This is a genomic window from Microcoleus sp. FACHB-SPT15, from assembly GCF_014849525.1.
In the GTDB taxonomy this organism is placed as follows: Bacteria; Cyanobacteriota; Cyanobacteriia; order Cyanobacteriales; family Coleofasciculaceae; genus Symplocastrum; species Symplocastrum torsivum.
This window is the reverse complement of record NZ_JACJNU010000036.1, coordinates 56,004-110,375: the sequence shown is the minus strand read 5'-3', so window position 1 is coordinate 110,375 and position 54,372 is coordinate 56,004. Positions and strand designations below refer to the sequence as shown.

General features: G+C 45.6%; 47 protein-coding genes and 1 pseudogene. 30 read left to right on the top strand and 18 right to left on the bottom strand.

The genetic code is table 11. From position 1 onward, the window contains the following. Positions 1–136: 136 nt before the first annotated feature. Positions 137–592 (bottom strand): SufE family protein, encoded by a 456-nt coding sequence (locus tag H6F98_RS12630; RefSeq protein ID WP_192219037.1) that lies wholly within the window; start codon positions 590–592, stop codon positions 137–139. Positions 593–689: 97 nt separating this feature from the next. Then, the gene (locus tag H6F98_RS12625; protein ID WP_192219036.1) at positions 690–1,274 is read right to left on the bottom strand and encodes a DUF2062 domain-containing protein; all 585 of its coding nucleotides are present in this window, start codon (positions 1,272–1,274) and stop codon (positions 690–692) included. Positions 1,275–2,125: 851 nt separating this feature from the next. Here H6F98_RS12625 and H6F98_RS12620 point away from each other — a divergent pair. Together H6F98_RS12620 and H6F98_RS12615 are read left to right on the top strand one after the other, a co-directional pair. Next, entirely contained in the window at positions 2,126–4,084 is a 1,959-nt protein-coding gene (locus tag H6F98_RS12620; RefSeq protein WP_192219035.1) for a primary-amine oxidase, read from the top strand. A 201-nt stretch (positions 4,085–4,285) separates the two neighbouring features. Continuing rightward, a complete protein-coding gene (locus H6F98_RS12615) occupies positions 4,286–4,762 on the top strand; it encodes a TspO/MBR family protein (RefSeq protein WP_192219034.1) in 477 nt (158 codons plus the stop codon). A gap of 71 nt (positions 4,763–4,833) precedes the next feature. Here the strand turns inward: H6F98_RS12615 and H6F98_RS34055 are convergent, their stop codons facing one another. Further along, complete coding sequence (locus H6F98_RS34055) at positions 4,834–4,965, bottom strand: hypothetical protein (protein ID WP_277927571.1); 132 nt, start codon at positions 4,963–4,965, stop codon at positions 4,834–4,836. A 26-nt stretch (positions 4,966–4,991) separates the two neighbouring features. Between H6F98_RS34055 and H6F98_RS12610 the strand changes: the two genes are divergently transcribed. From H6F98_RS12610 to H6F98_RS12600, 3 genes are all read left to right on the top strand, one after another. Further along, the gene (locus H6F98_RS12610; protein WP_192219033.1) at positions 4,992–5,210 is read left to right on the top strand and encodes a hypothetical protein; all 219 of its coding nucleotides are present in this window, start codon (positions 4,992–4,994) and stop codon (positions 5,208–5,210) included. 68 nt (positions 5,211–5,278) lie between these two features. Beyond that, positions 5,279–5,536 (top strand): cytotoxic translational repressor of toxin-antitoxin stability system, encoded by a 258-nt coding sequence (locus H6F98_RS12605; RefSeq protein ID WP_192219032.1) that lies wholly within the window; start codon positions 5,279–5,281, stop codon positions 5,534–5,536. Positions 5,537–5,619: 83 nt separating this feature from the next. Further along, positions 5,620–7,206 (top strand): glucose-6-phosphate isomerase, encoded by a 1,587-nt coding sequence (locus tag H6F98_RS12600; protein WP_192219031.1) that lies wholly within the window; start codon positions 5,620–5,622, stop codon positions 7,204–7,206. 286 nt (positions 7,207–7,492) lie between these two features. On the opposite strand, the gene H6F98_RS12595 is transcribed toward H6F98_RS12600, so the two are convergent. Both H6F98_RS12595 and H6F98_RS12590 read right to left on the bottom strand, forming a co-directional pair. After that, the gene (locus H6F98_RS12595) at positions 7,493–8,089 is read right to left on the bottom strand and encodes a GNAT family N-acetyltransferase (protein WP_192219030.1); all 597 of its coding nucleotides are present in this window, start codon (positions 8,087–8,089) and stop codon (positions 7,493–7,495) included. A gap of 157 nt (positions 8,090–8,246) precedes the next feature. Continuing rightward, positions 8,247–8,597, bottom strand: a complete 351-nt coding sequence (locus tag H6F98_RS12590) for a hypothetical protein (protein WP_192219029.1) — start codon at positions 8,595–8,597, stop codon at positions 8,247–8,249. A 574-nt stretch (positions 8,598–9,171) separates the two neighbouring features. Between H6F98_RS12590 and msrA the strand changes: the two genes are divergently transcribed. The 4 genes and pseudogenes from msrA to H6F98_RS12570 all read left to right on the top strand — a co-directional run bounded on the left by msrA (position 9,172) and on the right by H6F98_RS12570 (position 12,703). Next, complete coding sequence (msrA, locus tag H6F98_RS12585; protein ID WP_192219028.1) at positions 9,172–9,639, top strand: peptide-methionine (S)-S-oxide reductase MsrA; 468 nt, start codon at positions 9,172–9,174, stop codon at positions 9,637–9,639. Between the two features lie 128 nt (positions 9,640–9,767). Continuing rightward, a pseudogene (locus tag H6F98_RS12580) lies at positions 9,768–9,962 on the top strand (DUF2442 domain-containing protein); the annotation flags it as partial. A 124-nt stretch (positions 9,963–10,086) separates the two neighbouring features. Next, positions 10,087–10,446 carry a hypothetical protein gene (locus H6F98_RS12575; RefSeq protein ID WP_192219027.1) on the top strand — a complete coding sequence of 120 codons (360 nt, stop codon included), beginning with the start codon at positions 10,087–10,089 and terminating at the stop codon, positions 10,444–10,446. 37 nt (positions 10,447–10,483) lie between these two features. Further along, a complete protein-coding gene (locus tag H6F98_RS12570) occupies positions 10,484–12,703 on the top strand; it encodes an SUMF1/EgtB/PvdO family nonheme iron enzyme (protein ID WP_192219026.1) in 2,220 nt (739 codons plus the stop codon). A gap of 20 nt (positions 12,704–12,723) precedes the next feature. Here H6F98_RS12570 and H6F98_RS12565 read toward each other — a convergent pair whose 3' ends face one another. Next, the gene (locus tag H6F98_RS12565) at positions 12,724–14,106 is read right to left on the bottom strand and encodes a DUF4041 domain-containing protein (protein ID WP_192219025.1); all 1,383 of its coding nucleotides are present in this window, start codon (positions 14,104–14,106) and stop codon (positions 12,724–12,726) included. Between the two features lie 174 nt (positions 14,107–14,280). Continuing rightward, positions 14,281–15,102: a Uma2 family endonuclease gene (locus H6F98_RS12560; RefSeq protein WP_313929849.1), complete on the bottom strand. Its 822-nt coding sequence runs from the start codon at positions 15,100–15,102 to the stop codon at positions 14,281–14,283. A 122-nt stretch (positions 15,103–15,224) separates the two neighbouring features. Between H6F98_RS12560 and H6F98_RS12555 the strand changes: the two genes are divergently transcribed. Together H6F98_RS12555 and H6F98_RS12550 are read left to right on the top strand one after the other, a co-directional pair. Next, positions 15,225–15,776 carry a Uma2 family endonuclease gene (locus H6F98_RS12555; protein ID WP_192219024.1) on the top strand — a complete coding sequence of 184 codons (552 nt, stop codon included), beginning with the start codon at positions 15,225–15,227 and terminating at the stop codon, positions 15,774–15,776. A 204-nt stretch (positions 15,777–15,980) separates the two neighbouring features. Continuing rightward, positions 15,981–16,475: an ureidoglycolate lyase gene (locus H6F98_RS12550; protein ID WP_192219023.1), complete on the top strand. Its 495-nt coding sequence runs from the start codon at positions 15,981–15,983 to the stop codon at positions 16,473–16,475. A gap of 23 nt (positions 16,476–16,498) precedes the next feature. Here the strand turns inward: H6F98_RS12550 and H6F98_RS12545 are convergent, their stop codons facing one another. The 3 genes from H6F98_RS12545 to H6F98_RS12535 are packed head-to-tail and all read right to left on the bottom strand — an operon-like array spanning position 16,499 to position 19,780. Then, on the bottom strand, positions 16,499–17,014 hold the full coding sequence (locus H6F98_RS12545) for a GNAT family N-acetyltransferase (RefSeq protein ID WP_192219022.1): 516 nt from the start codon (positions 17,012–17,014) through the stop codon (positions 16,499–16,501). Positions 17,015–17,026: 12 nt separating this feature from the next. After that, a complete protein-coding gene (locus tag H6F98_RS12540) occupies positions 17,027–19,330 on the bottom strand; it encodes a right-handed parallel beta-helix repeat-containing protein (RefSeq protein ID WP_313929852.1) in 2,304 nt (767 codons plus the stop codon). A 48-nt stretch (positions 19,331–19,378) separates the two neighbouring features. Next, positions 19,379–19,780: a hypothetical protein gene (locus H6F98_RS12535; RefSeq protein WP_192219020.1), complete on the bottom strand. Its 402-nt coding sequence runs from the start codon at positions 19,778–19,780 to the stop codon at positions 19,379–19,381. Positions 19,781–20,055: 275 nt separating this feature from the next. Between H6F98_RS12535 and codB the strand changes: the two genes are divergently transcribed. The 7 genes from codB (at position 20,056) to H6F98_RS12500 (ending at position 28,148) form a co-directional block, all read left to right on the top strand. Then, on the top strand, positions 20,056–21,354 hold the full coding sequence (gene codB, locus H6F98_RS12530) for a cytosine permease (protein WP_192219019.1): 1,299 nt from the start codon (positions 20,056–20,058) through the stop codon (positions 21,352–21,354). Further along, positions 21,354–21,539 (top strand): DUF4089 domain-containing protein, encoded by a 186-nt coding sequence (locus H6F98_RS12525; RefSeq protein ID WP_192219018.1) that lies wholly within the window; start codon positions 21,354–21,356, stop codon positions 21,537–21,539. The genes codB and H6F98_RS12525 overlap by 1 nt, the downstream gene beginning before the upstream one ends. Before the next feature lie 4 nt (positions 21,540–21,543). Next, on the top strand, positions 21,544–22,950 hold the full coding sequence (locus H6F98_RS12520) for an AtzE family amidohydrolase (protein WP_192219017.1): 1,407 nt from the start codon (positions 21,544–21,546) through the stop codon (positions 22,948–22,950). Between the two features lie 253 nt (positions 22,951–23,203). Next, complete coding sequence (locus H6F98_RS12515; protein ID WP_192219016.1) at positions 23,204–24,643, top strand: ATPase domain-containing protein; 1,440 nt, start codon at positions 23,204–23,206, stop codon at positions 24,641–24,643. A gap of 3 nt (positions 24,644–24,646) precedes the next feature. Further along, the gene (locus H6F98_RS12510; protein ID WP_192219015.1) at positions 24,647–25,735 is read left to right on the top strand and encodes a HAMP domain-containing sensor histidine kinase; all 1,089 of its coding nucleotides are present in this window, start codon (positions 24,647–24,649) and stop codon (positions 25,733–25,735) included. A 200-nt stretch (positions 25,736–25,935) separates the two neighbouring features. Continuing rightward, positions 25,936–27,141 carry an RNA-guided endonuclease TnpB family protein gene (locus H6F98_RS12505; protein WP_192219014.1) on the top strand — a complete coding sequence of 402 codons (1,206 nt, stop codon included), beginning with the start codon at positions 25,936–25,938 and terminating at the stop codon, positions 27,139–27,141. 38 nt (positions 27,142–27,179) lie between these two features. After that, on the top strand, positions 27,180–28,148 hold the full coding sequence (locus tag H6F98_RS12500; RefSeq protein ID WP_192219013.1) for an isopenicillin N synthase family oxygenase: 969 nt from the start codon (positions 27,180–27,182) through the stop codon (positions 28,146–28,148). Positions 28,149–28,214: 66 nt separating this feature from the next. Here H6F98_RS12500 and H6F98_RS12495 read toward each other — a convergent pair whose 3' ends face one another. Next, on the bottom strand, positions 28,215–29,381 hold the full coding sequence (locus H6F98_RS12495; RefSeq protein WP_192219046.1) for an AI-2E family transporter: 1,167 nt from the start codon (positions 29,379–29,381) through the stop codon (positions 28,215–28,217). A gap of 625 nt (positions 29,382–30,006) precedes the next feature. Between H6F98_RS12495 and H6F98_RS12490 the strand changes: the two genes are divergently transcribed. Then, on the top strand, positions 30,007–30,843 hold the full coding sequence (locus tag H6F98_RS12490; protein ID WP_192219012.1) for a DUF6174 domain-containing protein: 837 nt from the start codon (positions 30,007–30,009) through the stop codon (positions 30,841–30,843). A gap of 339 nt (positions 30,844–31,182) precedes the next feature. On the opposite strand, the gene H6F98_RS12485 is transcribed toward H6F98_RS12490, so the two are convergent. The 4 genes from H6F98_RS12485 to nirB all read right to left on the bottom strand — a co-directional run bounded on the left by H6F98_RS12485 (position 31,183) and on the right by nirB (position 36,020). After that, a complete protein-coding gene (locus H6F98_RS12485) occupies positions 31,183–31,653 on the bottom strand; it encodes a GUN4 domain-containing protein (protein WP_192219011.1) in 471 nt (156 codons plus the stop codon). 116 nt (positions 31,654–31,769) lie between these two features. Then, on the bottom strand, positions 31,770–32,897 hold the full coding sequence (locus H6F98_RS12480) for a leucine-rich repeat domain-containing protein (protein WP_192219010.1): 1,128 nt from the start codon (positions 32,895–32,897) through the stop codon (positions 31,770–31,772). A 190-nt stretch (positions 32,898–33,087) separates the two neighbouring features. Then, positions 33,088–33,453: a nitrite reductase small subunit NirD gene (gene nirD / locus H6F98_RS12475; protein WP_192219009.1), complete on the bottom strand. Its 366-nt coding sequence runs from the start codon at positions 33,451–33,453 to the stop codon at positions 33,088–33,090. A gap of 23 nt (positions 33,454–33,476) precedes the next feature. Beyond that, complete coding sequence (nirB, locus tag H6F98_RS12470) at positions 33,477–36,020, bottom strand: nitrite reductase large subunit NirB (protein WP_192219008.1); 2,544 nt, start codon at positions 36,018–36,020, stop codon at positions 33,477–33,479. 821 nt (positions 36,021–36,841) lie between these two features. On the opposite strand from nirB, the gene H6F98_RS12465 reads away from it, so the two are divergent. The 4 genes from H6F98_RS12465 (at position 36,842) to H6F98_RS12450 (ending at position 40,988) form a co-directional block, all read left to right on the top strand. Continuing rightward, entirely contained in the window at positions 36,842–37,951 is a 1,110-nt protein-coding gene (locus tag H6F98_RS12465) for an ABC transporter ATP-binding protein (protein WP_192219007.1), read from the top strand. A 133-nt stretch (positions 37,952–38,084) separates the two neighbouring features. Beyond that, on the top strand, positions 38,085–38,273 hold the full coding sequence (locus H6F98_RS12460; protein WP_192219006.1) for a hypothetical protein: 189 nt from the start codon (positions 38,085–38,087) through the stop codon (positions 38,271–38,273). Continuing rightward, the gene (locus tag H6F98_RS12455) at positions 38,266–39,423 is read left to right on the top strand and encodes a HAMP domain-containing sensor histidine kinase (protein ID WP_192219005.1); all 1,158 of its coding nucleotides are present in this window, start codon (positions 38,266–38,268) and stop codon (positions 39,421–39,423) included. Before H6F98_RS12460 ends, H6F98_RS12455 begins: the two co-directional genes overlap by 8 nt. Before the next feature lie 182 nt (positions 39,424–39,605). After that, a complete protein-coding gene (locus tag H6F98_RS12450; protein ID WP_192219004.1) occupies positions 39,606–40,988 on the top strand; it encodes a calcium-binding protein in 1,383 nt (460 codons plus the stop codon). Between the two features lie 142 nt (positions 40,989–41,130). Here the strand turns inward: H6F98_RS12450 and H6F98_RS12445 are convergent, their stop codons facing one another. Both H6F98_RS12445 and H6F98_RS12440 read right to left on the bottom strand, forming a co-directional pair. Then, complete coding sequence (locus tag H6F98_RS12445) at positions 41,131–41,616, bottom strand: DUF2243 domain-containing protein (RefSeq protein WP_192219003.1); 486 nt, start codon at positions 41,614–41,616, stop codon at positions 41,131–41,133. A 92-nt stretch (positions 41,617–41,708) separates the two neighbouring features. Continuing rightward, positions 41,709–42,503, bottom strand: a complete 795-nt coding sequence (locus tag H6F98_RS12440; protein WP_192219002.1) for an SDR family oxidoreductase — start codon at positions 42,501–42,503, stop codon at positions 41,709–41,711. A 450-nt stretch (positions 42,504–42,953) separates the two neighbouring features. Here H6F98_RS12440 and H6F98_RS12435 point away from each other — a divergent pair, with 450 nt between their 5' ends. The 7 genes from H6F98_RS12435 to trpE all read left to right on the top strand — a co-directional run bounded on the left by H6F98_RS12435 (position 42,954) and on the right by trpE (position 52,847). Beyond that, complete coding sequence (locus H6F98_RS12435; protein WP_192219045.1) at positions 42,954–44,492, top strand: sodium:alanine symporter family protein; 1,539 nt, start codon at positions 42,954–42,956, stop codon at positions 44,490–44,492. Between the two features lie 251 nt (positions 44,493–44,743). Continuing rightward, entirely contained in the window at positions 44,744–45,373 is a 630-nt protein-coding gene (locus H6F98_RS12430; protein WP_192219001.1) for a LysE family translocator, read from the top strand. Positions 45,374–45,408: 35 nt separating this feature from the next. After that, complete coding sequence (locus tag H6F98_RS12425; RefSeq protein WP_192219000.1) at positions 45,409–46,038, top strand: LysE family translocator; 630 nt, start codon at positions 45,409–45,411, stop codon at positions 46,036–46,038. Between the two features lie 143 nt (positions 46,039–46,181). Beyond that, entirely contained in the window at positions 46,182–47,516 is a 1,335-nt protein-coding gene (locus H6F98_RS12420; RefSeq protein ID WP_192218999.1) for a hypothetical protein, read from the top strand. Between the two features lie 801 nt (positions 47,517–48,317). Then, complete coding sequence (locus H6F98_RS12415; protein WP_192218998.1) at positions 48,318–50,576, top strand: DICT sensory domain-containing protein; 2,259 nt, start codon at positions 48,318–48,320, stop codon at positions 50,574–50,576. 144 nt (positions 50,577–50,720) lie between these two features. Then, positions 50,721–51,149 carry a photosystem I reaction center subunit II PsaD gene (psaD, locus tag H6F98_RS12410; protein WP_192218997.1) on the top strand — a complete coding sequence of 143 codons (429 nt, stop codon included), beginning with the start codon at positions 50,721–50,723 and terminating at the stop codon, positions 51,147–51,149. Between the two features lie 147 nt (positions 51,150–51,296). Next, a complete protein-coding gene (gene trpE / locus H6F98_RS12405; protein ID WP_192218996.1) occupies positions 51,297–52,847 on the top strand; it encodes an anthranilate synthase component I in 1,551 nt (516 codons plus the stop codon). Between the two features lie 128 nt (positions 52,848–52,975). On the opposite strand, the gene H6F98_RS12400 is transcribed toward trpE, so the two are convergent. Further along, positions 52,976–54,316, bottom strand: coding sequence for a septal ring lytic transglycosylase RlpA family protein (locus H6F98_RS12400; protein WP_192218995.1), 1,341 nt, complete (start codon positions 54,314–54,316; stop codon positions 52,976–52,978). Positions 54,317–54,372: the final 56 nt, after the last annotated feature.

Here is a 54,372-nt window from a genome sequence, read left to right as displayed (position 1 = left end):
TAAGCCATGTCAACAGAAAGTTCCTGCTCAGTCGAAACAGCGACTTGGAATTAAAGGGTCTCTCCTCTTTTTTACCACCCCAATGGGTGGTCAGTTACTTCTGCCAGGATGCACTAGTGACATTCCACCATAGGTTTTAATTATTCAGCGGCTGGGATGCTGTTCCTAAGTGGTATCCCAGCGCCTTCTTCTTCATTGTCTGGAAAATGTTGTAAAACCCATTGGCACGGGAAGGCGTTAAGCTAACATTCAATCCCGTATCTTGAATGAAGTCGGGAGAGATTTGCAGAATCTCCTCTGGGGTTGAGCCGTTTAGCCCTTCAATCAACAGCGCTACCAACCCTTTTACTAATTGAGCATCAGAGTCTCCTTGATACCACACCTTACCGTCTTCCAGGTTGGCGGTTAAAAAAACCTGTGATGTACAGCCAGGAACCTTGTTTTCGGGCACTTTATCGGCTTCTGGCATCTCCTTGAGCCGCTTGGCGTACCAGAGCAACTGTTCGTAACGCTGTTTAGGATTTGTACGCCGTTGAAACCGCTCTACAATTCGAGCGAGGGCATCTGGTAAGGGAGTTGAGGTTGATGACATACCCAACAGTTAAGAAGTAATACTCATCTCGATCCTAACTCAGGACATCACTCCATCGTTTGTTAAGGGATATTGAATTCTTTGGCAGTGTTATGAGTTATAAGCCTTTAGGATACCGCTTGTGTAAGCGCTTCCGCCGATGGCGCAATTGCTGCGAAGCCCGAACCCGACGAACCATCCACACACCAAGAAAGTAACTACAAATCGCACAAACTACTCCCACCGCCATGCAGCCGACAAACAGTGGCAAAATAATCTCTGAGCCTAACTCCTTCACTTCCTGCCAAGACTGCAAACTGATATCAGTCAAACTGTTGTCGTTTAGCAGCAATTGCCCTATGTGGAAGTTGAATGCATAAATTGGGACAGAAGTCAAAGGATTACTAATCCAAGTCCCAGCAGCAGCTAGGATTTTATTTCCCCGAAAGAGAATGGCTAACAAAACGCCGATTACTGTCTGAAGTCCGAAGAAGGGAAACACTCCAGCAAATACGCCACAGGCTAAGCCCCGTGCAAGCTTTTCTGGTCGTCCTTGCAAACGAACTAAGCGCCAGTACCAGTACTGCAAGCTTCGTCTAAAACTCTGCTGAAATCCTCTCGACTTCCGCTTAGGAGGAGTAGTTGGTTTTGTCGCTAGGGGTGAGGGCGACGGATAACTTGTTGGCAGGGAATTTCTAGACATAGTGGTAAAACAATTCAGTAATCCTCTACCGTTAGACTGCATTATTCCCAAACTAAATAGCAGGAGAATTTTGATTAGACGTTATATCCAAATTTAGCTTTGGGACTTACGTAATACCTCATACTCTTGAAGGATAAGAGCAAGCATCAAAGACTCGATCGCATTAGAAACTTAGCTTTTATTCAACACTTATGCTCAAATTTAGCCATTAGATATAGTTCCCGTACTCTAAAGCCGTTGGTGACTCAACATAGAGTATAGAGATATCTTTCTAGTATTGTAAAGTTTACTTTATTAAATCTCAACCCTCTGAGATTGCTTTGGCTATTTATTGCAGTGGTGGCTGTAGCTGTCAAATAAAATTTACTTTGGATTTCAATAGAAATTTTCTTTACTAGTGAAAAAACTCTAGATTAATAGTGAATATTTATTAATGTTTCACTAAGATAACAAAGCCAGAACTTGAGCAAAGCACAAGAAGCGATCGCCTTGCTCCAGCTAGTTCAAGCTAGTTGCTCAAAACCCTGTTAGGGTACATATAGCAATCAGCAGTCAGCTTTGGGCGGTCAGCTTTTGGTCAAATCGCCTCTAGCTAAGGAACGCTCTTCTCCAGTTAATGTCCTAACATTCGTGGCTACTGCTATAAATCCTAGAGACTGCCTAGTGACACCAAAGGTTCCCGACAAACCCCAAGTATGAATTTGGAGTTGGAAACCGTACCCAAATCGATAGATACAGTAGCTCACACGAGTCTACTGACCCAGCAATGAGTGTGAATGAAAACACAATCACCCAAGGTGAGCTGATATCCTTCACAACGAGAAGTGCGCTATCTGTTTGAGTCACCGACTATGACAATTTCCCAATCGTGCAAGCCGAGTTCTACCCAACCGATTCTTCATCCCCTCGAACCTCTAAGTGTCGAAGAAATCACAGCCGCTGTCGCTATCGTCCGTGCCTCTCACCCTGTGGGTTCCTACTTTCGTTTTCCTACCGTTGTCCTGAACGAACCCGCCAAAGAAGTCGTTCTCAATTTTCAAGAAGGTGACCCCATTGAGCGAGAGGCATTCCTCATTCTGCTGGACAATGCCACTGGCACTACATACGAAGCCGTTGTCTCTCTCAACCAAGGTACTGTAACTTCATGGCAAGCTATGCCCGGAGTTCAGCCCAACATCATGGCTGATGAACTTGCCGAATGTGAGGCAGCAGTCAAAGCGAACCCAGACTTTCAGGCAGTTCTCAAGCAGAGGGGAATCACAAATCTAGATTTAGTCATGGTAGACCCTTGGGCAGTGGGTAACTTTGGCTTTGAGGAGGAAGAGGGAGTCCGTTTGTCACGAGCGTTATGCTGGCTACGTTCCACCCCCAACAGTAACGGCTATGCTCGACCCATTGATGGGGTAGTGCCAGTTGTAGACCTCAACAAAATGGAAGTCCTCAGAATTGAAGACTACGGAGTTGTCCCCATCCCTCCAGAAGCGGGAGACTATGCCAGTGAGTTTATACCCCAGTTCCGCAACGTCATCAAACCGTTAGAGATTACACAACCCTCTGGACCTAGCTTTGAAGTACAAGGGCACTTTGTTCGGTGGCAAAAGTGGCAGTTCCGTATCGGCTTTACGCCGCGTGAGGGTGTTGTCCTCTATACGATTGGTTACGAAGACCAAGGACAGTTGCGCCCAATTATTTACCGCGCTTCCTTAGCCGAAATGGTCGTACCCTATGGTGACCCTCGACCCCAGCATTTTCGGAAAAATGCCTTCGATGTTGGCGAACATGGTGTCGGGATGCTGACGAATTCCCTGAAACTTGGTTGCGACTGCTTGGGGGAAATCTACTACTTTGATGCTGTCCTGACAGATAGCCGAGGCGAGGTGGCGATTATTGAAAATGCCATTTGTCTGCACGAAGAAGACTACGGCATTCTCTGGAAGCACACGGATTGGCGAACCGAACAGGTAGAAGTTCGGCGAAGTCGTCGCCTCGTTGTTTCCTTCATTGCCACAGTGGATAACTATGAATACGGCTTTTTCTGGTACTTCTACCAGGACGGCACGATTCAGTATGAGGTGAAATTAACAGGAATCCTCTTGTGCGGGGCGCTAGCTGATATGCCTAAGTACGGTACACTCGTTGCCCCAGAGTTAAACGCCCTAAATCACCAGCACTTCTTCAACATCCGTTTGGATATGCAAATCGATGGACAAAATAACTCCATCTACGAAGTCAATAGTCATGCTGAACCCATGGGTGAGGCAAATCCCTACGGTAATGCATTTTTCGCGCAATCCACCCTCCTCAAAACTGAGTTGGAAGCACAACGGATTATTGACCCCCTCGCAGGACGTTACTGGAAAGTCGTTAACCCCAATATCCACAATCGCCTTGGTCAGCCTGTTGGCTACAAGCTCATACCCGGTGAGAATATTCTACCCTTCGCTCACCCCGACTCCTACATCCTCAAACGCGCTGGATTCATGACCAAACACCTCTGGGTCACACCTTACCATCCAGAAGAACGCTTTGCCGCCGGTGACTATCCCAATCAGCACCCTGGCGGGGAAGGGTTGCCCACCTGGACACGAGCAAACCGCTCAATTGAAAATACGAATATTGTGGTTTGGTATACATTCGGTCACCACCATATTCCTCGCCCAGAAGATTGGCCAGTCATGCCAACTGCCTACACAGGCTTCATTTTGAAACCAGTTGGCTTTTTTGATTGCAACCCAGCCCTGGATGTTCCACCTCAATCTAAGGTGTCAGGTCATGTCTGTAGGCAAAAGGAGGATGAGGGAATGGGGTGATGGGCAGGGCTAATTTATTGTCGTTAGAGAAATTGGGGGAGTTGGGAAGGTATGGAGATGAACCTTGAGACTTTTTCTCCTAGCATCTTGATTCAGACCAAGGGCGGATTGCATCAACCTCTTGAACTAGGGACAATCACTTCATACTGCTTAGCCTGACTCAACAGGGGCAGCAATAGGGGATTTTGGTAGGACAAAGCAATGATTAAGTCCTGGATGGTGATTGCGGCTGTAACGTTTGTGGTGTCGCTGGGTGGTGCATTGATTACACCCAACGATATCAAGTGGTTCAAGCGCCTACGACGCCCAAGATGGCTGAATATTTTTGTGCCAATAATTCCCTTAATCTGGACTGTTGTTTTTATTTGCGGTGCTTGGTCAGCTTATATTGTTTGGGAGAGTGACCCAGGTAGCACAAGAACCTGGATACTGATGGGCTTGTATCTCCTGCTAGAAGTGGTTACTATCGCCTATCAACCCCTGTCGCTCAGGCTCCGGAGCCTCAAGGTTGGTACGATTGTTGGTGGAATAGGTGCGGCTTTAGGAATTATCCTTGCCTTAGTTGTCCTATCTGTCTCAATTTGGGCATCTGTGTTGCTTTTACCTTATGTGATTTGGAGTCCGATTGGAACCTACGCAACGTGGGAATTGATGCGACTCAATCCGAGAGATGTTTAAGCCCAGGCTAATTAATGCAACGGTTGCTGCAAAAATTGCCCGAAAAACTAGATAATTAACCATTGTCTTGCCTAAGCGATCGCGTGGCAAGTCAATGCTAATCGGGGAGCCTGATTGGGGCTAGCAATCTGTTGGGGATTGGGAAATAGAAGTAGGGGAAGAGTATTCGCGATCGCTTGAAACTGGGCGACGCGACGACTCACTGCGCTAATCTTAAGGGTTGTTCACTATGAATTTGCTTAGAAGTCGATTGCAGCGTTTAACTGAACAGCTTCCTGACTTGATTGAGCAACTCCCGGATGAGAGCTTGGAAGATGCCTGGACAGTTCTACAACCGCTCTACTATGACTTGTATATGCTCGGAGCTATGCACGATGCACGGCGAAATGTTAGACCTGGGGATTTACTCACTCGTGAAGAGGCGTTGCGAATGCTGTGGTTTCCTTAAGATTATCGGATGAGGTGTGAATGAGCATTGTGGACAAAAATTTGTAGTTTGGAGTCAAAGTCCGCCTTGTGAGGATAGAAGTGCGCTATGCTCAATCCTTTTTGCGAGATCTTAGGAACTTGGAGTCAGCGGCATACCAGCAGGTCTGTCAAGTCGTCTTTGATGAGTTTCTAGTGCTAAACCAGATTCAAGACCTGCCAGGGTTGAAACGGATTAGCTCAAATACGATCTTTTACCGATTTAACGTAGATAACTATATGGTCGGTATCGAAGTGACAGGTCAAATTGTTAAGTTTCTGCGAGTTTTACCCAAACCCTATATCTAAAGTCATTACTAAAAAACCGTGAACAACTCACAACCAACCTCTTAAACTTGTGATTGGTGAAAGCAAACGTTTGAGAGCTACATATGGATGCTGCTGCACTTTGGCAACGTTACCAAGACTGGCTTTATTATCACGAAGGATTGGAATTTTACCTCGATGTTAGCCGTATGCGGTTTGATGATGCCTTTGTCGAGGCAATGCAACCGAAGTTTGAAAAGGCGTTTAAGGATATGGATGCCCTAGAAAAAGGCGCGATCGCAAATCCTGATGAAAACCGTATGGTGGGGCACTACTGGCTACGCGATCCCGACTTAGCGCCAACGCCTGAACTTCAACAAGAAATCATCAATACCCTAGAACAGATAGAAGCCTTCACCGAAAAAGTCCATACGGGAGGAATCCATCCCCCTGGAACATCCAAATTCACCGATGTTATTTCCATCGGGATTGGTGGTTCTGCCCTTGGGCCGGAGTTCGTTTCGGAGGCGATTGTCCCACTCTCACCCCCTTTAACGATTCACTTCATTGACAATACCGACCCGGATGGGATCGATCGCGTTCTCACCAAGCTGCAAGACAAACTTGCTAGCACTCTGGTACTCGTCATCTCTAAATCAGGAGGGACACCAGAAACTCGTAACGGCATGATTGAAGTAAAAAAAGCCTACGAATCAGTAAATATTGACTTTGCTCCCCACGCGGTTGCAATTACTGGCAAGGACAGTAACCTAGATAAACTCGCTCAGTCCGAAGGTTGGCTAGCAAGATTTCCCATGTACGACTGGGTAGGAGGACGTACCTCAGAAATGTCAGCCGTGGGACTTGTCCCTGCTGCGTTGCAGGGGATTAACATCCGCGAAATCCTTGCTGGGGCAAAAGAGATGGATGCTGTTACTCGCGTACCCCAGATTAAACAAAACCCAGCCGCAATGCTAGCCCTTTCTTGGTACTTCGCTGGCAATGGCAAGGGAGAGAAGGATATGGTGGTGTTGCCCTACAAAGACAGTTTGTTGCTCTTTTCGCGCTACTTGCAACAGCTAGTGATGGAATCTCTGGGTAAGGAGAAAGACTTAGAGGGCAATACCGTTTACCAGGGCATTGCTGTCTACGGCAACAAAGGCTCAACCGACCAACACGCCTATGTCCAACAACTACGCGAAGGTGTCCCTAATTTCTTCTTAACGTTCATTGAAGTCCTAGAAGATCGCCAGGGAACCTCCCCAGAAGTCGAAGCCGGAGTAACTTCAGGCGACTACCTATCAGGTTTGTTGCAAGGAACTCGACAAGCGCTGTACGAAAATCACCGAGATTCAATCACCGTTACCATTCCTCGTGTGACACCTCGAACCGTTGGTGCTTTGATTGCCCTCTATGAACGTGCTGTAGGGATTTATGGTTTCCTGGTTAATGTCAACGCTTACCATCAGCCTGGAGTTGAAGCTGGGAAGAAAGCGGCAGCGGCTATTCTGGATTTACAGAAACGGGTGATGCAGGTACTAGAGGATGAAAATAGTGCGATCGCTCTTTCTGACTTAGCACAAAAAGCTGGGGCATCCGACCAAGTTGAAGCGGTTTATAAACTGCTGCGTCATCTTCAAGCCAACAAACGAGGTGTTATCTTAGAGGGTGATTTAGGAAAACCTAACAGTTTGATGGTTTCTGCGAGTTGATGGCTAAGCGAAGCAGCTACACAGTTGTCTTTGCACTAGTTCGTCAGCACCGAATGAGATGGCAGAGTTGGCTTGTAACCTGCATGTGATTGCGCTAAAGAGCGATCAATTAGAATGACCTTGAAGTAATAGGCAAGTGCGATCGCGCCTGTATCTCCTTCTACTGGTTTAATTCAGTGGAAGGAGATTATTATTAGTTTATGGAGCCTTTCTACGTTGAAAATTTCACTAAAGGAATTTCTCCACAATTAGGCTCTATAGACAATCTCCTACTTTGGCACAGAAATTAAGTTATTGCGATATATTTTTCAGGCTCAAACTCATCTTTGTTTAAGGCATACTTGACCGCCTCTTGATTTGTTGCCTGATGAATAAACGTCTGCTCAAATTTCAATCCTGCTTTTTCCATAACACGGATGGAGGCAGTATTAGCTACTAAAGCCGTGGATACTATTCGTTGAGTATCTAACTCACAAAAGCCTTTGACTATTAATGAGCGGGAACCTTCTGTTGCATAGCCTTTACCCCAGGCAACTTTTCGCAAACGATATCCCAGCTCAATTTCATTCTCGTTATTAACGTTCACTGTAATGTTGTCTAATGCTGGTCTGAGATGGAACCAACCGATAAACTCATTACTCGACTTTTCAATGACTGCCCAAAATCCATACCCCTCATAGTTTTCATAGTAATTAATAAATTTAGGCAAGATTTTGCTTTTAATAGCTTCATAGTCTGTATCTATAGGGTCTCCTCCATTAATAAGTCCTATATTGGTGAAGCGAATGACTTCGCGATCGCTATCTAACTCAAATAAGTGGTCAGCATCATCTTCAGTAAACTGACGTAGAATTAATCTTTGTGTTTCTAGAAAAACTTTCATGATATTTCTGTGAGTAGCCTTTGTGAATTGCTGCCTGGATGTCGAGCCTGATTTTATCATTACTACTACACAAACGAAGAGGCAATTTATATTGATAATTTGCAAAATACCTTGCTTCTTTCTTAATATCTAAGGAAAGTCAATTTCCAGGAACAATTCAGCCTGAGGAATGAGTACTTAGAAGAACTTCTACACTCACTGATTTGTTACCTAAGGCTGACAAAATTGCACGATCTTTATTAGTTTCAAGCGACACTTTTTCTCCAGTAGTTAAAACAACGTCTCTTCCGGCAACGGTAATCCAAGCAGTGCCAGCCAAAATATGTAGCTCTTTGCAGGCTGAGGGAATCCGGAACACCTCGCTTTTTTCAAGGGTAAACTGGCAGGGTACTAAAAGCTCTAGATTGCTCTTAAACAGATTTGTTAAAACTCCAAATCGGTTTGAGCCAGAACCGAAATAACTTAATAGTGTTGATAGGGAAAAAATCTTCACTAAAGTATTACTCATAACTAAACGCATGAGTCCCAACCTCTCTTTGTTTTAGGTAGTATTTCTTAGCTGATGTCTTTAATGTATTGGTTCTCCTCTTAAGAACCTAATCATAGGTTGAATGATAACTATGAATAAATTAGATAGATTCTTGCCGACTAGCTCAGACTCTTAGTTGGCAAGCTCACTCAACCCGTATTCCTACTGTCATCTAAAAGCTACTAATCTGAAAAGGTACAGTCTTTTAAACTTTTACTAGAACAGTTGTTAAATCAGTTAACTGTTCTAGTGAAACAGTATTAAACTGTACCAGCAGATCGTTCGATGAATTAAGAAAAAGTCTCAAACAAGTTCTTGATTCTATCTCTTCTGAAGCGATCGCTTCTATTTGTGGATGGCACTAAGTGCAAGAAGGAAGCTGATCGGCATTTAAATTGCATTTAATAGACGGGCAAGATGCCCATCCCACAAGAGTTTCAAATTAGAAGAACAGGTTGCCGAACTCGATTCTGTAAGCCTCACCGCCAGCACGTTACTATCTTTAGAGAACTTAATACTATAAAACTGCTTTTAAATGGAGTAAATAACACTAATGGAATTGGCGACGTTTGGAGCTGGTTGTTTTTGGGGTGTGGAGGCAGCATTTCAGAAAGTCAAAGGAGTAACATCGACTTCTGTTGGGTACATGGGAGGGCATTTTCCCAACCCTTCGTATCTCGATGTCTTGTCGAGGATAACGGGTCATGCGGAAGTCGCACAGGTTGAGTATGACCCGTCAAAGGTAAGCTATGAAGAGCTTCTCGATGTGTTTTGGAACATCCACGACCCCACGTCGCTCAATCGGCAAGGTGCAGATAGAGGGGAACAATATCGATCAGTGATATTTTTCCACAATCCTCAACAGGAGGAGGTGGCAAAACGCTCGAAGGAGAAGCTCCAAATGTCTGGTCGGTTTGACAAAGACATTGTGACAGAGATTAAGCCAGCAAAGGAATACTACTTGGCTACCGAAGAGCATCAGCAGTATTTCGAGAAGAAAAGACAGCGAAGTCACTCTTGAGCAATAGCTATGTAATCTTGACAGGACTTACGCACTGTTACCACATATAGTAGGGGCGCACAGCTTAAGATTGGCTTGGCGGTTGAAACCGCAGCTATACAAACAAAACCTGCCTACGCAGGTTTCATACCGTGCCTCTGGTTTGGTATCCAAGATTGTTTAACGCTACACCTGAACAGCGATCGCAGTGGAAAGTAAGCGGTGGGGATTACGGCATTCACTGGGAGGAGATAGATGAGGATCTCAGTACAGAAGGTATGTTACGAGGTGCCCCTGCTCCGAGGCAAAACTTATCTGCGGCAGAAGGACTTGCAACCCAGTGAGCGATTGTCTATTCGTCCTCACGTTTTTAAGGGAGCAATCGCACCCAAACACATAGATTGGATAGTTCAGTAAGCTAGGCTGGAAGGGTTGCCAAATTAATCTCAATACGTCGTTAGAGTCAATATGTCTGAGGAATCAACCATTTGGATTGTAGCTGAGGAAATCTCTGAATCTACCAGTGTTAGTGGAGCCAAAGAGAGCGTCGATATCGGCGGTAGCTTGAGAGGTAAAGTCTCTGAAAAGGTGACGACTGTTGTGACTAAGCGTGTGCCAATCGATGCAGTAGCCTTGAAAGCTCAAATGAGTGGATTACTGAAAGTGGTGGGAGAGCTATTTGACCAAGCTGAGCAGCAGAGTGGGATGAAACTGAATGAAGTTCAACTCTCAGTGGAAATCAACGCTGAAGGTCAGGTCAGCTTGGTGGGAACTGGGGGGAAAGTAGCAAATAAGGGTGGGATTACCCTGAAATTTACTCGTCCATGAGTCAAGTCTTCAATTCTGTTGCAACTTTTAGAGGTTAATGGGCAAAAACTGGGCGCTCACGATTGGCATTAACCAATACTACAATCTGCAAGACTTAAACTATGCTAAGCGTGATGCAGAGTTAGTGCGACATTTTTTCCTCAATGAAGCAGGATTTGAGGAAGTCTTCTTTTTCTCAGACGACTCACCAGAGATTATTCCATACTCTGGTAAACCTATCCCCACGCAACCAACATTTGGTAATCTGCGGCGATTTCTTCGAGCACAGTTTGAAGAGCGGTTAATGGCACCAGGAGACAATTTCTGGTTTTTCTTTAGTGGTCATGGTTTGCGTTATGCCGACCGCGATTATTTAATGCCTTGTGATGCCGATCCAGAAGATGTAGAACATACAGCTATTTCCATCAATTATGTGACGGATCGCTTGCGTCGTAGCGGGGCAGACAATGTAGTCCTGATTCTCGATGCTTGCCGCAACCAAGGACAAAAAGATGGACGTGGAGTAGGGGATGAAGAACACCCCGGCGTCATCACCGTTTTTTCTTGTAGTGCTAACGAAAAATCTTACGAAATTGAGGATGAGAAATTTCAGCAAGGTTCATTTACCTACGCCTTGCTAGAAGGTTTGCGGCTTCAGGGTGAAGCTAACTGTGCCACCGTTGAAAGGCTATACCAACATCTGCGCCATCGCGTCCCCGAAATCAATCGGCGGTATGGGAAGCCCCCACAAACTCCCTACCTCATGGCTGAACCTCCTTACAAAATGCACTTTATCTTGCTCAATCAGCGAGCTACTCTTAAAGATACTGAACCACTCAAATTTCAGGCATCTATTGCGGAAAATAGAGGTGATTTCGATTTGGCAAAGCAACTATGGCTTAGAGTACTAGCTGTCTCTAGGATTGACAGAGATGCGATCGAGGCAATCGAAAGAATTGCTCTGAAAAAGATAGGACAACCACATTCTTTTCCTCAACATCCAGTTAGCACCGATACATCAGGATTGAAATCATCAGTTTCGGAACTCCCAAAACTTTCAGCAACGCCATCGGACAAACTAACAGCCAAATCTAGTTTAGAAAAGCGCAGTGTAAACCCCTTAGTTTCAGCAACACATACTATAAACAATGATAAATGTAGACAAGTACGTGCATCTTTAAAAGGAGTAAAATATGTGAAATTTACTTTACAACGGAAAGGTTGGAGTCAAAAAGTACTTGCTGAACATTGTTATCTATCCCGAACAACTATCTCTCGATTTTTAAGGCAAGAGCTAATTAACAATAATACCTTTGTTGCTATCTGCAAAGCCTTGGACTTAAACCCGGAAGAGATTTTAGCTCATCCTACTACTACTCCATTAATCTCTAATACCCAAAGGATTCAATTTTCTAGGGCTAACCCTTTGCCTTCTACTACCCACATCTTTGAATTTGAGGTGATATCAGTAGATGAACGGGGACAAGAAGTAGAGCGTTATCACCAAACTTCGGAACATCGCATTGAAGCTCTTGGCGATGGAATTGTATTAGAAATGGTCTTGATACCAAACGGTACATTTCTGATGGGTTCACCAGAAACTGAAGCAGGGCGGCTCAACAACGAAGAACCTCAGCACTCAGTAAAAGTCCAATCTTTCTTAATGGGCAAGTATCCTATTACCCAAGCACAGTGGACAGTCGTTGCTTCTTTCCCTAAAGTTCATCAAGACCTTGAACTAGCTCCATCACACTTTAAAGGTACAGATCGACCCGTTGAACAAGTTTCGTGGCATGATGCTGTTGAGTTCTGCGCCCGCTTGTCCAAGAAAATAGGGCATGAGTATCGACTATCAACTGAGGCAGAGTGGGAATATGCTTGTCGTGCTGGAACTATAACTCCTTTTCATTTTGGAGAAACTATTACCCCCAAACTATCAAACTACGACTGTAACTACAGGTATAGGTCTAGTCCCAAAGGAACCTATCGCAAGCAAACAAGCCCAGTGGGATATTTTCCATTTGCCAATACTTTTGGATTGTTTGATATGCATGGCAACGTTTGGGAGTGGTGCTTAGACCAGTGGCACCAAAACTACGACGATGCACCTACTAATGGGAGCGGATGGCTAACTGGGAGTAAGAATAACTTGCGGGTATTGCGGGGTGGCTCCTGGTACAACGATCCGAGAGATTGTCGTTCAGCGTTTCGTTACAACTGGGATTCAGAAGATAGACTCAATCGCATTGGTTTTCGTGTCGTATGTCCCCTTGCCTGAACTCCATAGCCTTTGTCACTCTATTCATCTTCCTCGCCCTCTCCTTCGTCTTCATCCCAAGAGGGTATATAAGTTGAGCATGAAGGCTGAGTTTCACCCCGTTCTATAGCTAGCGTTTTACGATACTGTTCTGCCTCAGCAATCTTTGTAAATTGAATTTCTGTCTCTTTTACAATCTTAGTCTCCAGTGCAATGTTTTTTACCACTAGAGCAATTTCATCTAATGAAACTCTAAAAAATTCTTTCCGTTCATTGACTTTATTGACACTTCGGTCACGAAAATATTGGTGCAAAAGATTCTCCATTTCTGGTACATCTTCACAGAAAATTCTTGCATGAATATCAAATGGAAATGGAACTGATGCCCCACTTAGCTCTCTAACACGTTCCTCCGGTTGCCGTCGTGTCCTCCCAATCTTATAGATATTTTCTCCAAAAGAACCAATATTTGAAATAATGTAGACATACCCTGATTTACTCATCTGAGCGCGAGATATAACTCTCTGTTCATTAGTACGAGCCTCTTCAAGTTGTTGATTTAGCTGTTGGATTTTAAGTTCTAGTTGTTCTCTCTGTCTACCTACAGCCTGCTCAATCTCTCGACGAGCTTGTTCTAGAGCCTGTTCACGGCGGTTTACTTCTTGTTCAGCCTCTTTTCTCGCTTTTTCTATCTCTCTACGCGCTTTCTCTTCCTCACGCATTTGTTCTCGAATTCTTCGCTGTTCTTCAAGCTCATCATGCTTCTTCTCCTGAAACTCATGAGTAAGATACAGTTCTTCTAGTTTGAGATTAAGATAGTTGCGAGTAATTTCAGTACGATTTGTTTCTGATAATTTATTTATTTGTTCAAAAGCTTTAATTATTCTGTTTTCTAAACTTTTAGCATTATTATATTTAACCTTTGCGATTGCAGCATCACATTCACCATTAAATGCCCTCAAGACAAGCTTTATAAATTCATTTGTCATTTTTTTTCCTTTTTTGGCGCTGCCTTCCACCTCCCATTTCACATGGCAGATAGCAGCCATATCATTTTTAATCATTGCACTTTGTTTAGCTTTTATTTGTTCAAGCCTTAACTTGTATCTCTCAGAGCTGCCAAAGTCATACTTGGATTTGTAAAAACCAAAGCTTTGAACGTACTCTTCTTCCTCTACTTCATCTAGTTTTTGTTTAAGATTTTCTATTTGAGCAGATAGCTGTTCTTGTTCTCTTATAAGTTTATTGAGCTTACTTTCTTTAAGATTAATATTTGAATCTAGTTGTCTTTCAAACTCTTCTTTGGAAAAGAGGTTATCATACTTACGTAAACGTTTTCTAAGTCTAGTTCGTTCAATCTCCGCCTGTACATATACACAAATCAGTGTTGCTGATGCTGCTATTATGATGAGCGTTGTCAACATATGACCCAGTATTCCTGCTTTCGTGCCTTTTAATCTAACTCAAAGCTTCAAGATTGAGGTACTGTACACAGATTGCAAGAAGCTTTGAGTACAGCTTGTCTATTGCATTATCGAAGCGAACAAGATTTAGAGAAAAGCAGGACACAATGAGGAGATGCGCTCACGCTAAATCGATCAAAGATTATCAGGGTCAATCCCCCGCTCCTGCAATTTAGCAATCAAGTCTGCAAGTTGCTGCTCTGCTCGCTCAGCCCTTAACCGCTCTTGCTGAATTACATTCTCTGGAGCAGGAAAACGGTTACCTTGCTCGTCATACCAGTACAACCATTCACGACTCCAACCCTCATGAGTCCCCTGCTCATACCCAATCCCCAGCCCAACTTCCGGCATCCACACGGGATTTCCCCTCTGCCGCACGTAGGCTCCCCTCTCTAGGCGATAAACCTCAAACGGCTCATGCTTGTCCCGTTTCCAGTAGTCGGAATTATAGATGGTGTAATAAAGTACCCCCATCTCTGCATACTTGGTCATCTTGTCGTCGTATTCACCACCAGGCGTTTTAGAGACAACTTCCAAAACCCACTGAGGTACAACGTTGTTTTCTTGCCAGACGACATAACTCAATCGCCCCTTCGCACTCCTGCGCCTTGGAACTCCCAAACTCAAGAAACCATCTGGTGCGATCGCTGGTTTTTCAGGGTTATAGTAAATTCCTAAGTTAACTCCCAAAAACCAGTCCATTCGGGAAGCCCACAAAAGAGCCAGGATTGCTCGTAGCAGATTAGGAATGAGGATTTGCAGCTCATTATCCACAGGGGTATTGTCAGTTTCAGGCAGATCTTCTTCTGTGGGCAGGTATTGCAACGAGTTGTACTCTACCATGACGACTACCCAAGGGACTTGATGACTGTATTTTAACGGTTTTAGCTCTCTAGAGGCAGCGGTCGAAGTCGAATCTGTAACGGCAGCTTTAGCGATCGCTTCCTGCTTCAGCATCCTTATGTTTGTAGTTTATGAGCGATCGCAACCACTGCCAAGATTAAGCCTTTGTGCCAGACAGGCGAGTCATTTAGGTTGGGTTACGATCTCAAATAAGAAAGTTGGAAAAAAGCGATGCTATGACCGTAACAATAGCCAAATGGACGGTAGACGAGTATCACCGTATGATTGCAGCGGGTATATTAGATGATCGGCGTGTGGAGCTACTGAAGGGAGAAATTGTAGAGATGTCACCGGAAGGGGAACCCCACGCCTATTTCAGCAGTGAAGCAGGGGAATATCTGACTCGATTATTGGGCGATCGGGCCATGATTCGCCAGAGCAAGCCGATTACCCTTTCTAACGATTCTGAACCGGAACCTGATCTCGCCATTGTGCAACGCTTAGGGCGTGAATACCTTGAGCATCACCCTTATCCTAAAAATATTTTTTGGCTAATTGAATATTCAAATTCCAGCTTAGACAAGGATTTGCAGATAAAAAGTAAAATCTATGCTGAAGACAACATTCCAGAATACTGGGTGGTCAACCTCAAGAGGAGACAGCTTGTAGTATTTCGAGACCCACAACATGGGGAATATGCTTCAAAATCCACACTAACTGGAGGAACGATTTACCCTTTAGCGTTTCCAGATGTAGTTGTATCGGTAGATTCGATTGTCAGTATGTAGGAGCAATTCCTTCGGGATAGCCGTGAAGGCACTGATACCATCCTCGATATTGAGCTTGCTGTGGACTTCATTGGTTTGGCAGACGGATTGACCTTTGGTCATAAGCGCGATCGCTCAATTGCCTCAACTAGAATTATGAGGGGCAAAAGCGATTAGTCAACAGCAGTCTAGTCTAAGCTATACGAGGGGATTAGGGAGCAACTGATGAGTACAGCAAAGGCAATTCAACAACTGCAAACTGAGTGGATAACACCAGAAAACTTTCGTCCTTATGGGCAAGTCATTTCGGCTAGTAAAGATGGCAAATTCTTTGATGCAGAAGATGCTCAGTTAAATCTCCAGAACGGAACACCTCGGTTTTACATCATGCGACTCTATAAAAAAGGTCGCAAGTTTAATAAAATCACTCGTCATGTCCAATGCACTCAATGTTTAGGCTCTTTGGAAGGGAAAGACTGGTTAATTGCTGTTGCACCACCTAACAATGAGACTGAACAACCAGCCTTAGAGGACATTGCTGCTTTCCGAATTCCAGGGAATTGTTTTATTAAACTAGAGATAGGAACTTGGCACGCTGGGCCTTATTTTGAGCATGAATTTGTAGATTTCTATAATCTAGAACTAAGTGATACGAATGTCGTTGACCATTTCACTCACAGTTTTCTAGAAAGTCATCAAATAGAATTTGAAATGGTCTAGTTTTGTTTGAATTTAATATTTTGTCAGCTCGGTAAGGAAGATTTGTGGATGACGTAGAGGCGAACAATCTTTTCCAAATGGGTTATGTCCTTTTCGTAGATTAAGCCGATTTTCCGTGCAACGTTCTGAGAGGCGATGTTTTTAGGGTTAATCAGCGCAACAATGCGATCGCATCCTAGTTGCTCAAAGCCATAATCCCGAACCGCAAAGGCGGCTTCCGTTGCTAGTCCTTGCCCCCAATACTCTTTGGCAAGGACGTAGCCCATTTCAGTTTCCGGCTGTCCTTCTACCTCCTGCGGAATCAACCCACAACTACCAATCAACCGATTGTCAGCTTTGTGAATAATTGCCCACATCTCAAAGCCAACTTGGGAGTCGTTATCAAATATCCACTTGAATAACTGCTGCGTCTCTTCAAATGTTCGAGGACTCCCCCTGAACGCCATCCCAACAGGGTCGGCATAAATGGTTGCCATGTCGTTCAAGTCGTCCCAGGTAAAATATCTCAGAAGCAGTCTTGAGGTTTCTGTAACTACCATCTCATGAAAGCATTACGGCTCATTACAAGTCCCGGCTGGTACGTTGGTAATTGTTCCTGTCTGTGTGACCGTACCATTATTTGGTTGCTGAGTATCTTCCAATCGTAATGTTCCGGCTGTTTGCGTTAGTTGGAAGCCAGTGGTACTGATGTTACCGTTCAGCCCCAAGCAGAGGTTAGCAGTACTTTGCGTTACTGCATTCAAACCGGGAAGTGTGGCTGAGTTATTGGTCAAGCTGTTCAGCCGAATACTGGTATCGAAGCGAGCATTATCATCAATGATGATATTGATTCCTGAGCCATTAGTCTGCCCCTCGATAGTGTTATTGCTAATTGTTGCTCTCAAGACAGGAGTACGACCACTTACAGGGAAAAAAGGAGGCACAACAGGAGCCATACGGATATCAATTCCGTCATCATTGTTGTTTGTAATCTGATTATCTGAAATTGTTAAGTCAGCTTCAGCAGCGTTATCGAGGTTGACAAAAATGCCATCGCCACGGATTGGAGTACCGGGAGTTGTACCATTACTAGTAATGATGTTATTGGTAATGGTTAGATCTCCTTGGGCAGTTCCAGTTAGCCCGATCGCGATCGCATCTTCAAAGTTATTCTCTGCTCGATTTCCCGAAATTGTTAGTTCAACATCTCCAGCAGTATTTAATAAACTAATTCCTTGTCCACTCGGAGGCAAAGGAAGCAAACCACCAGGAATAAAACCGGTTGTACCACTGACAGTGTTATTGGTAATCGCAACGGTGCCAGTAACATTTTGCAGGGAGATGCCTTGTCCAGAGGGAAGTAGAGCAGCATTAACACCAATGGTATCGGTAATGGTGTTGTTGTCGATCGCAACTGTTCCAGCCGTGTTACTCAGTGCAATCCCTTCATTACGGGCAGTTGTGATCGTATTGTTGCTAAGCGTCAGATTACTCAGGTTCTCACCGGAAATCCCGCTATCGCCAGAATCGCTAATTTGAAAACCAGAGAGTGCGATCGCACCGGGAGAATTGGCTAGTGAAACACCGAAACTCCCCGCATTCGTAATCTCACTCTCATTGTTCCCAGTAAAGCTGATTGAACCAGTGATATTGGCGACAGAGATGCCAATAGCCGCCGGGTTGGTAATAGTAATTGCACTATCCGTACTAATTGAACCAGTGGCATTAACAACGGAGATGCCATTAACCGTAGGGGTAGTGATGATAATCGGACTGTTTGTAAATGTGGCTGTTCCAGTAACCGTATCGAGTGAGATACCGTTTGTTGTAGAGTTGCGGCTTGTAATGGTGGTATTTGCGATCGCAACATTGTTGATGTTTGTACCTGCGATCGCGGCAACTCCCTCACCTGTAATGCTACTGTTCGTTACCGTAACAGTTCCCGTCGTTGTTCCCAAGAAGATACCTGCTTCGCTTGAACTGGTGATAGTACTGTCTCGAATCTCAGCATTGCTGATGTTCGTTGCGACAATTCCAGCACCCGTCACACCCGTAACCGCAAACCCAGAAAGAATAGTATTGTTCCCCAGCGTCACAGTATCTGTAATCGTCGTTCGCACTCCACTACCCGAACCCGCCAACTGAACTGTTCCCAGTTCTACCGTGTTAATCTGTTGCTCTGGCCCAGTTGACCACAGTTGCACGCCATCCGGAATAGTAAACCCACCTGGACTTGTCCCAGCTTGCACATAAACAATATCACCTGCTTGCGCGACACCCACAGCCGTTGCAATTGTCCCAGCAGGATTTTCAAACGTACCGTCACCTGCCCCGCCATTTGGGTTGACGTGTCGGAATTGCCACGGCTGTCCAGTTGCGGGGTTTGTTACCAAGGTTGTGAAGTTCTCGTTGAATGACTCGAATTCAACCTGTTCATCCACAATGATGTTGTTTTGACGGGCAACGGATTCTCCCAATCGTGCCAGAACTTCTTGGTTTTGTGTGCTGCCTCTGGGACGAGTTCCAGGGAAATTAGCCGCTACATTGAAAATGACATTCGTGCCAAAGGTATCGTCATCTTGCAAAGACAACCCAAAACGGAAGTAATCAGTGGGGCGAACCTCCAAGCGTGCCTTCCAGCCCAAAATCTCATCACTACCGGGAGCATCATAGAAGTATCCCCCGACGTAGCCCCGAATATCACCCGTTGTCCCGATCCGAACTAGCCGCGCACCTCCCTCAACATCAACGCCTGTCATTGCCGCTTCAAAGCGACGGTTAATTTGCCCCTCTCGGCTTCCTGTAATCGTCAAAAAATTTCCAGAGAACCCAGCGTCTGAAACCAACAGTCCAGTATCGAAACCCGTTTCTTCCACCAAGCGGCGCGTATCACCAATCGGAACGTAGACATTACCTCGAAAGTCCTAGATTTCCCCTAAACTTTCAAATCCAGCACTAACTTGGTTAAAGGTGCTGCTACCTGTATTTCGATTGTCATAGGCGAGATAAGCACCAAGAACACGGTTACTGGTTAGGTTGTAAACTCTGTGTCCCAAAAGGAGGTTACCGCCAAGATTGGCATCGTTGTCTAGAAGCAGTCGTCCTTCTAAAAAGGTGAGGGTACTACCAGGAGTTTGGAGTAGGGGAACAAAGCCCTCGAAGGAGGTAAAGGCGTCATAACTTGCGCCAGAGGTACTGTAGCCGACTCCAAAGCGAGGACGGATTGTTAAGTCAGCGGCGGAACCTGTGAGGGAGGGAGGAGAGGATTCTTCTACGGTTTGGGCAGATAGAGGAGAGATTAACGCCCCAATCAGTAGGAAGCTCATGCCAAGTATACGTGCTGACTGGTTTAGCAAAGTCTTCCTTAGGATAGGGGACAATTTTCGCCCATATCTTAGCTTTTGCTTTCAGCGATTGTCATGGATTGTTATAGTTTGATTGCTTTGTAGATCAAGTTGGCGCTTTTTGTCAGTAGTCAGTTGTCCGTTGCAGGTGACAACTAACATCCCTGCAACTGATTGGGCAAAGTTAACTACGATACCGTTCAGTCAGCGCGATCGCCTTCAAAATATCTGCATCTAAATTGATATAACAAGACTTCATGAGTACAACATCAGAACAAGAATTATCCCCAGCCTCACAAGCGAGTGAGGACTACCCCTTAAGTGCTGTTCCCCCGGAGGCGCGAAAGCCCCTGTGGTCGGTTGCTTTAATGCTTTTGGGGTTTACCCTTTACTCAGGAACGTTTTTCGCTGGGGGGTTAGTTGGTCCTGCTTTCCGTTTTTGGGATTTGGTTGGCTTAATCCTGATTGGTAACTCAATTTTGGGTGCTTACGCGGCTGCACTGGGATACATTGCTGCTAAAAGTGGTCTTTCTACTGTCTTAATGGCGCGTTTCAGTTTTGGCAGTATTGGTTCTCGCTGGGTTGATTTTATTCTTGGCTTCACGCAAATTGGTTGGTATGCCTGGGGTTCAGGTTTGATTGCAGATTTGCTCAACAAGCTTGCGGGTATGCCAACGTCTTGGAACTGGCTAGCGATTCTCTTCTTTACTTATTTCTTTTGCATCACGGCTTACATCGGCTATCGGGCAATGGATTGGTACAGTCGCCTTGCTGTTCCAGCAATTATTATTCTGATGTGCTGGAGTTTAGCGATCGCATTTGGTAAAGTTGGCGGTTTAGAAGGCTTACAAGCTGTTGTCCCTTCCAAAGAACTGCCCATAGGTGCTGCCCTCACCATTATTGTTGGCACCTTTATTTCCGGTGGAACCCAAGCGACAAATTGGAGTCGTTTTGCTAATTCTGGACGCACTGCTGCACTCGGCACCTTAGCCGCTTTCTTCCTAGCAAATGGCTTTGTTGTATTTGGTGGTGCTTTTTGCGCCTTGGCATATGGCAATGAAGATATGGTGCAGGTAATGGCGTTGCAGGGATTAATGTTCTGGGGCTTGATACTCCTGTTTTTGAATATGTGGAGTACCCAGGACAACACGATTTATGCGTTCTCTGTTGCAGGTGCCCATGCCTTCCGCAGCAATAAGCGAACGGCATTTGTTTTGGGAGGTGCGACGATTGCTCTTGCTCTTGCTTTTGGTGGTATCTATACCAGTGAAAAATTCATTAATTTTCTCATCCTGCTGGGTACTTTTATTCCCCCAATTGGCGGTGTAATCATGGCTGATTACTGGTTATATCGTAGAGGTGAGTTTCCTGCTTTAGAAGAACGGCAACCAGCGTTTAACTGGGCTGGTGTGATTGCCTATATTGTTGCTTCAGCGATCGCTTATTTCTCCCCTGGGATTAAGCCTGTTAATGGCATTATTGCTGCTGTTGTCCTCTACTTTATTCTGAGCAAAGTTATTCCTCAAACGGCACAAAGGAGAGCCAGCAATTCCTAATGAAGAAAGACATTAATTTAGCTGCTTATATTGAGCAAATGAGTGAAATACTCGACTTGCCAATTAACCCAGAATATCGCCCTGACGTTATCAAAAACTTTGCAAGCATTTGTGCGATCGCTACTTTGGTAACAGACTTTCCCCTCCCTGAAGATATAGAAGCTGCCCCTGTATTTGAACCATGAAATAATGGACTTACAAAACGCTGATGCCGTTACTACTGCTAAAGCTATTAAATCGGGTGAACTTACTGCTAAAGCTGCTGTTAGTGCTGCCCTAGACCGAATCACTACTCATAACGAAACCTTTAATTGTTTCACGGCTGTCACAGCAGAGACAGCATTGGCAGATGCAGAGAAAATCGATCAGGCAATTGCCCAAGGTGAAAATCCTGGTTCTCTCGCAGGCGTTCCTTTTGCTGTAAAAAACTTATTCGATATTGCGGGTTTAACAACCCTTGCAGGGTCAAAAATTAACGCCGAAAATCCGCCAGCTACCCAAGATGCTACGGCTGTTACTCGACTAAAACAAGCGGGTGCAGTGCTAGTTGGGGCGTTGAATATGGATGAATACGCCTATGGCTTTGTGACTGAAAATAGCCATTACGGTTCTACTCGCAATCCTCACGATCTGACTCGCGTTGCTGGCGGTTCCTCTGGCGGTTCAGCCGCAGCAGTGGCGGCGGGATTAGTTCCTCTTACATTAGGTTCTGATACTAATGGTTCTATCCGAGTTCCCGCATCCCTGTGCGGAATTTTTGGCTTGAAGCCTACCTATGGACGTTTATCGCGTTCCGGTGCTTTCTTATTTGCTGGTAGCTTTGATCATATTGGGCCATTTGCGCGTTCTGTGCAGGATATTGCAACTAGCTTTGATGTTCTTCAGGGAGCAGATAGTAGTGACCCAATTTGCACCACTCGTCCCCCAGAACTGTGCTTACCTCAACTAAAACAAGGGATTGAGGGGTTACGAATTGCCGTTGCTGGTGATTATTTTGCTAAAGGCGCAGAACCCGAAGTGATGAACGCGGTAGCGAAAGTTGCTCAGGCATTGGATGTTACAGCATCAGTGAGGCTACCGGAACCCCATCGTGCTAGGGCGGCAGCGTATATTATTACAGCTTCAGAGGGAGCTAATCTACATTTTGCCAATTTGCGATCGCGTCCTCAAGATTTTGACCCGGCAACACGCGATCGCTTTTTAGCAGGTGCGATGATTCCGGCTACCTGGTACATTCAAGCGCAACGATTCAGGCAATGGTATCGCGATCGGGTTCGGGAAATTTTTGAGACAGTTGATATCATTCTTGCTCCCACAACGCCTTGTGTTGCGCCCCCACTGGGAGTAGAAAAGATGGTAATTGCCGGAGAAGAAGTGCTAGTTCGTCCTAATTTAGGATTATTCACTCAACCCTTATCCTTTATCGGCTTACCTGTCTTATCTGTCCCAGTCCATCATCCCAATCGCTTGCCACTGGGAGTACAAATTATTGCCGCCCCTTACAATGAAGCACTAATTCTACGAGTTGCTGCTGTACTAGAAGAATTAGGAATTACAAAAGCCAACTGTGAATCTGCCCGTTCTAGTCATGAGTAGCTCTGAAAGCCCCGATCATGAGAACTAAGCAATCTTTAGAAACAGCTTCTTAATGGTATTCTCAAGCTTGGAAGACATAGCTTTAAATTTCTATCTTGCGATAAGTGCCTTCATTCTTCCGCAGAAAAGCTGTCTCAACCCAATGAAGCCTGAACTTTCTGGCTCTCAACGGACGGTCAACTCCGACGCAGTAGGAAGGACACGCTACATCACCGTTTTGTAGGGTCAGTGGAGGCGAGGAGGCGGCTTGCAGATGTCTATCGATCGTTTGTCTACAGGAATTTCGGGACTCAACGAAGTTCTGTTCGGCGGCTATGTTCCTGGTCGTGCTTACCTGGTTCGAGGGGGACCGGGCACCGGCAAAACAACGTTGGGAATGCATTTTTTAACGTCGGGAGCCGCGAACAGCGAACCCGTTTTGTTCATTACGCTGGCAGAAACGGTTGCCCAACTCCAAAGAACGGCTGAAGGATTGAAGTTTGACACTCAGGGCATTACTTTTCTTGACCTTAGCCCTACTTCCGAATTTTTTGCTCAAGTGCAGACCTATGATATTTTCTCACCTGCTGAAGTAGAGCGCGAACCGACGACCCATCGCATTGTGGAGCAAGTCGAAACCCTGAAGCCGCAGCGAATTTTCATTGACTCGATGACGCAGTTTCGCTATCTAGCTACAGATACCTTCCAGTTTCGCAAGCAGGTGCTGTCGTTTCTGCGATTTTTGACAGAGCAAGGCACCACGGTTCTGTTTACCTCAGAACATAGCGTCGAAGCCCCCGACGATGATTTACAGTTCATGAGTGATGGAGTACTCAATTTGAACTTTAGTGGGGGCGATCGCACCCTATATGTCTCCAAGTTTCGAGGCAGTGGTTTTCGGGACGGCTACCACAGCATTCGCCTCACCAGTAACGGAATGCAGCTTTTCCCAAAATTGATACCCCAAGTGTTTGAACGAGCGATTACCACGGAAACCATTTCCTCTGGGATTCCAGAAATTGACGAACTGCTGCATGGTGGCATTGAGCGCAGCACGATCACGATCATCAGCGGGCCTAGCGGCGTGGGAAAGAGTACGCTGGGGCTTCAGTTTATGAAAGAGGCAGCCGGACGGGGAGAGCGATCGGTGATTTACACCTTTGAGGAAAACAAGGAAACGCTGTTGCACCGGGCTGAAGGAGTCAATGTTCCGGTTCACGCGATGCAGGAGCGCGGCACCCTCTCGATTGTACCAATCGAACCGCTTCACTACACCCCGGACGAATTTGCCAACCTCGTGCGGCGGGAAGTAGAACACCAGCAGGCACAGATTGTCATGATTGATAGTGTGTCTGGCTATCGACTCTCGGTTCGAGGCGAAGACTTAACGCCTCACCTCCATGCCCTGTGTAAATATCTGCAAAATATGGGAGTCGCTGTCCTGCTGATCAACGAGGTTGAATCGATTACAGGAGAATTTCGGGCAACCGAAATTGGCATTAGCTATTTAGCAGACACCATTATCTTTCTGCGCTACCTGGAAATACGCGGCGAACTGCGACGAGTGATTGGCGTTCTCAAGAAGCGTATGAGCGATTTTGAAAAAAACCTGCGCGAATTTCAAATCAGTCGCTACGGGATTAAGGTTGGTAGTCCACTCAAACAGCTTCGAGGTATCCTCACGGGTGTCCCTGAATTGCTGGAAGATGAGTAAGCGATGAACCGAATTTTGATCTTTATTGAGCAGACGGAAAACCGCCGCATCCTAGCAGAGTGGCTTGGACGATCTTACGAGGTGGTGGTAGGAGAATCTGCGGTGCAAGCAGGTAAAGCCGTCCCACTGCTAAACGAACCGTTTGACCTGTGCATTCTAGATGGTCCAGCCTTGCATCATTCATGGGAATGGGTACAGGCAAGAAAACAGGCAGAGCAGCCTGTATTTTTGCCCGTCCTGCTGATTACACTCCATTCTGATGTCAAACTGTTGACGCGACATCTCTGGCAAACCGTTGATGAACTCATTAGCAAACCGATCGAAAAGTTAGAGTTGCAGGCACGGGTGGAAATGCTGCTGCGATCGCGACGGCTTTCCCTTAAGCTTCAAGCTGCACTGGAGCAAGAACGCGAACTCAAAGAACTAAAATCTCGTTTCGTCTCAATGGTTTCTCATGAATTTCGCAATCCGCTCAATATCATTTCTGGATTTACTCGCCTGTTAGAGCAGCACGACTTGCCATCCGAACGGCGAACCGACTTTTCCCAACGGATTCAAGCGGCGGTTAAATCCATGACGGCTTTACTCGATGATGTCCTGGCGTTTGGCAAAGTTGAAACGAGTGCATTAGCTGATAATGCTACGGTGCTGGCGATCGAACCGTTCTGCCGCAAATTGATTGAAGAAATTAAAGTCGGCATGGGAAGCAATCACACTTTTCAGGTTGACTGTGAAGATGAATGCTTTACGGTTCGCGTCAATGAAGCACTACTACGACAGGTTCTGACGAATCTACTATCTAACGCGATCAAATATTCAGCCCCCCAAAGCACCGTTCGGCTTAAATTCCAGTGTCAAGCAGAGGTGGCAATCTTTCAAGTGCAGGATGAGGGCATTGGCATTTCTCCAACCGATCAAGTACGGTTGTTTGAATCCTTCTACCGTGCCAGCAATGTCGGTAAGATTCCTGGAACTGGCTTAGGGTTGGCAATTGTGAAACAGGTGGTTGAGCAAGCGGGTGGAACGATCTCAGTGAGTAGTGAGGTTAATGTTGGGACAACGTTCACCGTAATTTTGCCGATTGGCAAATAAGCAAGCTTTTTGGGCAGATCGCCGCTCAGGATGCTTGATGAGAATTTTGTTAACAAGAGCCTGCGGGAAATCCCCCTGACGTGAAACGACTGGGGGATGAAAGCTCTCGGAACCGGAGGAACGGAGGTTTCCAAGTTCCTCAATTTAGTTTTATCCCTAATCATAATAGATGGTAAGATTAGGAGTAGGAGGTAAGTTGAGTGTTGCATAGAGCCGTAAAAGTTCGCTTATACCCAACGTCAGAGCAAGAAATGCGGTTAGCTCAGCACTTCGGCTGTGCGCGTTGGTGGTGGAACTACGGACTCAACAAGTCCATTGAGACTTACCGAGATACAGGTAAGGGCTTGGGACGCTCAGCACTCAATGCACTTTTGCCAAAGCTCAAAAAAGACGAGGGGACTGCATGGCTGGGTGAGTGTTATAGCCAAGTCTTACAGGCGGTCACTCTCAACCTGACCACAGCCTACAAAAACTTCTTTGATGGTCGTGCGAGATTTCCCCGATTCAAGAATAAGCACGGCAAACAGTCTATCCAGTACCCTCAGAATGTTCAGGTAATTGATGGTGCTGTCAAGTTGCCGGGAAAGGTAGGCACAGTAAAAGCTAAGATTCACAGGTCTATTGAGGGGACAATCAAGACGGTCACCATTAGCAAAGACCCATCAGGAAAGTATTATGCGTCTATCTTGACTGAGGTGGAAGGTGAGAATCCCACTCCTTCAGTTGAAGGTAGGGTAATTGGTGCTGACCTCGGAATCAAGCATTTTGCAGTGACTAGCGATGGCAATAAGGTGTCTAAATATGAGAATCCTAGACACTTGAGGCAGCATGAGAAAAACCTCAAGCGCAAACAGCAAAAATTAGCCAGAAAACAAAAAGGGAGTAATTCAAGGCACAAATATAGCTCGGTTGTCGCTAGAGTTTACGAACGAGTCGGTAACTCAAGAGCGGATTTTCTACATAAGCTTTCACGGAAGCTCGTCAATGAGAACCAAGTTGTCGTAGTAGAGAATCTTCATGTCAAGGGCATGGTTCGTAATCACAATCTAGCCAAGGCAATATCTGACGCAGGATGGGGAATGTTTACCAACTTCTTAGCCTACAAACTAGAGAAGAAAGGTGGAGTGTTGGTCGAGATTGACCGCTGGTTTCCCAGTTCTAAGCTCTGTTCTAATTGTTACTACCAAATTGACGAGCTGCCCTTAGACGTGAGGCAGTGGACTTGTCCTCACTGCAATACTCGTCACGACCGGGACGGTAACGCCGCAACGAATATTAGAGCGGAAGGGATCAGAATGCTACAGGTGGATGGAACGTCCATCTCTGCTGATGGAGGGGAAGTAAGACCGAAAGCTGGGCGCAAGTCTGTCTTGAGGCATTCCCCGTTGAAGTCGGAAACTGCCTGAGCCGCAAGGCACTGGCAGTAGTTCATGAGAGGCTCACCATGTCTACAATTCCAACTAAAATACCTATCATCAATTTTGAACCCTTTATTAAAGGCGACATTACTCAGCAACAAGCCATTGCTAATCAAATTTATCAGGCTTGTCATGAAATTGGGTTCATGTACCTAAAAAATCCAGGGATTTCTGCAACCCTACTTGACCAAATTTTTTCTCGAACTAAGCAGTTTTTCGACCTGCCCTTAGCCGTAAAAAATCAACTCGCTTGGTCTGATGAAATTAGCAATCGTGGCTATGTGGGTATTGAACGAGAACGCCTTGCACCGGATAAACCGGGAGATTTAAAAGAAGCTTTTAATGTTGGCAAGGAGGTTAATCCTGATGGACGTAATCTAGAGGATAAAAGTTCTCTGATTTTGAATCAATGGCCGACAGGACAAGATGATTTTCGCCAAATCGTTTTAGAGTTTTATCAAGCTTGCACTGAAGCCGCTAATCGAATCTGTCAAGCTTTTGCGATCGCGCTTCACCTACCTGAGTCTTTTTTCTTAGACAGGCATACTCATCAAAATCATACACTCCGCTTGCTTCACTACCCACGCTTAAACCAAGCCCCGAAACTCGGACAAATCCGTGCAGGTGAACATTCTGATTATGGAAGTTTCACCCTACTATTTCAGGATGAAGTTGGAGGGTTGGAAGTTTGTACAGCACAGGGGGAATGGATTACTGCGCCGTACATTCCGGGTACAATCATCGTCAATACGGGGGATTTGATGCAGCGCTGGACAAACCATGTTTTCTGTTCCACTCCGCATCGAGTCTTGATTCGCTCAGATGAGCAAGTACAGCGTTCTCGTTATTCAATCGCATTTTTCTGCCATCCGAACGACGATACAGAAATTAGTTGTCTTGAGAGTTGCAAAGAACCCAATCATCCTCCACTTTATCCCCCAATATCAGCAGGTGACTATTTACTGAGTCGCTTGCAAGTCTCTTATTCCCAGTGAAACACAGAAGCGATCGCGTTTACTTCCTGGGTGATTTACCGTTGATAGCCCAAGTGTTTTTCCTCCCTAAGTTTGCCGACTTCCTACTCCTGCTACCTTAGTCTCCGTCCTCCCATCTGCCTCAGCAGCAGAATCTGAAGAGAGTGCAGACTTAAAATTATTCCTGGTAAGGAGAGGGTTGTGAAAGAATGCTCCGGTTTGAGGGGGCAGCGTTGGGTCGAGAACAATCTCTGTCAGACTCTTGACCACACCAGTTAGGGGAATTGCCAAAATCACACCCAATAATCCACCTAATTTAGCGCCTAGAAGTAGAGAGACAAAGATAACTACAGGTGATAAACCTGTCAAATTGCCCATAATACGCGGAGCAATCAAATTATCTTTGACTTGTTGTAATGCGATCGCAACTCCCAATACTTCCAGCGCCAGCCACCAATCAATAAAGGCTACGATAGTCACGACTGTTGCAATCCCCAAGGTTGCACCAATAAATGGGATTACCTCCATCAACCCAATAAAGACGGCAAACAGTAGGAAAAACGGCACTTTTAACAGCCAAAAGGCAAGCGAGAGGGTAGCCGCCATGAATAAACCCAACAAAAGCTGACCTGTAACAAACCGTTGTAGATTACGTTGCAGTGATTGAGTTAAGCCATCTCGGATTTTTTGGGAAAAAATCCCCGTCATTCCCCGCCAAACTCGCTCACCATCGATGAGCATATAAAAGGCAATGACTAAAACTAAAATTAAGTCCAAAAACCAGTTAAAGGTACCTACCACCAAGCCTAAACCCGTAGATGCGATCGCTTCTGCCTGGGTTTGCACTCGTGCCAAGAGTTGAGAGGCAAGAATCCGGACATCAAAGGGCAAATTGTGTTCCACACTCCAAGTTTGGAAGCTAGCTAACTGCTGCTGACCTTCTTCCAATAAAGTGGGTAAATTAGTCACTAGTTGCCGTCCTTGGTTAAACACTGGCGGTACCAGCGTCAGGGCAAGGATTACAACGACGAAGCCAGCGACAAGATAGACGAGTCCGGCAGCGACACTCCGAGGTAAAACACGTTGAACCACTGCAACAGGATAGTTGAGCAAAAAGGCAATCAGAGATGCCGTCAGCAAAATACTAATGAGTTCACCAACGTAACTCAACGCACTCACTGTAATCCAACCCGTCACTAAGATCAGCAGCCAAGTGATCAAAAACTGTTGGACAGGTGAAAAGATCGGGTTTATTGAGGTTTTTTTATTCAGCAATCCACACCCCAAACGGCAGTTACTTGCAGGATAAGTACAATCACCATTATGAGCTATTGATTTTCCTGTTGGGTCAAGCATGGCACAAGGCACAAGGGCACGAAAAAGTAAGTTACCCCGGTTGAGAAGGGGACAGATTGGCGTGTCGCCCTTTTCCCTAACCCAACAGGCAATTTATTAGGGTTTCTGGTTTGGTTTTTTCAAACAATGACTTTACGCGATCGCGAGCCGCATTAACTAGAAAACTATACGAAATGCTTGGCGAGGTTGAGGCTTTTGAGGAAAGGCGATGCGTGTCATATGCAAGTACCTGGGTTGCTTGGAGTTTTGACGCAAGGAATTTTCCAGATAAGTCAGCAGTGAACGCGAATTCTAATTAAGCGCTTCTGCTTCCTTTTACCCGGAAATAATAATTCATTATTACCATTTGAAAGCTCATCAATTATGGCTGTAACACAATCTGTAACGGATTAAAATTGTGGAACTTTTGCTCATAACTTTAGGTCAGTGATTTGAGCAGAGTTGGGTAAGTTACAGTTTCAATGAACTCAACAAACTGTGAAGATTAACTACAATTCGGCAAAATTATTCTGAGGTGTGAGCCATGAAAAAGATATTAGTTATTGCTACGAGCTTGTTCGTTTTAAGTGCAAATGCGGCAAGTGCCTGTAGTTGTCTTCCAACGACGCCTCAACAGAGTCTTCAAAATTCTGAGGCAGTTTTTTCTGGACGAGTTGTTGATGTTACTGAGCAGAGTCCGGCTGAGCGACGCCCTGGTAGACGCAATGAAGATCCAAATTTTTTAAATGGGGTCAAGGTAACGTTTGAAGTTTCAGAAGTTTGGAAGGGAAACACTGAGCGACGGCTTGTTGTAACGACGTCTGATTCTAGTGCTAGTTGTGGGTATTCGTTTCAAGAAGGTCAGGAGTATCTTGTTTATGCTTCTGAGGAGGACGCTCAATTAAAAACTGGGTTATGCAGTGGAACAAAACGCCTTTCTGATGCACGAGCTGATTTAGCTGTGTTGGGTGAGGGAGAAACACCAGTTAATTACAGATTAAATGTCGCGCAGTTACAGCAACACAGACAATTATGGAGAAATCAAAACATCTCCAGTTACCGCTACACGCTACGAGTAAGTTGCTTCTGTACACCTGAAGTTACTCAACCTGTGGTTGTTGAAGTTCGTAATAACAGAGTCACGTCGATCACTGCTGCGAATACCGGAAAGCCAGTGAATCAGGAGTACTTCAGACAGTACAATTCTGTTCCAAAGCTTTTTAATATCGTACAAAATGCGATCGCGAATAAGGCAGCTAGTATGCAGATTACCTACCACCGTACTCTAGGCTACCCAACCCAAATTAACATTGATAAAGACGCTCAGATGGCTGATGAAGAAATATATCTTACCATTGAGAATCTGCAAGTGATTCGATAGAAAGTCAGTAGGATGGGATTTGTAAAACAATGGGATGATTGCATCTTTAAGCAACTATTGGACTCCTAGAGGTTCTGTTGCTTGGGAACGCATTACTGTTGAGGGTTTGCTCAAAAATTAGTGGGGAAGTTGAGTCGCTTGGTGATGGAACCCAAGGAGTAAGGATGATTTTTTTGTAGGGGCGTATGGCATACGCCCATCCACCTATCCGTTGGAAGCAGAACCAAAGGGCACAAGCCTTGTGCCCCTACAGAAATTCTTTTACAGGTTTATAAATCATCCGTTTCATTATCCTCGGCTAGCCAAACTACCAAGTTAGGTACTGATTAGAAAACTGCTTCACAAGTCACAACTATCCAGGCGGGTATAGAAACTTTCTGCACTTCGTGACCACAGCCCCCAGACTAAAGATGTGACCCATGCCCCAGCTCCAGGCAGGTGACCTATGGGAGCATCAAGATCATAAGTGAGTGATGATATGCTCAACCACTTCCCATTCTCACGCCAACCGACGCGATCGCCCATTTTTTCCCAGTCTCTTGCAACGTCCTCGTAGATGTGCTTTTGCACACTAAAGCCGAAGTGACCTTTTGAGTATTCTACCCAGAGCCGATCAACAGTACGTAAGTCAGTGCAGGGTAATTTGTTGATCGATTCCTCATTTAGCCAGCCAATGCCTTCTCGACCGACAACCTTGACCATGATTTCTCGCGTTTCCTCATCAGCTTCTTTCCACTTACTGGCTGCCAGCAAGTCACGCAGCAGATTGTAGTTAGCACCGACATCAGACAATAGTTCAACTTCGGACATCCGCTATCCCTCAGTCCCAAGATTTTTAGCACACTTCAACAGCTTACCCAATTTCAGGGCAGCAGCAATTATCCATGAGGGGTACGAGCTTCTCTGACAAGAAACGATAGCCAGCATCAACTTTTCCTATGCTCTCGAAGATATGCCAAAATTGCCTGCGTTCCTTGCTCGACAATCTCAGGGGGCGGCGAAGTTAGTGGATTGCCATCGAGGCATAGCTCTGTCAGATTGGTGAGATTAGCGATTTCATCTGGCAGCGCCGTCAGTTGATTGTCGCAGAGGGAGAACTGTGTGAGATTAGTAAGATTCCCAAATTCATTTGGTAGCGCCGTCAGTTGATTGTCGCAGAGGGCTAGGTGTGTCAGATTGGTGAGATTCCCAATTTCGGGAGGAAGCGCCGTCAGTTGATTGCTGCGGAAGGATAGCCTTATCAAATTGGTAAGCTGAAGGATTTCTGGTGGCAGCACCGTTAGTTGATTATTGTTCAGGGATAGCCATATTAGCTTGGTCAGCTGAAGGATTTCTCCTGGCAGCGCCGTCAGTTGATTGTCGTAGAGGTTTAGCCATTTCAGATTGGTGAGACTACCGATTTCAGGTGGCAGCGCGGTCAGTTGATTGTCATGGAGGTTTAGCCATGTCAGATTGGTGAGATTCCCAATTTGAGGTGGCAACACTGTCAGTTGATTGTTGCTAAGGTTTAGCTCTGTCAGATTAGTAAGATTCCCAATTTCGGGAGGGAGCGCCGTCAGTTGATTGCTGCTGAGGGATAGCCATGCCAGATTAGTGAGCTGACTGATTTCTGCTGATAGCACCGTTAGTTGATTATTGCTAAGGGATAACCATGCCAGATTGGTGAGCTGACTGATTTCTGCTGGCAGCGCTGTCAGTTGATTGTCGTGGAGGTTTAGCCATGTCAGATTAGTGAGACTACTCAATTCTTTTGGCAATGCTGTCAGTTGATTGCTGCCGAGGTTTAGCTCTATCAGATTAGTGAGATTCCCGATTTCTGCTGGTAGCGCCGTTAGTTGATTGGTGTAGAGGGATAGCTCTGTCAGATTAGTGAGATTCCCGATTTCTACTGGCAGTGCTGTCAGTTGATTGCTGTCAAGGAATAGCTCCGTCAGATTGGAAAGATTTCCGAGTTCTGCTGGCAGCGTCGTCAGTTTCTTTTCTGAGAGGTTAAGGGAGGTTACCCCATCCTTGGCTGCTTGTTCAATAATGTCGAGCAGTTCTGCGTTTGTCATCGGGAAACCTCATAAATGTGTACTTGTTCGTCACAGCACTCACACCCGCTCAGTATCTTTGGGTCAAGTGTAGCTTTTTGGCGAAAGTCCACATCCCCAATATTTTCAGATTAGGTATTCATTGAAAAACCCGCTATCTTTGTGATAACGGGTTCCTAAGGACGCATTGCACAGTTATTCGCGTCTGAGTTTACTCCACCTCACCTGCGGCTACTTGCACTCTACCTTCAACAACCCTAACGTTATAAGTAGGGAGGCTCACTGTTTCATCATCCAGGCATTCTCCAGTAATCAGGTTGAAGTTTTGCTTGTAAATTGGGGAAGCGACTTTCGGGATACCATTGCGATCGCCTACAATTCCCCTCGATAAAACAAACGCCTTGCTAAATGGGTCGTAATTACTAAGGGCAAAAACCTCATCCTCTGTTCCTACTCGGAAAATCGCCACCTGTTGACCTTCAACCAATGCACAAACTCCTGTATTCGGTGCGATCGCTTCAAGTGAGCAAATATCGACCCAGGTTGCGTTTGTTTCACGAACTAATGCTTGAACCATTGCTTTTTCCTCTTAATTATTTGTTATTGTGAAAGCCCAACCAATGCTTTCTCGTGTTCGTAAGCTGGGCGTTTTTGCCCCCGTTCCTCTACCTGCACAAGACTTGGATCGGACTCATCAGAATTCACAAAATGTCGGAAGCGCTGTACTTTTTCTGGGTCTTCAATTGTCGCTTTCCATTCACATTGATAGGTGCTGACAAGGTGTGCCATCTCTGCTTCCAATTCAGCATCAATTCCAAGGGAATCGTGAATAATCACCTGCTTGAGGTAATCAATTCCCCCTTCAAGTTTATTGAACCAAGTTGCTGTGCGTTCCAGGCGATTTGCCGTGCGGATATAGAACATCAGGAACCGATCCAAATATTTGAGCAAGGTTTCTTTGTCAATATCCTCGGCTAGCAGTATCGCGTGTTGCGGCTTCATGCCACCATTGCCACACACATACAAATTCCAGCCCTTTTCAGTGGCGATTATCCCAAAATCCTTACTCTGTGCTTCGGCACACTCGCGGGTGCAACCCGATACAGCCGATTTTAGTTTGTGAGGCGATCGCAAACCGCGATAACGTAGTTCTAACTCAATCGCCAAACTGGTAGAGTCCTGCACTCCAAAGCGACACCAGGTACTACCCACACAGGATTTCACCGTGCGAAGTGCCTTACCATAAGCATGACCCGATTCAAATCCAGCGTCTATCAATCGCTTCCAAATTTGGGGTAATTGATCAACTCGCGCCCCAAATAAATCAATTCGTTGTCCGCCTGTAATTTTGGTGTAAAGTCCAAATTCTTTGGCAACTTCTCCTAAGACAATCAGTTTATCGGGCGTAATTTCGCCACCTGGAACTCGTGGCACTACCGAATAAGTACCATCACGCTGAATGTTAGCTAAGTAGTAATCATTGGTATCCTGAAGACTAACATGAGGTGTCTCCAAAATATGCTCATTCCAAGTAGAGGCAAGAATCGAAGCTACAGCCGGCTTACAGATTTCGCAACCTTTACCTTGACCATGTTTTTGAATTAACTCATCAAACGTCTGGATTTTTTGAGTTCGCACCAAATGATAAAGTTCTTGACGGGAATAGGCGAAGTGTTCACAGAGATGATTATTCACCTCTATCCCCGCTTTCTTCATCTCATACTTGAGTAAATCGGTTACCAGTGGCACACAACCGCCGCAACCTGTCCCGGCTTTCGTGCATTTTTTAACACTAGCAACATCAGTGAAGTTGTTCTCTTGGATAGCTGTACAAATCTGCTCTTTACTGACATTATTGCAGGAGCAAATCTGAGCAGTATCCGGTAGGCTTTCTACTCCCATGCCAACCGTAGCCGCTTTACCTTCCCGTGGTGGCAACAGTAAATCCTCTGGATGGGGTGGTAAGGCGATCGCATTTTGTACAAACTGCAATAGCGTGCCGTATGCCGAAGCATCTCCGACTAAGATTCCACCAAGCAGACGGCTACCATCCTCATTCAGAACCAGCTTTTTGTAAATACCCTGAACGGTATCGCTAATCGCAATTTCTCTAGCACCTGGAGTCTTAGCAAAGTTATCCCCGAAACTAGCAACATCCACTCCCAAAAGTTTGAGTTTGGTGGACATATCTGCGCCAGTAAAGCTGCTAGTGGTGATTTTATTCAAGACATCTGCCACTACTCCTGCCATCGTATAACCAGGAGCGACTAAGCCATAGATGCGATTCTGGTACAGGGCGCATTCACCGATCGCATAAATATCTGGATCGGACGTTTCGCAATAATCATTGATGACAATCCCACCGCGTTCCCCGACTTCTAACCCACAGCCTCTAGCAATTTCATCACGGGGACGAATTCCGGCAGAAAAGACAATCATGTCTGTTTCTAACTCAGAACCATCCGCAAACTTCATCTTGGCAACTTTGCCATTTCCGCTAACAATTTCGGTCGTTGATTTGCTAGTATGAATCGTAACTCCAAGTTCTTCGATTTTCTTACGAAGAATCGTTCCACCCGCCTCATCAATTTGCACTGGCATCAGTCGTGGAGCAAATTCAACGACATGGGTTTGCAATCCCATACTTTTGAGAGCATTCGCACATTCTAAACCGAGTAAACCACCCCCAACAACCACACCAACCTTACAATTTTTAGCGTATGCCGACATCGCCTCTAGATCGTCAATTGTCCGGTAGACAAAGGTACCTGTAGCGTCATTCCCCTTAATCGCTGGCACAAAGGGATAGGAGCCCGTTGCTAGGACAATCTTGTCGTAGGTAACTGTTAAATCATTGGCTGATGTGACTGTTTTTTGGTCTCGATTAACAGCAACAGCTTTATCACCGATATGAATCTGAACACCATTCTCTTGATATAATCCCGGCTCAACTAACGATAAATCTGCTGCTGTTTTACCAGAAAAGTAGCCACTGAGGTTAACGCGATCGTAGGCAACACGCGGTTCTTCACAGAAGGTAATCAAGTTCCATTGCTCAGTTGCTCCTTTAGCAATCATTAGTTCTAAGAACTTGTGTCCTACCATGCCGTTGCCAATCACAATGAGATTTTTTTTGGCTGTCATAAACCTCTATAAATCCTATGCCTCAGTTATCTAAACAATTCCTATAAGAGTTTCTAGAGGTGTTTAGTAAATTTAGCTACACAATATTGAGATCAATGCAATAGCTGCTTGATCCCCATTTGTTTTCTGCATTAGTGGACATTAATTAGAGTGCTATAGTCATCGCCGTACCTCTAGGTTCGGCTTTTTCTATTTTTGATCAATACAGTTGTACTAAAAAGTGTAGTATCCTAAGACTAAGGACTCGCGAACAGCACTTCCAGTTACAGCTTGTGGTGAGAGGAAGGCTTCAACAGCCGCATCCTAGAGCAGTGCGTCATCCTGACAAGTTTATATGCTACCCATCTTTAATAGCAGCCCTCATAGCTTTTATGAGTAATGTTGCTCTGTAGATTATCCCTCGCTTTTCGCAGCGATCGCGAGGGGGAATACTTAGTCAGTTTTCTGGCATAAGGCTGCAAATTCCTATTCTTTAGTTTAATTCGACACCTTCTCTACCTCGCTTCAATAAACACAGTGAGGGAAGCCAGTCAACCTTTTTTAATTGAATTTTCGCGTAACTTTCGTCAAGAACGCAACCTCATTCACTGTACCAATAAAAGTACTGAAATTAGGTAAAGGAGGTAAACAAAAAGCCTGAACTTGGAACAGCTTGTTACCAATTGGCTTGCTTAATGTTGATGTTTTTCAAAAGAGGTAAAAGAATATTACTTGTGTGAATATGGCTTAGACGGCGTTTTTGTTGTCGTCTAAGCTATTTTTTATGCGATCGCTCTAAAGCGAATACTGCATCTCACCCACCCCATTACTGATAGCTACAAATGGCAAACGTTCGCTTAGAAGGGATTACCCGCAAGTTTGAAGATGTCACCGCGATTGAGGGCATTACCTTTGAGGTGCCGGATGGGCAATTTTGGGTTTTAGTTGGCCCATCGGGTTGCGGCAAGTCAACGATTCTGCGGATGATTGCTGGTTTGGAATCCGCAACAGATGGCAATCTCTACATTGGAGATGCTTTAGTGAATGGTGTCCCAGCGCGGCAGCGAGATGTGGCGATGGTGTTTCAGAATTATGCCCTCTACCCTCACATGACGGTAGCGGATAATCTATCTTTTGGGCTACGAATGCGGAAAGCTGACTCGACGACGATTAAAGAACGAGTGGAAACTGTGGCGCGATCGCTTGATATCTCCCACTTGCTAGATCGTAAACCCAAGCAACTATCTGGAGGGCAACAGCAACGAGTCGCATTAGGAAGAGCGATCGCGCGTGAACCCAAAGTTTTCTTACTCGATGAACCCCTATCCAATCTAGATGCCCAGTTACGGGACGGTACTAGAGCAGAATTAAAACAGTTGCATCAGCGTGTCGGCATCACCACCATCTACGTTACTCACGATCAGGTAGAGGCAATGACACTCGCTGATCAAATTGTGGTACTCAATCGCGGTCGGATTCAACAAATCGGTGAACCTCAAGACATCTATGCCAAACCTGCAAACCGAATGGTAGCCACCTTCTTGGGCAATCCACCGATGAATGTTTTTCCTGCAACCTACACAGGTGACGTTTTTCAAGTGAGTGGTCAAGTGTTGCCTTGTCCAATCGCCCTTCAAACTCAGTTGCAACTTACCCCGGCACAAACCATTGATTTAGGAATCCGCCCAGAACATCTAGAAATTATCGGATTAATTGACCGTGAAAGCACTGAGGACACAAAGAATAATCAGCTAGAGCTAGAGGTGAGTGTGGTAGAACCACTAGGGCGCGAGACATTGGTTCGTAGCAATCTCATTGCCTCGGATATCGTTTTAAATGTCCAATCACCTGCAAATTGGCGTGGACATCCAGGCGATCGCATTAGCGTTCAACTTGACCTCGACAAGCTATTTGTCTTTGACCCCAATACGGGTAACGTCCTGTATCCTTGATTAACGTCGTCCTCACGTTCAGTTTTAATTTCCGTAAATATACGAATCCGAGCGCCGCAAAGTTCCGCTAGTTTAGCAAGTGATACAGCAGTTTTACTGGCGAGGTGGAACGTTGCACGAAACAATACGTCCTATGAAAATTTCTCTTGAGAAGAAAAGTCTAGTCGGATTTGGCTTAGCCACAGCGGTTCTGGTTGCTATCAATGCACTCTCCTACGGGAGCTTTAACAAGAATCGAGAAACAGCTAAGTGGGTAGCTCATACCCACCAAGTACGGCAAAACATTGAATCAACGCTTGCTGATAATCAACTTGATGAGTAACGACAACAGAAAGTACATTTGGCAGTTGCGCTACGGTTTTGCTGTAGCGATGGTTACTCTGGCGCTGCTGTTAACGCTGCTACTATATCCGCTATTACACAAGACCCCTGGCGTGTTGTTTTTTGCTGCCGTGATGCTCAGCTCTTGGTATGGCGGTTTTAGACCAGGTGTAGTGGCTACTATTTTGTCTGTCTCGTGTATAAACTACTTTTTTCTGGCTCCTTACTTTGCGCTGAGCTATGCTACGGCTGATATCTTAGTGCTAGCTGTGTTTACATCAACAGCGTTGCTGGTTAGCTACCTCAACGCAGCACGGATAAAGGCAGAGAACGCCTTGCGTCAACGTGCTATTGCTATGGCACAAATGAATAAAGATCTAGAAAATCGAGTTAGAGAGCGTACATCCGAGCTAGAGCAGGCATTGGAAAGAGAAAAAGAACTTAGTTCGCTAAAATCCCGCCTCGTTGCCACGATTTCTCACGAGTACCGTACCCCACTAACTACCATCCAGTCTTCTGCTGAATTACTTGAACATTACAGCCACAAATGGACACAGGAAAAAAAACTCACTCATCTCCAGCGAATTCAAGCAAGTACCAAACACCTGAGTGATCTTGTTAGTGATGTACTGTTTATTGGTAAAGCTGAGGCAGACAAACTCGAATTTAACCCTGTGCCTTTGGATTTAGAAGGATTCTGCCGGGAACTGGTGGAACAGATGCAACTTCTAAGTGTGACGAACGAGATTACTCTCATCTTCCACAGCCAAGGCAACTGTACCAACGCAAGTCTTGATGAAAGATTGCTACGACAAATTCTTACTAATCTCCTATCAAATGCTATTAAGTATTCCCCTAGAGGTAGTACGGTTCGGTTCGATCTGGAATGTATTGGAGGGGACGCTACTTTGAGGATAAAAAACTCTGGCATTGGTATTCCAGCAGAAGACCTACCAAGATTATTTGATTCGTTCCATCGCGCTAGTAACGTTGGTGCGATTCCTGGTACTGGGTTAGGATTAGCGATCGTTAAAAAATGTGTGGACTTGCACGGAGGTCAGATTACGGTCGATAGCGTTGAAGAAGTTAACACGACGTTTACTGTAATCCTGCCCTTAAGCAGCAAAAATGTAAAGGCTTTATCTCTCTAGTCAGAGGGAGTTTGAACCTTCTGATGGGGTTGATAGGCTTAACAAGAGAATCGTCCAAACGGATGAGCCTATTGAGCGATAGAAAGAGTACTACTCATAAATATGTCAAATGTTAGTTGGAGGTAACTCGTTACGGCATACCTCCACTCTTGATAGCATTACTTTTTGATAAAGGCTGATTTATGAGTGTACAAGACCCTGTTTATGAAGTTCTTTCCAAGTCAATCGTTTATTCCTCCCCAACAGACGATTTAGTTGTCGATTTCCTCAGTGCTACAGGCTACACCATTGATACAGTCTTCGATGACGTAGTAACTGATTTACAAGCTTGGGGGCTAGTCTCGCTCAATCCAGATAACCCACCTGTTCTAGTCTTTCGGGGTACGGAATCTGTCGTTGACTATAGCGCTGATATAGATTCAGAGGGCGTAGGTTTTGACCAATTTGAAGCCAATCAGGAGGAGATTGGCAATTGGTTGGCACAAATCAGTCAAGATACTACTAAAAACCCAAACGGTTTGCTTCCTGATGTTACGGGTCATAGCTTGGGTGGGGCATTGACACAACGGGCAGCCGCTGCATTTTCCAACTTGATTGGAGAAGCTGTTACTTTCAATTCAACAGGAATTGACCAAGTAACTGCTGATACTTTTGACCCAAGCAGCACGACGATACAAATAACTCACTATGTTGTTAGTGGAGACTATGTGAGCTTAGCTGGGGATGCGTTTCTGCCAGGAACAGTCTTTCTCCAGTCATTTAGAGACCCTCAAATCGATCCCCTTTCTGCTTCTTCTAAGCATGTAGAACCAAAAGACCTTTTAACCAATCCTCCACTAGGATTTACTCAGCAGGAGATTTCTATTGAGGAATTAAATAGCCCAAGCTTTGGTTACTATAATGACTCTGATTACGCAGAATTTCTGGCGGCTGTCGGTGCTAACAATCCAGAATTAGCAACGGCATTAACAACAAGGGCAGGAACTGAGGAATTTCGACAAAGTGGAATATCTTTTGTGCTTGGAGTAGCTGAGATTCTCAATACTCTAGACCCGTCTCAAGATAATTATCTGCTTGGTGACGATTTAGACAATTTTGCCTACGGTTTAGATGGCGATGACACCATCATTGGCAACGGTGGCGTAGATCTTTTGTATGGCGGTAATGATAACGATACTATTGATGGTGGTGCAGGACGCGATCGCATCGTCGGTGGTTTCGATGATGACACACTGACGGGTGGAGCTGGACGTGACCGCTTCTTGTTCTTGAGTATCAATAACATAGGGCTAGACACCATTACTGATTTCCAGGTAGGTGTTGATCGTCTTGGTTTCTCTGCTAGTGGTTTTGGTGGCGAACTAGTCAGTGGTTCCGTGCTTCCCGAAAATCAGTTTTCTCTTGGTACAAGTGCAGCCGACACCACAACTCGCTTCATCTACGACAACACGACAGGTGGTTTGTTCTTTGATGCGGATGGTACAGGTGCAACTGAACAGGTGCAAGTAGTTACTTTATCGACAGAACTTGCCCTAACCAACACTAGTATTTACCTTCTCTCTTGACGTACTCCCAGCACCAAACCAAAGTCGTAGAGAGACGTTCCGCCGGAACGTCTCTACAAAGCATAGGGAACACTAACTATTGATTCCAGAATTCTCAAAGACGTGTTTACCGTAAGATTCGCGAAGCGCTGTTGGCACGTCTCTAGCTTTCCTTTTGTCCACTTCGCAATAAAATCCAACCCACTAACGCAAGTCCTGCACCGAAAATCAGAAAGCCAACATCCCAAGCCAACTGATTGGGGCCTGGTTTAACGTGATGAATTCCTAGAATTTGATGGTCAACAATACCTTCAATAAAGTTAAATAACCCAGCACCGAAGAGTAAAGACCCGCCAAAGATTTTAGGTGACCAAGGTACGTCATCACGTCCACCTGCACGCCACAGCAACACACCGCCAATAACCGTTAGCGTCCAAGTTCCTAAATGAAAAAGACCATCCGCTAATGTGTTCGCTTCTAAATTAGTTAGATTCGTTGCAGGTCGAACGCTTGTTACCATGTGATGCCATTGGAGGATTTCGTGCAGCAAGATGCCATCAACAAATCCTGCCAAAAGACCTGCACCAATCAAGATACCAGCAGCAACCAATAATCCACTGTGATTACGTTGCTCAATCTTAGACTCCATACAGAACCTCACCCCTGCTTTGTGATACTGACGATCAGGTTCGCATAACTAATAGGTAGCTGCTTCCACCGCTCGTTAGAGTTAGGGAATCTTTACTTCTTACGTTCCGAGGCTCCTAAAATATTTTTCCATAGGCTCAGCACACCTTCTCGCGGCAAAAACCGGGGTAAATTCGCAATCAATTGATTTCCCAGCGCCCCAGGCACAACTGTAGTCTGCTTGTTTTCCAAACCTTTAAGCGCTTCACGCACCACCACTTCTGAAGGAGTATAGTTCTGAGCCGCCACATCTGCCAACATTGAGGGAAAATCAGCTTCTTGGAAAAAATTTGTATCCGTTGGGCCAGGACAAACGGCGAGGACATGGACTCCATAGCTTTTGTTTTCTGCCGCTAGTGCCTCGCTAAAACTGAGAACAAAAGCTTTAGTAGCAGCGTAGACCGAAAAGTAAGGCATTGGTTGAAACGCTGCAACTGAGGACATATTGATAATGCCACCATTACGGCGTTGCCGCATTCCTGGCAAAAATTTGTGTGTTAGAGCTACTGAAGCGAGGATATTTAGCTGAATCATCTTGAGTTGCTGCTCCCCATCCAGTTCTGCAAAGGAGCCATACTCACCAAAACCTGCATTGTTTATTAGCAAGTCAATTGTCAGTCCCTTCTCAGTGACGGCATCGAATACATCTGTTGCCGCCGTTGCTTCTGTAAGGTCTTGGATTAAAAAGTCTACTTGAATCTTGTATTGCTCCTGCAACTGTTGAGCTAGCTGTTGAAGTTTGGCTTCTGAGCGTGCTACTAAAACAAGATTCGTTTGACGGGCAGCTAGTTCTTGGGCAAAGACTGCACCAATTCCAGCAGAGGCACCCGTTATTAAAGCTGTTGCCATGCTACTTACTACTAGTTTTTTTGCTTGCTTTATATACTCTGAACTTGCATGAAATCAACGAAGCATTAGTTAACGCTGCGTAGACCTTGTAATGATGTTTAGAACTGCAAGTTTTTTCGTTTTGGTATTTTATTCAGACTAGCCAAATCTTCATTTGCATGAACACTTGTGCTACCTTGATAATGTCAAAAAACTTAAATATTTTGCTATTTCTTTAGATAGACTAATCCTATTTCTTTCGGTATAAATTAAGTGTGCCGTGATTGAATGAAAAGAAAATTCAAAGCCTAAAGCCCTTTCTATGCTTAAATCCTAGGAATTGAAATTAAATTTTTGTGCCTATTTAAAAAGAGGAGAAAGTATTTTTAACAACAAAGTTTATTCATGAAACTGTATAGTTTTATATTAATTAATAAGAATTAAACTATCCATTCAAAACAGATGAAACAGATGAGACGCGCTTGGCTTGCTCTTGTGCTGGTGCTTGCTTTGCCTGGAACAGCTCTAGCGGCTGAAGCCACTGCCCCTGGTGGGTTTCTCGGTGCAATAGATGCCGTGTTTGCTGCCATCGTGGCAGCGCTGGAAAAAATTATCTTCTTCGACATCGCTGGTATGCCTTTGGTGGTGCTGTGGCTGCTGGTGGGTGCGATTTTCTTCACCTTAAGAATGAAGTTTGTGAATATCCGCGCTTTCCGTCATGCCCTTGATGTTGTGCGAGGACACTATGACAACCCTGATGAACCTGGAGAAGTCAGCCATTTTCAGGCATTAGCCGCAGCGCTTTCAGCAACAGTTGGACTGGGAAACATTGCTGGAGTTGCGATCGCAATTCAGTTAGGTGGCCCTGGTGCTGTCCTCTGGATGACAATCGTTGGTTTCCTCGGTATGTCGAGTAAGTTTGCGGAGTGTACTTTGGGTCAGATGTACCGAATTGTGAGACAAGACGGTAGCATTTCAGGTGGCCCCATGCACTACCTCTCACGGGGTTTGGCAGAGAAGGGATTGCGTCCTCTTGGCAGAGTTTTGGCAGGTGTCTTTGCTCTCTTTTGCATCGGTGGCGCATTCGGTGGGGGCAATATGTTTCAGGCAAACCAGTCCTTTGCTGGACTTGCCTACGCCGTACCTGCTGTTGAAAATCTTAGCTGGCTCTATGGTCTAATTCTTGCCCTCCTAACTGGGCTAGTAATCATTGGCGGTATTCGTCGGATTGGTGCAGTCGCAGGTTTTCTTATCCCTTCAATGTGCGTAATTTACTTTGTAGCAGCAGTTTGGATTCTAATAACAAATTTCACTGCGATTCCAGCCGCGATCGCAACTATCTTTAGAGAAGCCTTCTCTCCACAAGCTGCAATTACAGGGGGTTTTATTGGTGTTCTTGTGCAAGGCGTTAGACGTGCGGCTTTCGATAATGAGGCAGGTGTTGGTTCAGCCCCAATTGCCCATGCTGCCGCTCGTACCGATGAGCCAATTCGCGAGGGAATCGTTGCTCTGCTTGAACCCTTCATCGACACAATCGTTGTTAGCAATATGACAGCGTTAGTCATTATCACTACGGGTGTATACGCTAACAGGGGAAGTGGCACGCCGGATGGTATACAGATGACGTTTGAGGCTTTTTCTACTGGTATCCCCTGGTTTCCCGTTATTTTGGGACTGGCAGTATTCCTGTTTGCCTTCTCCACGATTATTTCTTGGGGCTATTATGGCGAACGGGCTTGGGCGTACTTGTTTGGGGAACGGACTCTAAAGGTTTACCAAGTTATCTATGTCATCTTTGTCTTCATCGGCGCGATAGTAAACCTCCAATCCATACTCGACTTTGGAGACATGATGATTCTAGCGATGGCTTTTCCAAACCTACTCGGTTGCTACCTGTTATCTGGGAAGGTTGCTACGGCTCTTGATGACTATCTAACTCGTCTCAACACTGGCATAATGATGACTTACGAAGCCAGCCAAGCTCAAAAGCGTGAGATGCAGCCTAAATAAAACTAGACGTTTTGCTAGTTGTTCAATAATTTGCGATCGCTCTATCTCAGCACTCATTCAAAACGAGATATCGCTCTTTTGGCATCGCACGTTAATGCGTAAAACTTAGGGGCGTATGCCATACGTCCCTACAATAAACCTCTTGCATAGATGTGAATAATCCTGAGGGCGCAAGACCCAGCGCTCCTACAGAAGACAATTTATTACATGATTAGGCAACGCCAATCTTCTTATTGCCAGTAGGAAAAACCATGCCTGATACAACCTCCCTAACTCTGTTTTTGATTGCTGCCTTAACTTTAAATGTGACTCCGGGCCCAGATATGCTCTATGTCATTGCCCGTAGTCTTGGACAAGGGCGCAAAGCAGGTGTTGTTTCGGCTATTGGGATTGGTATTGGTGCCTTAGTGCATACTCTAGCTGCTGCTGTTGGACTTTCAGCGCTGTTAATGTCTTCAGCGATTGCTTACAGTGTGGTGAAGTACCTGGGTGCTGCGTATTTAATCTACCTGGGCGTTCGGATGATTTTGAGTCAGAAACGCAATCAATCCTTAGCAACACTTGCGAACGCCAGTCTGAGGCGGATTTTTTCACAAGCGATCGCAACTAGTATCCTCAACCCGAAAGTAGCAATTTTCTTCATTGCCTTTTTGCCACAATTTGCCAACCCTTCACAAGGTTCAGTAGCTTTGCAGATTGCTGTTTTAGGAGCTTTGTTTAGTACAACAGGGACAATCGTGAATACAACCGTTGCCTTATTATCTGGTTCCTTCGGTGACTGGCTCCAAACCCGCCCTCGTTTCTCGCAATTCCAGCAATGGTTCACTGGCAGTGTGTTCGTTGCACTTGGCACTAGCATTGCCCTTCCTGAACGCAAGTAGTAAGCTCCTACACATCTAAGCTGATGTAGAAAACCATGACAGATACAACCGCCCTAGCAGTTTTTATGATTGCTGCCTTGACGTTAAATGTGACACCGGGACCGAATATGTTGTACGTCACCACACGTAGCCTAGGACAAGGGCGCAAAGCAGGTGTTGTCTCAGCAATCGGAATTGGTGTCGGTAACTTAGTACATACGTTGGCGGCTGCACTTGGACTTTCAGCGCTGTTAATGTCTTCAGCGATTGCCTACAGTGTGGTGAAGTATGTGGGTGCTGCGTATTTAATCTACCTGGGCGTTCGGATGATTTTGAGGAATAAACACAATAACTCTTTAACAACGCTCACCGATGCTAGTCTGAGGCGGATTTTTTCACAAGCGATCGCAACTAGCGTCCTCAACCCGAAAGTCGCCCTTTTCTTCATCGCCTTCTTACCTCAGTTTGCCAACCCTTCACAAGGTTCAGTAGCTTTGCAGATTGCTGTTTTAGGAGCTTTGTTTAGTACGACAGGGACAATCGTAAACACAACAGTTGCCTTATTATCCAGTTCCTTCGGTGACTGGCTCCAAACCCGCCCTCGCTTCTCGCAATTCCAGCAATGGTTTACAGGCAGTGTGTTTGTAGCACTTGGCACTAGCATTGCCCTTCCTGAGCGCAAGTAACAGATAACGGCTGATTGTCTTTACCAAATCAACAAGTAATCCTTCACCAAATCAACACGTAGCAATTCCCACCGCTCAATAAACTGAAGGTGTTAGAACGCATCTACTAAAGGGAATACTTACATTGATGTTTGGTATATTTTATGGTTGGCTTTAACTCTCTACCCTTCAAATTCCTGCGCCGAAATACTCATACTACCTCTGGAATTGACCCCTCTATCAAGAGTACACAGCCAGTCGTGCTGAAGTCGCCAGCACCACCCCAGAAACCAAAATCACTCGCTGAGCTGGAAAAAGAAGCAGAGGCAAAGTACTATGCCACTTACCCTCACAAGCAACCGCAAGCCCAACCTGTAAAAGCGAAACCCCGTATATTTAGCAAACTTATTTGGGCAACGGTACTACTTGGGATTCCTGTCGGTGCGGTTTGGGTAGCAAACCTGCCTTATCCAGTGATTCGTCGCCCAGTGGCACGGACTGCGCCAATTTTGCTGGTACCTAGCTATATGAGTCTAGACGAGAACTTCCGGCAAGTGATCGCATCGGTTCAACAAGCCCAACAACTAATTGACAACCCCACTAGTCCAGCCGACTTGGATATGGGAGCCAAAAAGGTCAAAGAGGCACAAAAACATCTCGATGCTCTGCCGATCGGGTTTTTGAACGATTTGCCCGAATATAGATATTGGTGGTATGACTCGCGGTTTAGTATCTACGGATTTAATTCCGCCCGTACTAAGGTTGGGCAACTAGAAGCTAAAGTATTTCAAGAAAAGAATGCCCAGACGTTGCTCACAGACAGTGAACTTGCTCTGAATAAAGCCAAACAGCAGTATCAACAGGCAGTAACACCAACCGATAAACAAATTGCGATCGCATCTTGGCGTTCAGCAATCGACCAACTCAAGCAAGTTCCTGGCTCCACTTTGGCAGGAAAAACGACACAAGCCAAATTGGAAAGCTACCAACGTGATTTTCAAGAAGTTGTTGGACTTGCTGCTGGGAACGAGCGCATGAGTACGCTAATTCTAGGGGCGCAACAGTTTTCTTGGCAAGCAGCTAAAGCAGGTCAAAATCCACCCCATACTGTTGCAGAGTGGGAACAAGTGGAAAAGTTATGGCAGCAAGCAATTGCTCGGCTTGAACAGATTCCCTCAGATGACCTAACAGGCTATGCTGAGGCACAACGATTGCTAGCCCAGTACAACACAAACTTAGGGCAAGTACGGATACGACAGCAGTCTGAGCAGAATTCTGTAGCTGTTCTACAACAAGCACAATCGCAAATTCAGACATTACAAGCTAATGCCCAATATCTGGATCACAACCGCAACATCAGCCAGCTACAGAGCATTATCGATGAACTAGAAAATGTTCAAAATGGCACAACTGCTTATCTGAAAGCTCAAAATTTGCTGCTATCAGCACAAAACAAACTTAATCAACTTCAGTCTCAGCCTCCTAAAAACCCAGGCTAAAAAAGCGTTCAGCACGACTGGATAATTAATTTCATCGTTACTACTAGTCCCCCGCTTCTCGCAAGCGGGATTTCTGTTATGGGTGTAGAAAAAGTGCGATCGCAACCCTGTTGGATGAGGTACAGCGGGAGGTGTATGAAACTTGCTTAGGGAGTAAGGAAAACAAAAAAGCTGATAGTTGATAGCTGACGGCTTCCTGCTATAAGTGATTCAAGCCAATTAAGTTAAAGAATGTTAAGTATTTGATCTGAAACGAAATCTTTTTGCGTTTCTTTCCTTACCAGGAGGGGTTCAAGATTGTCGTTGCTCTGTACACAAGTGATGAATAATGCCTATCTTGGCTCTTAAGCGCCAATTACATAACCTACGTTAATTTTTTGTAGCAGTTACAAACCGTTGTGAACAAGCTAGCGGGGAATCATCCTTTATTTTGTACGATAAGTTGATAGAGCAGTTAGCAAAATCTGCACTACTAAGGGCGATTTCTACGACCCAACTATAATGGCTAGCACACTAAGCCTGTTAGTCGTGGCAAGGCGAGGTACTGGTGCTAAAGACGTTAGCCGCGTCTACAGCGCAAATCTGCTGAGCTTGTGCTGATACTCGAAAAGCGTTAGTAAATCCGGCTGTAGTCGAATAGGCGCAAGCGCTCTCGACGGACAACCGATTAGCTAACACGCACTCCCTCACTTACAAACTGATGCGAATGAAGTAACCCGATCATTATGAAAAACCTCGTCACCTAGATAATAGGTGCCGAATCGCGTCGATATGCCTGGACAAAGTAAAAAAAACTGATTGATGATCATCACGACTTCCGTGCTGGCTGACTTACTGGAAGCCATGCCCCACCTGCGGCAGCAAGTTTATTTCAAGTCTTCTTTGACTGCACTGTCCCATGCTATGGAAGATCAAGTCTTAGCGGGAGCGGAGCAGCCTTTGGTGATTGCCAGTTTCCAGCGAGAGCGCTTCTATCGTCAAGAAGCACACCGATATCGACGAATTGCCCAACAAACCTCTCAAGTCTATGTACTGGCAGCACCGGATGCTGACTTTAAGAATAGCTCCGAGTATTACGAGACGGTTGCCTTTGAGCCTGGAGATGCCCTCTCTCAGGAGTGGCATTTAGTCGTAATTGGGCAACAGTACGCCAACTGCTTGATTTGCCGGGAACGATTCGCACCCACAGACAGCACAAATATGGAGATGGACCCATCTCGCCGCTTTGAGGGAATTTGGACATTTGATCGGAACGTTAGCAGGAAAGCGGCTGATTTACTATTAACTCGCATTGAGGCTTATCGACCTGAACTGGCTACCAAGATTGCACAAGCAAAATCCCTGTATGTAGGAGATTTGTCACTCAGGCGAGAAATTGCTTCGCCATCGCGACAAGATGCTCCTAATCCCGACCCCTTTGTCCAACGTCTGGTGACTTACTTACAAGCGGGACAGTACAAATTGCTCAAGGCTTATCGCTCAATCTCCGCTCAAGAACAGAAAGAGCGCTTGGTGAACTCAATCACGGCGGCAATTCGCCGTAGCCTAAATCCTGATGAAATTCTTGAAGTCGCGGTGCGGGAATTGGGACAGGCGCTCGAATCGTGTCGTTGTCTGATTTATCGCTGTAAGGCAACAGATGCTGTGGCGACGATTACCCATGAATTTCTCAAAACTGGGGATAGTGGTGAAATATCTCTTGCTCCTGCGTTAGGACAAACTTGGTCGTTGCAAGATAATCACCTATTTCAATCTGTTGTACAGCGTCGGGAATCGATTTATGTAGAAAATACACAGGCAGAACTATGCCTTAACGGTACTCAAGAATTACCAAAGCCGAAGGGTGAACTCCAAGGAGAAAATTCTGATAGCACCACGTTATCAAGTACAGAGTCGCGTGAAGCAGAACTACCACGTCAGCGAAGTATGCGCCGACAGCGCTCTGGGCAGGGAAGCAAATCGGCTTCAGAGGAGTTAGCAGAACGATCTAGTGAAAGTCGCGATTCGTCATCCTCGCTCAAAAATCTGGTACGACAGTTCTCCGTGCGATCGCTTCTGATGGTACCTGTGCTGTATCAGGGTCAGTTGCTTGGAATGGTGGAGTTACATCATTGTGGGATAACGCCTTATCGCTGGAAAGAAGATGAATTGTCACTTGTAGAAGCGATCGCAACTCAAGTCGGCGTCGCCCTGATTCAAGCCGAAGCCTATGCTAACCTCGAAGACTTAAACCAGCAGCTAGAAGCCCTTGACCGTACTCGTAGCAATTTAGTCGCTATCACTGGTCATGAACTCCGCACGCCTCTCTCTACCATTCAGGTTTGCTTAGAAAGTCTTGCCACTGAACCTGATATGTCTCCAGAATTACGTCAGGTAATGCTCAACACTGCTCTTGCTGACGCTGAACGGATGCGGAAGCTGGTTCAAGACTTCCTTACCCTCTCCCGCTTAGAAAGCGGTCGTGTGGAATGGCACCCCGAACCCCTTTCTCTCCAAGAGTGTATCGACCTTGCTCTGAGCAATATCCGCGCTCGCCGATCTGAAGAGGAGCGACCACAAATTACGACACAAGTGCCAGAAGATCTCCCTCTTGTCCGAGCAGATGGTGAATGGCTTGTCGAAGCTCTAGCTAAGCTTCTGGACAATGCTTGCAAATTTACCAGCCCTCAAGGGCAAATCACGATTGCCACAAAATCCAACGGTGGTTCAATGTTAGAAGTTACTGTATCAGATACAGGTCGTGGCATTGAACCCAATCGACTGGAAGCTGTCTTTGACCGTTTCTATCAGGAAGAAGGGGCGCTGCGACGAACCGCTGGTGGGACAGGTCTGGGTTTGGCAATTTGTCGTCAGATTGTCAAAGGTTGGGGCGGTGAAATTTGGGCAGACTCCGCTGGCAAAGACCAAGGCAGTCAATTTCACTTCACTGTCCCAATTAGCCCCCGTCCCGTAGAATCTAAGCCCTCAACACCCAGCATTCAAAGAGCCACACCTCGTAACAAACGCTCAGCCGCCAAAAATCAGTCAGAAACCGACAACGGACTACAGCCAAAAAGCTAAAGCCTAGATAATTCATCAGTTCTCTGGTACAAACAACCAACAACCAACCAACGAACTGTTACAGTTCTTGACAGAGTCGCAAGACAGGTATGACCTCGGTGATAGCATTCCCTAAATGCCCTTAATAAGGTGGAAAAAAATAGTATGGTAGACACCCTTACTGGACAAGCTCCTCTCTTCGGTGGCGGTACTGGCGGATTGCTGACCAAAGCCAAAGTGGAAGAAAAGTACGCAATCACCTGGACTAGCCCCAAAGAGCAAGTATTTGAATTGCCGACTGGTGGCGCGGCTACAATGCGTCAAGGTGACAACTTGCTGTATTTGGCTCGCAAAGAATACTGCATCGCCTTAGGCGGTCAGCAACTGCGGGCGAAATTCAAAATCAACAACTACAAGATTTACCGGATTTACCCCAACGGTGAAATCCAGTATCTGCATCCTAACGATGGCGTTTTCCCTGAGAAGGTCAATCCAGGACGTCCTTACGTCGGCAAGAGAGACCGTAATATCGGTAGCAATGTAGAACCAGCTACGGTCAAGTTCAGTGGGCAGAAACCCTACGATATCGTCTAATCTGAGGGACTAGGAACTGGGGACTAGGGACTGGGGACAGAGGAAGAATTGAGAGATTATGGTGAATAGCCTCTATCTCTATTCCCTCTAGCCCTAACCCTCTAGTCCCCACGCTCTAGCCTCAACCCCCTAGCCCCTAGCAAACGGATGATTCTCCCAGATTTTTCTCAATTTTCAGCACTGGCTCAACAGGGTAATTTTGTTCCGGTTTACCAAGAGTGGGTCGCGGACTTGGAGACACCCGTATCAGCTTGGTATAAGGTTTGTGCCGGTCAGCCTTACAGCTTTTTGTTGGAATCGGTAGAAGGTGGAGAAAATCTAGGACGTTACAGTTTTTTGGGCTGTGACCCGTTGTGGGTATTGGAAACAAGAGGAGAACGCACAACTCAGACGCATCGGGATGCCTCAGTTACGGTGTTTGAGGGCGACCCTTTTGAAACTCTAGCCAATTGTTTAAAACCTTATCAGCCTGTAAAATTGCCCCAACTACCGCCGGGAATTGGCGGTTTATTTGGTTTCTGGGGGTATGAGCTGATTCGCTGGGTGGAACCGCGTGTTCCTGTCTATCCGCCTTCTGAGCAGGATTTGCCGGATGGGTTATGGATGCAGGTGGACAACCTGATTATTTTTGATCAGGTGAAGCGTAAGATTTGGGCGATCGCATACGCAGATTTGCGAGGATCGGATGGGAATTTAGAGCAAGCCTATCAACAAGCGTGCGATCGCGTTCGTGCATTGGTCAACAAACTTCAACTCCCCCTATCCGGCAAAGACACGGTACTAGAATGGACACCTCCAGAAAGCGCGACTCAGGAGTTGTCTTATACGAGCAACACAGAAGCCTCTCAATTCTGCACGAATGTCGAAAAAGCGAAAGATTACATCCGTGCCGGAGACATCTTTCAAGTTGTGCTGTCTCAGCGCCTCTCGGCAGACTACAGTGGTGACCCCTTTGCCCTTTACCGTTCTCTGCGGTTAATTAATCCCTCGCCTTACATGGCATATTTCAACTTTGGGGATTGGCAAATTATTGGCTCTAGTCCAGAAGTGATGGTTAAGGCAACCACCTCACCTCACGGGGGACTCCAGGCAACCTTGCGACCGATTGCCGGGACAAGACGCCGAGGTCAGACCCTTCAAGAAGATGAGGCTTTAGCAGGGGAGTTACTCAAAGACCCAAAAGAGATTGCTGAACATGTCATGCTCGTTGACTTAGGTCGTAATGACCTAGGACGCGCTTGTAAAGCTGGGACAGTGAATGTTGATCAACTGATGGTAATTGAGCGCTATTCCCATGTCATGCATATTGTCAGCAATGTCGTGGGAGAACTCGACGAAAATAAAACCACTTGGGATTTACTCAAAGCGTGCTTTCCTGCTGGTACCGTCAGCGGTGCGCCCAAGATTCGGGCAATGGAAATTATTCACGAACTGGAGCAGGAGCGTCGTGGTCCCTACTCTGGAGTATATGGTTGCTACGATTTTGAGGGTCAGCTTAATAGTGCGATTGCGATTCGCACAATGGTTGTTCGCCTTCAAGACTCTGGTCAGCATACCGTCTCTGTTCAAGCAGGTGCTGGTTTGGTTGCTGATTCTGACCCAGAAAAAGAATACGAAGAAACTCTCAATAAAGCGCGAGGCTTACTAGAGGCAATTCGCTGCCTTCGCTCAACGGGGCAAGAAAAAGTGGAAGGCTGAGAACAACCTAATCTGAAAATAAGGCAGAAGGCAGAAGGCACAGGGCAAAAGGAATAAGGATTTTCATCCATTCGCCGTGATCGACAGCTCATTGTGCCTCTTCTGCCTTTTGCTATATCTCATAGTGCCTACTTCGTAAATAAGAAATTGTTAACTAGGAATTGCCCGGATGGGGTTGAGGGTTGTTCCATAATGACGGCTTCAATGGGCATAATGCCTGCTTTTTCTCCATTAATGCAACGAGCAGCTTCCCGTGATAAATCTAAAGTTCGATCAGCAACATAGGGGCCTCGATCATTAATGCGAACAATTACAGACTCATCGTTTTCTAGATTTCTTACTTTTAGGTAAGTATTAAATGGTAGGGAGGGATGAGCAGCCGTGAGTTCGTGCTGATTGTAGGTTTCTCCTGTTGCCGTTAGACGACCATGAAAATAGCTTCCGTACCAGGAGGCTTGTCCTTCAAATGTTTTTGATGTTTCTACTAAGTTATGCAGTTGCCTCTGTGCTTCTGCTAGCTTCAAAGGAGCTTTTCCCAATACAAGACGGAGATTGTTTGCCCATTCAATTGCAAGTAGTTCGCCATTTCGGTTTAAGTCTGTTGCTAGGTGTTGGCTAACTTTAAATAAAATGCGATCGCCAATTTTTATCGCAGGTGAACCATCAAAGCGTGTCAGCTCAATTAAAGAGGTATCCAATGACGGGTCAGACAAGAACCGCTTCAGACGTTGAGCAATTAAATTAGCTTGCTGCTGATGTGGAAGTTGGGCAATTAGCTGCCCCTTCACCCAGACTTGAAACTGCTTCGCCTCATTTTTGGAAACCGCTGCAACACCTTGATTCTTTTGCCGTTGTGAGTAGTGCCAAAAGCCTCGCCTTATACGTCGTCCTTCTCTATTTTCTTGATTTCCAACTCGTTCTGAAGCCTGAGTACTAACAACAACAATCGAAGATATTAGGGCTTTTTCCGGCGATTCAGCACGCTGGCGCCAAGGTAAGAGATTTTGCATCACCTGCAAAATCTGCTGAGGAAGTGTTGCTTTAGATGGCTCTCGATAGGAAACTTCACTCCACGAAGCCGATGAGGATAATTGACTAGTTGCAATAGGTTGGAAATTTTCTGCTGAATTTGACTGGGGGCGACACAATCTATTGTTCGTTCCATTAACACGAGAGGGAGGATGAACAGCCACTTCTTTCGGCTGGGACTGATACTCGGAAGTACCTAGACCGAAGTGAAATCCAATGTTAGGAACCGCTGCAACGGCTAATTTAGAAGACCAAATTTCTGGGTAGAGCGGTGATGGAAAAAGTCGAGGATTGGGTAACTCAATTGGACTACTAATAACTGATAAAACTCTGGTAGGGCTAGCATTATTGAGGTAATCAGGCACCCTAAATAACCCTTGACTAGATGCCAGAAAACAGCTAACCCAGGAAGTTACTCGAACAAGTCCGAAAAATGACATGAGCAGTGAAATCTTAATGTAAAATGCACACTGACTGATGAACAGTATTACATTAT

What these genes read in the sequence shown, in the direction of transcription:
- H6F98_RS12630 (WP_192219037.1), bottom strand. Translation starts at nt 592, where the DNA reads ATGTCATCAACCTCAACTCCCTTACCAGATGCCCTCGCTCGAATTGTA.
- H6F98_RS12625 (WP_192219036.1), bottom strand. Translation starts at nt 1,274, where the DNA reads ATGTCTAGAAATTCCCTGCCAACAAGTTATCCGTCGCCCTCACCCCTA.
- H6F98_RS12620 (WP_192219035.1), top strand. Translation starts at nt 2,126, where the DNA reads ATGACAATTTCCCAATCGTGCAAGCCGAGTTCTACCCAACCGATTCTT.
- H6F98_RS12615 (WP_192219034.1), top strand. Translation starts at nt 4,286, where the DNA reads ATGATTAAGTCCTGGATGGTGATTGCGGCTGTAACGTTTGTGGTGTCG.
- H6F98_RS12610 (WP_192219033.1), top strand. Translation starts at nt 4,992, where the DNA reads ATGAATTTGCTTAGAAGTCGATTGCAGCGTTTAACTGAACAGCTTCCT.
- H6F98_RS12600 (WP_192219031.1), top strand. Translation starts at nt 5,620, where the DNA reads ATGGATGCTGCTGCACTTTGGCAACGTTACCAAGACTGGCTTTATTAT.
- H6F98_RS12595 (WP_192219030.1), bottom strand. Translation starts at nt 8,089, where the DNA reads ATGAAAGTTTTTCTAGAAACACAAAGATTAATTCTACGTCAGTTTACT.
- H6F98_RS12590 (WP_192219029.1), bottom strand. Translation starts at nt 8,597, where the DNA reads ATGAGTAATACTTTAGTGAAGATTTTTTCCCTATCAACACTATTAAGT.
- msrA (WP_192219028.1), top strand. Translation starts at nt 9,172, where the DNA reads ATGGAATTGGCGACGTTTGGAGCTGGTTGTTTTTGGGGTGTGGAGGCA.
- H6F98_RS12575 (WP_192219027.1), top strand. Translation starts at nt 10,087, where the DNA reads ATGTCTGAGGAATCAACCATTTGGATTGTAGCTGAGGAAATCTCTGAA.
- H6F98_RS12570 (WP_192219026.1), top strand. Translation starts at nt 10,484, where the DNA reads ATGGGCAAAAACTGGGCGCTCACGATTGGCATTAACCAATACTACAAT.
- H6F98_RS12565 (WP_192219025.1), bottom strand. Translation starts at nt 14,106, where the DNA reads ATGTTGACAACGCTCATCATAATAGCAGCATCAGCAACACTGATTTGT.
- H6F98_RS12560 (WP_313929849.1), bottom strand. Translation starts at nt 15,102, where the DNA reads ATGCTGAAGCAGGAAGCGATCGCTAAAGCTGCCGTTACAGATTCGACT.
- H6F98_RS12555 (WP_192219024.1), top strand. Translation starts at nt 15,225, where the DNA reads ATGACCGTAACAATAGCCAAATGGACGGTAGACGAGTATCACCGTATG.
- H6F98_RS12550 (WP_192219023.1), top strand. Translation starts at nt 15,981, where the DNA reads ATGAGTACAGCAAAGGCAATTCAACAACTGCAAACTGAGTGGATAACA.
- H6F98_RS12545 (WP_192219022.1), bottom strand. Translation starts at nt 17,014, where the DNA reads ATGGTAGTTACAGAAACCTCAAGACTGCTTCTGAGATATTTTACCTGG.
- H6F98_RS12535 (WP_192219020.1), bottom strand. Translation starts at nt 19,780, where the DNA reads ATGAGCTTCCTACTGATTGGGGCGTTAATCTCTCCTCTATCTGCCCAA.
- codB (WP_192219019.1), top strand. Translation starts at nt 20,056, where the DNA reads ATGAGTACAACATCAGAACAAGAATTATCCCCAGCCTCACAAGCGAGT.
- H6F98_RS12525 (WP_192219018.1), top strand. Translation starts at nt 21,354, where the DNA reads ATGAAGAAAGACATTAATTTAGCTGCTTATATTGAGCAAATGAGTGAA.
- H6F98_RS12520 (WP_192219017.1), top strand. Translation starts at nt 21,544, where the DNA reads ATGGACTTACAAAACGCTGATGCCGTTACTACTGCTAAAGCTATTAAA.
- H6F98_RS12515 (WP_192219016.1), top strand. Translation starts at nt 23,204, where the DNA reads ATGTCTATCGATCGTTTGTCTACAGGAATTTCGGGACTCAACGAAGTT.
- H6F98_RS12510 (WP_192219015.1), top strand. Translation starts at nt 24,647, where the DNA reads ATGAACCGAATTTTGATCTTTATTGAGCAGACGGAAAACCGCCGCATC.
- H6F98_RS12500 (WP_192219013.1), top strand. Translation starts at nt 27,180, where the DNA reads ATGTCTACAATTCCAACTAAAATACCTATCATCAATTTTGAACCCTTT.
- H6F98_RS12490 (WP_192219012.1), top strand. Translation starts at nt 30,007, where the DNA reads ATGAAAAAGATATTAGTTATTGCTACGAGCTTGTTCGTTTTAAGTGCA.
- H6F98_RS12485 (WP_192219011.1), bottom strand. Translation starts at nt 31,653, where the DNA reads ATGTCCGAAGTTGAACTATTGTCTGATGTCGGTGCTAACTACAATCTG.
- H6F98_RS12480 (WP_192219010.1), bottom strand. Translation starts at nt 32,897, where the DNA reads ATGACAAACGCAGAACTGCTCGACATTATTGAACAAGCAGCCAAGGAT.
- nirD (WP_192219009.1), bottom strand. Translation starts at nt 33,453, where the DNA reads ATGGTTCAAGCATTAGTTCGTGAAACAAACGCAACCTGGGTCGATATT.
- nirB (WP_192219008.1), bottom strand. Translation starts at nt 36,020, where the DNA reads ATGACAGCCAAAAAAAATCTCATTGTGATTGGCAACGGCATGGTAGGA.
- H6F98_RS12465 (WP_192219007.1), top strand. Translation starts at nt 36,842, where the DNA reads ATGGCAAACGTTCGCTTAGAAGGGATTACCCGCAAGTTTGAAGATGTC.
- H6F98_RS12460 (WP_192219006.1), top strand. Translation starts at nt 38,085, where the DNA reads ATGAAAATTTCTCTTGAGAAGAAAAGTCTAGTCGGATTTGGCTTAGCC.
- H6F98_RS12455 (WP_192219005.1), top strand. Translation starts at nt 38,266, where the DNA reads ATGAGTAACGACAACAGAAAGTACATTTGGCAGTTGCGCTACGGTTTT.
- H6F98_RS12450 (WP_192219004.1), top strand. Translation starts at nt 39,606, where the DNA reads ATGAGTGTACAAGACCCTGTTTATGAAGTTCTTTCCAAGTCAATCGTT.
- H6F98_RS12445 (WP_192219003.1), bottom strand. Translation starts at nt 41,616, where the DNA reads ATGGAGTCTAAGATTGAGCAACGTAATCACAGTGGATTATTGGTTGCT.
- H6F98_RS12440 (WP_192219002.1), bottom strand. Translation starts at nt 42,503, where the DNA reads ATGGCAACAGCTTTAATAACGGGTGCCTCTGCTGGAATTGGTGCAGTC.
- H6F98_RS12435 (WP_192219045.1), top strand. Translation starts at nt 42,954, where the DNA reads ATGAGACGCGCTTGGCTTGCTCTTGTGCTGGTGCTTGCTTTGCCTGGA.
- H6F98_RS12430 (WP_192219001.1), top strand. Translation starts at nt 44,744, where the DNA reads ATGCCTGATACAACCTCCCTAACTCTGTTTTTGATTGCTGCCTTAACT.
- H6F98_RS12425 (WP_192219000.1), top strand. Translation starts at nt 45,409, where the DNA reads ATGACAGATACAACCGCCCTAGCAGTTTTTATGATTGCTGCCTTGACG.
- H6F98_RS12420 (WP_192218999.1), top strand. Translation starts at nt 46,182, where the DNA reads ATGGTTGGCTTTAACTCTCTACCCTTCAAATTCCTGCGCCGAAATACT.
- H6F98_RS12415 (WP_192218998.1), top strand. Translation starts at nt 48,318, where the DNA reads ATGATCATCACGACTTCCGTGCTGGCTGACTTACTGGAAGCCATGCCC.
- psaD (WP_192218997.1), top strand. Translation starts at nt 50,721, where the DNA reads ATGGTAGACACCCTTACTGGACAAGCTCCTCTCTTCGGTGGCGGTACT.
- trpE (WP_192218996.1), top strand. Translation starts at nt 51,297, where the DNA reads ATGATTCTCCCAGATTTTTCTCAATTTTCAGCACTGGCTCAACAGGGT.
- H6F98_RS12400 (WP_192218995.1), bottom strand. Translation starts at nt 54,316, where the DNA reads ATGTCATTTTTCGGACTTGTTCGAGTAACTTCCTGGGTTAGCTGTTTT.